This is a genomic window from Jannaschia sp. M317, from assembly GCF_025141175.1.
Lineage (GTDB): Bacteria > Pseudomonadota > Alphaproteobacteria > Rhodobacterales > Rhodobacteraceae > Jannaschia.
In genome coordinates, this window is sequence record NZ_CP081155.1 from 2789202 (window position 1) to 2846088 (window position 56887).

Genomic DNA, 56887 nt, shown 5'->3' on the forward strand with positions numbered 1-56887 from the left:
GTTGCCCGCCCGACAGCTCTCCGGCCGGTTGCAGGCGCTTTTCCTTGAGGATCGGGAACAGGTCATAGACCTGCGCCATGGTGTCACGGAAATCGTCGCGGCGGATGAAGGCCCCCATCTCCAGGTTTTCCTCCACCGTCATGGAGGTAAAGATGTTGGAGGTCTGGGGCACGAACCCCATCCCCTTGCCCACGCGGTCCTGCGGGGTCAGGGCAGTGATGTCCTCGCCGTCCAGCCTCACCGCACCCTTGCGCAGATTGAGCATGCCGAAGACGGCTTTCATGCCCGTCGATTTGCCCGCGCCGTTGGGGCCGACGATGACGGCGATCTGGCCCTTGTCGACCGCGATCGTGCAATCGTGCAGGATGTCTGCACCGGTGCCATAGCCGCCGGTCATGCTGTCCCCGATCAGGAACGCCTCCGATGTGCGGGGGCGCTCTCCGCTCGCGCTGCCGGCCTGCATCGTCCCGCCGGGGCGGGGGTTCACGATGGAGGCGTCCTTGTTGCCGCGCCCGTCGAAGCCGGTCATGCGGTCGCCTCCTTGTTCTTCAGGCCGGTGCCCAGATAGGCCTCGATCACCTGCTCGTTGGCCTTGATTTCGGCCAGCGACCCTTCGGCCAGGACCTTGCCCTCGGCCATGCAGATGACGTGGTCGCTGATCTTGCCGATGAAATCCATGTCGTGCTCGATCACGACAAAGGTGTAATTCCGTTCCTGATTGAGACGGATGATCGCGTCACCGATGGTGTTGAGCAGCGTGCGGTTCACGCCCGCGCCCACCTCGTCCAGAAAGACGATGCGCGCATCGACCATCATGGTGCGGCCCAGCTCCAGCAGCTTCTTCTGGCCGCCCGAAATCTCTCCGGCCTTTTGCTCGGCCAGGTGTTCGACGGTCAGAAACTCCAGCACTTCGTCGGCCTTGGCGCGCAGCGCGCGTTCCTCGTCCGCGATCCGCTTGCGCCCGAACCAGGTGTTCCACAGGCTTTCCCCCGATTGCCCACCGGGGACCATCATCAGGTTCTCGCGGCAGGTCATGGAGGAGAATTCATGCGCAATCTGGAACGTGCGCAGCAGCCCCTTGTGGAACAGATCGTGCGGCGGCAGGCCGGTGATGTCCTCGCCCGCCATGGTGACGGTGCCGGACGTCGGTGGCAAAACCCCCGCGATCACATTGAACAAAGTCGTCTTGCCTGCGCCGTTCGGCCCGATCAACCCGGTGATGGAGCGCTCTTCGATCCGCAGGGTCGCGCCATCCACTGCGCGAAAACCGCCGAAATGACGGTGGAGGTCGTGGACCTCGATCATACCCGTATCCCCCTATGGCAACGGCCCCGGAAAACCGGGGCCGTGCGTGTCGTGTCGATGCGGATCAGCGGTAGCCAACCACCTGAAGGTCGCCATCGGCGAAGGTGACTTCGCGGTAGTTGCCCGCCGATTCACCCGGTCCGATCAGTTCCACCGCCGAGGCACCGACGTAGTCGATGTCGCCGCCGTCCTTGAGGATCTGCAGCGCCTTGCCCAATTCACCCGGCAGGATCTGCTCGCCCGGTGCGTTGGCCACGCCCATCACGGCGTCCTTGTAGGCCGCCGGATCGGTGGATCCCGCCGCCTGCATCGCCAGCATGATCAGCGCGGCCGCATCGTAGGCTTCGGCCGAGAACGGCGAAGAGCCGTCGTAGTCCGCAGCCGAGGCCATTTCCTGATACAGCATCGCGCCGGGGCTGTCGGTGCCGGGGTTCTGGCCGGTGGAGCCGTCGATTTCGTCACCGAAGTTATCGACCAGCGCCTGCGAGATCATGCCATCGGGGAAGTGGAATGTGTCGAAGGCACCCGAATCGAGCGCCGCGCGCACGATGCCGGACCCGCCCTGATCGACGTAGCCCGCGACCACCAGACGGTCGCCACCAGCAGCAGACAGCGCGCCGACTTCGGCGGAATAGTCGGCCTTGCCGTCTTCATGGGCGGCGGAAATGGTGACTTCGCCACCGGCAGCCTCGTAGGCGGACTGGAAGCTGTCGGCCAGGCCCTTGCCATAGTCGTTGTTGGTGTAGGTCAGCGCGACCGAATTGATGCCCTGCTCCAGCAGGATTTCGGTCATGATGACGCCCTGACGCGCATCCGACGGCGCGGTGCGGAAGAACAGGCCGTTGTCTTCGGCGGTCGACAGACCCGGCGACGTGGCAGAGGGCGAGATCATCACGACACCGTTCGGCAGCGCGACGTTCTGCAGGATCGCGCCGGTCACACCGGAACAATCCGCACCCACGATGCCGGACACGCCGTCACCGGTGATCAGACGTTCCGCAGCAGAGGTGGCAGCAGCGGCGTCGATGCAGGTGCTGTCGCCACGCACCGATTCGACGGTCACGCCATCCAGCAACAGACCCGACTCGGACACTTCGGCCATCGCCATTTCGGCCCCGGCGGCCATCTGCGGTGCAAGCGATTCAAGCGGACCGGTAAAGCCCAGAATGACGCCCAGCTTCACGGGCGAATGTCCGTCCGCATAGGCGGCGGTGGTTGCAAGCACGGCGGCAGAGGCCAGCAGCAGCTTTTTCATGGTAGTCTCCCTGATATGCGGCCCTGTCTCGGGCCTTTTGATGCAGGGACGTTATGACGGGTCCAAAGCGTTGGAAAGGGTGTTTAGATCCGAAGCCGCCTTCCGCAACGTTAGACGGTAACGCCTTGACGTCCGGCAAGATCAGTAAAGAACTGCCACGCCACACGACCGGATCGTGACCCGCGTGTGGCCTGCCATTCCACCGCCTCGGCCCGCAGGGAGGCATCGTCGATGGTCACCCCGAAGGCATCGCAATAGCCCCGAATCATCGCCAGATAGTTGTCCTGATCGCAGGCGTGGAATCCAAGCCAAAGCCCAAAGCGGTCGCTGAGCGAGACCTTCTCCTCCACCGCTTCGGCGGGGTTGATGGCCGATCCACGCTCGTTCTCGATCATGTCGCGCGGCATCAGGTGGCGGCGGTTCGAGGTGGCGTAAAAGATCACGTTGTCGGGCCGCCCCTCTATCCCCCCGTCCAGCACGGCCTTCAGCGACTTGTAGGCCGCATCGTCGTGGCTGAAGCTCAGGTCATCGCAATAAAGAACGAAGCGGTGCGGCGCGGCACGCAGCAGGGTCAGCAGACGCCCGACCGTGTGGATGTCTTCCCGCTGAAGCTCCACCAACTTCAGGCCGGTTTTCTCAAGATCGCCATGCACCGCTTTGACAAGGCTGGACTTTCCCATGCCGCGCGCGCCCCAAAGCAGGGCGTTGTTCGCAGGCAGCCCCTCAGCGAAACGACGGGTGTTGGCGTGCAGGGTATCGCGCGCGCGGTCGATCCCCAGCAGCAGGTGCAACGGGATACGATTGACCTTTTGCACGGGAACCAGCCGGTCGGGATCTGTGTCCCAGACATAGGCACTTGCCGTCCAGTCCGGGGCAGGCAACGGCGCGGGGGCCAGGCGGTCAAGGGCGTCGGCAATGCGGGACAGGTCCCGCGTCGTCAGGTCAGTCACAGCTCTTCATCCTCGTCGAGCAGGCCCTCTGCGCGCATCTGCTTGACCCGCTTGCGTTCAACAAATCGGACAAGCCAGATCGATATCTCATAAAGACCGAAGACCACGACAAATAGGATGATCTGTGTGATCACGTCCGGCGGCGTCACCAGCGCGGCCAGCAACAGGATGCCAACGACCGCGTATTTGCGCACCGACGCCAGACCCGCCGCGCTGACCAGACCGGCAGTGCCCATCAGGGTCAACAGAACCGGCAACTGAAAGCACAGCCCAAAGGCCACGATCATCTTGAGCGTGATGTCGAGCGATTCATTGACCTTGCCGTCAAAGACAATGTCGATCCCCTCATCCATCGGCGGCATCAGGGCATCCGGCGTGGCGGGCACCACCGGTCCGGTGATGATCACGCCCTCGGGCACCTCTGTCGGGATCGCACCCGCGACCACCGTGCGGACGTCGGCAAAACCCAGGAAGAACTGCATCGCCAGCGGTACGACGACGTAATGCGCGAAAGCCGCGCCCAACAGGAACAACAACGGTGATGAAAGAAGAAACGGCAGGAATGCCTTTTTTTCCTGCCGGTAAAGACCGGGGGCGACAAAGCGCCAGAGCTGGTGCGCGATGATCGGGAAGGACAGGATCAGGCCCGCAACGACCGACACACGGATCTGGGTAAAGAAGTATTCCTGCGGGGCGGTATACTGCATGCGCGGATTCGGGTCGCCGAGCGCGCGCATCGTGTCCTCGATCGGTCCAAGCAGAAAGGCCAGGATTTCCTGGGCAAAGGCGAAACAGACGATCATGCCAACGAGAAAGGCCGCAACCGCCCGGATCAGTCGTGTCCGAAGTTCCGCAAGATGCTCGATCAGCGGGGCGGAGCTGTCTTCGATCTCGTCTTGGGTACTCATGCCTCGTCGGCCTTTGGCTTGGGCGCGGGTGCGGCGGGGTCGGGAATCAGATCGGGTTCATCGGCCCGCTCTGCAATTTCGGCGGCCTGACGGTTCTCGGCGGCTTGCGCCATGGCAGCGTCGATCTTGCGCTTGTTCTCGGCCCTTTCGGGCGACAGCGAACTGTCATCTTCGGGCGTCCAGGCTTTGAACTCGTCGGTCGCTTCGCGGATCTTGTCCATGCCGAATTTCTTTGGGTTGGCGACCTTGCGCAGGTCGCCTGCGATATCGTCCACGCCGCTGTCTTTCGCGGCTTGGTTCATGGCGGTCTGAAACTCCCGCGCCATGCGCCGCGCCTTGCCGGTGAATTCCCCCAGCGTGCGGAACATGCGCGGCAGGTCCTTGGGCCCCACCACGATCAGCGCGACCACGCCAATGACGAGCAACTCGCTCCAACCGATGTCGAACATGGGACGCGCCCCCTAGCGGTGGCTCAGACCTTGTCCTTCTCGCCCGCTTCGGGCGTCACATCGCGCGCGACGGATCCGTCGGCCAGCGCATCCGTGTCTTCTTCCTTGGTGCTGTCGTTCACGCCCTTCTTGAAGGCCGTGATGCCCTTGCCCACTTCGCCCATCAGGGACGAAATCTTGCCCCGTCCAAACAGGACCAGCACGACAACGGCGATAAGAAGAAGGCCCGGCAGGCCAATATTGTTGAGCATCTGTCAGTCTCCCCTGGGCGGACCTGTTGTGGTCCGTTCATCTGTTCTTTGATCCTACTTACGCACTGTGCGGGGGATGTAAAAGCGCCCCGCGCGAAGTTTTCGTGATGGTTCAGCGCAGCAGGGGCTCCGGATCGACGGCATCAAAGCCCCGGCGCACCTCGAAATGCAGAAACGCGGGGTCGCCGCCGCCCACACTGGCCAGGCGTTGACCCGCACGGATGCTGTCGCCCTTCGACACGGCGATATCCTTGATATTGGCATAGACCGTCAGCAATCCGCCATCGTGGCGCAGCACCAGGATCGGCACCTGATCCGTATCGCGGGTGATCGCGGCCACGGTGCCGGCGGCTGCGGCAGAAACGGGCGCACCTTCGGTCGCGCGGAAATCCACACCCTCGTTACGGGCCGAGAACGGTCGCAGAACATCACCTGAAACAGGGCGGCGCAGGCGTGCGGGTTCGGGCGCAGGCTCCGGCGTGGGGGCCACGGGGATCGCTTCCGGCTCTGGCTCGGCAGAGGCTTCGGTGCGGAACTGATCCAGGTTCGGGCTTTCTGGCAGGGTCGCGGCTTCGACCGATTCCGGCAGCGCGGAACTGGCCGACGGCGGGACCGGTGTTGGAGTCCCGTTGCCCGGCGACGCGATTTCCTCGGCCCCGCTGTCCCCGATCACCAGCGGGATCAGCAGGAACTGCCCTTCGCGAATGGTGAAATCAGCGCCCAGGCCATTCCATTCCGCCAGACTGGCGGGGCTGACACCATACAGGCGCGAGATCGAAAACGCCGTCTCGCCACGGGCGACCCTGTGCCGCACGGGTTCCTGTCCGGTCTGCACCGCCACAGGCGCGGCGGCGGGCGCAGCCCCCGCGGCGCGGTCGATGGCGGCACCGGCGATCTGCGTAATGTCTGGCCGTTCGGTTGCAGCGGCCGCCGCCGGGTTGATCCGACGCGGCAGCGCGAGAACCGCGCCGGCGTTCAGACGGCTGTCGACCTGCAACCCGTTGAACGTCGCCAGTTCCGCCGAGCCGATCCCGACCCGCTGCGCGACGTCGGCCACGGTGTCCCCACGCCGTGCCACGGCCACCTGATAGTTGGGATAGGTGATCAAACCATTGGCATCGGGCGCAGGCCGGTCCGCCGCCGCGCGCCGCGCCGCGTCAGACGTGTCGAGCCCGCCGGGCGCATTGTTGCGAAGATCCAGGTCCAGGCCCTGAATCCCGTTACAGCCCGCAAGCACACCGATTGCCGTCATCAGACCCGCCACGCGGATCATCCTGCCCGATTGAGACATTCCTGTCCCTCCGTCCTGCCCAATGTCGGGCGACCCGGTCTTCAGCCGAGTTCAACCCCTTCCACCAGCGGCACAAAGCGCACCGGCATATTCAGATCGTCGTAGTCATAGCCGCTTTCGGTCCGCCGCACGATAACCAACTGTTGCATGTGGTCCGATACGCCCACAGGCACCACCATGCTACCCCCGACGCGCAATTGCGCCAAGAGGGGGCCGGGCGGGTCCTCGGCGGCGGCCGTCACAAGGATGCGGTCAAACGGTGCCTGTTCCGGCAAACCATAGCTGCCGTCGCCGGTGATCACGGTGATGTTGGTCAGACCCAGACGCCCGTGTGCCTCGGTCGCCAGGCGCGCCAGGGCGCGGTGCCGTTCGACCGTATAGACCCGCCGTGCCAGGTGCGACAGGATCGCGGCCTGATAGCCGGTGCCGGTCCCCACCTCCAACACCTTGTCGCGGGGCTGCACGTTCAGGGCGGTGGTCATCTGCCCCACCACCGAAGGCTGGCTGATCGTCTGGCCCGACGCGATGGGCAGGGGGACGTCATCATAGGCGCGCGCGGCAAAGGTTTCGGACACGAAGGCGGCGCGGTCGGTCCGTTCGATCGCCGTCAGAACGCGGGCATCCGTCACCCCGCGCTGGCGCAGGGTCACGAGCAGGCGCATCGTGTCCTCGGGCGTCAAGGCTCAGCCCGCGTCGGCAGGAAAGATCGACCGGAGGTCGTCCAGCGCGGCGCGGTCGGTCAGGTCGCAGCGCATCGGCGTGATCGACACCAGGCCGTCGAGGTTCGCAGCCACATCCGTGCCCGGTGCCGTCGGCACACCCTGCGCGGATCCCGCGATCCAGAGATAGTGCCGACCCGAGGGCGATGTCTGCGGGCTGACCTTCATCCGGCCATCCCCACGATAGCCCTGCCCCACGGCCGCGAACCCCTTGACGTGGGCGGCGCTGACCGGAGGAAAGTTGACGTTGTAGAACAGCTTATAGGTGTCGCCGCCCCAGGGCGCGTCAGCCACCAGCTTTTTCACCAACTCCGCCCCGCGGCTGCGCGCGGCTTCGAACGGATCGTCCAGATCGACGTTCTCCGGGCCGTAGTATTGTGACAGGGCGATGGCCGGAATGCCCTGCAGCGCGCCCTCCATCGCGGCACCGATGGTGCCGGAATAGACCGTGTTCTCGCCCGAGTTGTTGCCCCGGTTCACCCCGGACAGGATCAGGTCGACCGGCCCGTCCACCAGGTCGCCGATGCCTGCCAGGACGCAGTCCGCCGGGCTGCCTTCCAACGCAAAGCGGCGCGGCCCCATCTGCGACACCATCGAGGGTTTGACGTAGTTGATGCAATGTCCCACGCCCGATTGCTCGAAGGCGGGTGCGACGGTCCAGACCTCGCCCCCCTCGCCCGCGACCTCGGTTGCGATTTCGGTCAGGACGTCCAGCCCAGGTGCGGAAATACCGTCGTCGTTGGTAATCAGAATGCGCATGCGGAAAACCCCTTGTTGAAGCCTACTTGCGGGGTCGCGCGGGTCATGTCCAGCGGGGCGGCCGTTTTTCCAGAAACGCCTGTATCCCCTCTGCCGTATCGGCGTCATCCAGGTTGGCGACCATGGCGTCGCGGGTCAGGGCATAGGCCTCTGCCAACGGGCGTTCGAGCTGCGCGTAGAATGCGCCCTTTCCGATCCGCTGCGCGGCAGCCAGCTTGGACGCGACCCGTTCCGCCAATGCGCGGGTTTCCGCCTGTAGGGCCTCGGCCGGGACGGCACGATTGATCAAACCTGCATCCGCAGCGGCCTGCGCCGACAGAAATTCGCCCGTCGTCAGCAACTCCATCGCGCGTTTACGGCCGATGTTGCGCGACAAGGCGACCATGGGGGTCGAACAGAACAGGCCGATGTTGACCCCGTTGACCCCGAATTTCGCGTGATCGGCGGCGATCGCCATGTCGCAGCTGGCGACCAGCTGACAGCCGGCTGCGGTGGCCAGGGCGTGCACCTCGGCGATGACGGGCTGCGGCAAATCGCGAATCTGCGTCATCACGGCGGTGCAGCGGTCGAACAGATCGGCAAAGGCGGCGCGCCCCCCGTCTTCGGCCTGGCGCATCGCCTGCATCTGGCGCAGGTCGTGCCCGGCACAAAAGGCACGGCCCTCGGCCCGCAGAATCACCGCGCGCAGGTCGCTTGCGGCGATATTGGTCAGCACTGCGGACAGGTCGGCCAACATTTCATCGGACAAGGCGTTCAATCGTTTCGGATCGTTCAGCGTCAGCGTGGCAATCCCGCCCGCATCCTCGCGCATCAAGATATCAGACATTTGCACCATCCCTCCCTCTCGGTCATCAAGGTGCGACGAGCGGGGGGCGGTGACAATGTTGAAGATGGACGCAGCAGCGTTGGAGGCGTTTCTGGCGCGGGATTTCCCCCAGGTTGGCGACGACTTCGTGGTCGAATCGGTACGCGACGACGGTGTGACCGTGCGCCTGAAGGTGGCAGACCGGCACCTGCGCCCGGGCGGCACGGTGTCTGGCCCGTCGATGTTCGCGCTGGCCGATGTCGGGCTTTACCTGGCGATCCTGTCGCGACTGGGCCCTGTCGCGCTGGCCGTGACCACGAACTGCTCTATCGATTTCATGCGCAAGCCCGCCGCCGGGGCGGACATATTGTGCGACGCGCGCCTGCTGAAACTGGGCCGCGTTCTGGCCGTCGGGGACTGTCTCTTGCGGTCAGAGGGCAGCGACGCGGTGCTGGCCCGCGCCTCGCTGACCTATTCGATCCCGCCGCGCTAGGATTGTACCCCTACAACGCCGCACGAAAAAAGAGCCGATCCCCCAATGGAAGGACCGGCCCCAGTCGGGGAAGAGATCGGGGGGTGAATTCAGGCGCGGAAGAACGGCTTGTCGATCTCTCGCAGCACTTCGGCGGTGGTCAGGCCGACATCACCGTAACGCGCTGGATCCATGTCACGAAGGTCGCGGCGCGTGCGGGACCGCTGCTCCCATTTCGCAACGGTCACCGCGACGGTCATCAGGGCCTGCGACAGGAGCGACCCGGCGGGAGCAGCATGATGGTTCAGGGCGGGGTTGGCGAAGATGAGGGCGGTCATGGCGTGTGTCCTTTCGGGGGAAGACCTTTTGTCTTGTGTTGGTACAATGTAGCCTGTATGGCGTAATCTATAGATACAATTCACCACCGACCAAAACCAGCGATACATTGTCATGGGTACAATAACGGACCGGAATATCATCCAGGTTGATTTCGGCGACGACAGCCGTCCGAAGTATATCGTGGTAGAAGGAGCCGTCCGCGCCGCCATCGACCGGGGCGACCTGCCGCCGGGCACGCGCCTGCCGCCCGTGCGGGACCTGGCCTGGAAAATCGGCGTGACGCCCGGCACCGTCGCCCGCGCCTATTCCCGGCTGACCGACGCAGGCGTCCTGGAGGCTGCGGTAGGTCGCGGCACCTTTGTCGCGGAACCCGCCTCCCCTGCCCCGATCTATCGCGAGTTTCAGCCGCTAAGCGTCGATTCGACCCCGCACATGACCGGCGGAGACACCTGGGCCGTCAATGTCCTGTCGCCGCACCTGCCCTCGGTCGGGCAGGCCCGTCTGATCCGCCGCCTGCTGGCCGAGATCGCCGAAGATCCGCCATCGGGCATGATGCACTATCCCACCTTCGAGTCGGAGCGCCCGGCGCGCGAAGCGGCGGCCCATTTCCTGGCCAGCGACACGCTGGGCCCCCTGGACCCGGATGAAATCGCGCTGACCCATGGTGGCCAACAGGCGATTTCGCTGGTGCTGCAATCGGTTCTGACCGGCCGCCGCCCCGTTGTCCTGTTGGAGGAGCTGGCCTATCCCGGTTTCCGCCGCATGGCCGAAATGCTGCGGGCCGACGTGGTGACCGTGCCGATCGACGAACATGGTGTGATCCCCGAGGCCCTGGCAGAAATCGCGCGGCCCGCCGACGTCCAGATCCTGTGCACCTCGCCCGACGTCCAGAACCCGACCTGCACGCATATGCCGCTGGCGCGGCGTGAAAAGCTGGTCCAGGTCGCGCGGGCCTGCGACATTCAGATCCTCGAAGACGATTGTTACCTGATGGGCAAGGCCACCCTGCCCAGCCTGCGTCTGCTGGCGCCTGAACGGGTCTGGCACGTGTCCTCCATCGCCAAGACGATCACGCCCGCCTTGCGGCTGGGGTTTGCCCTGGCACCGAAGGGCCGCGCGCTGGCCTTGCGCCGCGCTGCTGAATACAACTCTTTCGGGATGGCCACACCGCTCAGCGATCTGGCGACCAAACTGCTGGTTCACCCTGATCTGCCTGACCTGATGGAAGGGACGCGCCAAAACGTCATGACCTATGTGGCCGCTGCCGCAGACCTGCTGGACGGCTACGACCTGACCTGGCGGCCCGATGTCTCGTTTCTGTGGCTGACCCTGCCCAGCGGCTGGCGCGCCTCTGCCTTTTGTCGCGCCGCAGAAGAGGTGGGCGTGAAACTGCGCGCCGCCGAGGAATATGCCGCCCGCGACGCCAACGCCCCCCACGCCGTGCGCTTTGCGGTCAATGCGGGCGTATCGCTGGCCAGCTTCGAGGCCGCGATCAGGCGGCTGCGCGACCTGCTGGACCACCCGCCGGAGGGCCTGGGCGTCTAGATTTATGGGGTAAAATTACACCCCACGTATAACCTTATGATTTTGCTTTATTTTACGGACTTCTAGCCCGTTGACACCGGACTTTCCGTGTCTATAAGCGCGACATCCGGGGCGTGTCCCCATCCGTTTTCACGATCAGATAGGGCAAGGCATGAAAACCTTCACCATGACCCCCGACCAGATCGACAAGAAGTGGATCCTGATCGACGCCGAAGGCATCGTTCTGGGCCGCCTCGCCTCGATCGTCGCGACCCGCCTGCGCGGCAAGCACAAGGCCACCTTCACGCCGTCCATGGACATGGGCGACAACGTGATCGTCATCAACGCCGACAAGATCCAGCTGACCGGCAAGAAGCGTGACAAGCCGAACTACTGGCACACTGGTTATCCGGGCGGCATCAAATCCCGCACCACCGGCCAGATCCTCGAGGGCAAGTTCCCCGAGCGTGTCGTGACCCAGGCCGTCAAGCGCATGCTGCCCGGCAACAAGCTGTCGCGCGACATCATGACCAACCTGCGCGTTTATGCAGGCTCCGAGCACCCGCACGAGGCGCAGTCGCCCGAAGTGCTGGACGTGCGTTCCATGAACCCCAAGAACACTCGGAGCGCTTGAGCATGGCTGAGCAACTGAACTCCCTCGAAGACCTCAAGGGCGCCGTCGACACCTCGGCCGCCGCCACCGGTGGCGAAGAGATCCTGCTGGACACCTCCGCCCCGCGTGAGCCTGTCCGTGACGAGCTGGGCCGTTCCTATGCGACCGGCAAGCGGAAGGACGCTGTCGCCCGCGTCTGGATCAAGCCGGGGTCCGGCAAGGTCACCGTCAACGGCAAGGACATCAACGATTATTTCGCCCGCCCCGTGCTCCAGATGATCTTGAAGCAGCCGTTTCAGATCACCGACCGCGAAGGCCAGTTCGACGTGATGGCCACCGTCAAGGGCGGCGGTCTGTCCGGTCAGGCAGGTGCCGTGAAGCACGGTGTGTCCAAGGCGCTGCAGCTGTACGAACCCGGACTGCGGTCCGCGTTGAAGGCCGCCGGCTTCCTGACCCGCGACAGCCGTGTCGTCGAGCGGAAGAAATACGGTAAGGCCAAGGCCCGGAAGAGCTTCCAGTTCTCCAAGCGTTGATCTACACTTTATGGTCATGGGCTCGCGGTTTCGCGGGCCCATTGCCACATTCACGACCAGGGTTGGATCCAACAGACGCCATGACGACAGAACGCACCACAACCGCCTTCAATCGCCGCCGTCTGATGCTTGCCCTGCTGGCCGTTCCCGCCGTGTCGGCCTGCAATGTGATCCCGCGCCGCGAAAAAGAGCCCGAGCTCGTGCTGACGGATGCCTTCGACGGTCGTTACGAGATTGTCGTGAGCCGGCTGCGCAATGGCCTGGAACCAGACGGATCCACCCCGAAGCTCAAGGAATTGGCGCGACTGTCTTTGCGCGTGACGCAGGGCGTGATGGTTCCGACCTCTGTGACGGACACGGCCGAGGGCGAGAATTACCAGGATTTCCGCGGCACTCTGTCGCTGGGTGGCCGGTTCCGCGTGTCGATGACCGCAGGCTACCTGACCGGCAGTATTGGCCAATCCTTGATCGAAATCGACACGATCATCGGCAACACGCTGCTGTCGGGGCAGACCGTGACCGAACAGCCTGATGCTTTCGGCGAGAACTACACCCCGGTCATCTCCATCCGGCGCCTCGGGGCCTGACAAGCCACAGGCAGCTTGCACTGGTCAGGCGACGGCGCGACACTGATCCGACGTCATCAACCTGGGCGATCCCATGTATTCGCCGTTCTCGCGTGCCGCGCTGTTCCTTGTTGCCATCTGTGGCTGGGGCATCCTGTTCTTTGGCGGTTGGATCGCGGTGCGCGGCATCTTCTTTTACGCAGCCGACCCCGTTTTGATGGGCACCGGGGGCGGCCTTGCGATTGGCGGGCTGCTGGTCGTGGCCCTGACGGTCGGGGCCAATGCCCAGGTTTCGACCGCCCGAGATACCGCCGCGGTGCGGGCCGCGCTGGAAAGGCAGACCTCGACCGACCGGGGGCGCGGCAAACCCGAGATCAAGGCCACGAGGGCCCGCGACGCATCCATCCCGAAACCCCGGGCCGAACCGCGTATGCGCGGCCCGGAGGCCTGACACGCTTAGCCGGAGTGGAACCCGTGTCGGACGGTCTGTCCGACACGGGTCTGGTCAGCCGCAGTAGCGGGACGCGACGTTCTCGACGCCAGAACCACTCAGACTGTGGATGTAGAAGCGGCTGCTTGCGCCGTTGTCCGGATAGAACCGCACATTGAAGCTGCGCCCGTTGTTGCAGCGGCCACGCGCCACAACGTCCTGCCCCGGCCCATAGGTGATTCGATCCGTGATACGGTAGCCTGACGCCGGTGCAGAAGATGCCCTGCCAGATGAACTGGACCCGCCACCGGACGACGCCGCAGAGGGGCCACCCTGCCCGCACAGCCCCCGTTCGCGCAAGCCGCCCCGACCGCGCCAACGAAACCGGTCAGAACATCGCAAACCATCGGTCGCCCACTGCTGCGGCGCGATGTTGCCCGACGGTCAACGTTGAAGGGATCACCGCGCGAGGTTTCGGAGCCACGAAGGGCGGATCGCGCCCCTACATCGCGGACGAATTTCGCGCAGCGCTCCTTGCCGTGCGCGCACCATGATCCCGTCTTTCGAACGCGGGTGCGTCGATCCAGGTCTATGACCAACCCGTCCGCCCGCTGATGCCGGATGTCCGCCCTGTCATCCGAAACGGCTGTCGTGTGCCGATAGAAGCTGCCAGTCTGCCGGTGGGTGGCTGGCGTGCCGCAGGCGGTCAGGCCGGCCAAGCCGACCGACAGACACGGCGGAAATTGACTTCCTCCGGGACTTCGCGAACTTGGATGACCCGCTGGTGCAGACAGGCAAATGAAACGCGTCAAATCCAAGCGCCGGGGTTCCTGATGCTGTTCAGTTCGGCTGCTGCCGCAGGCAATAACGGCCTGTCGAACGCCTTTGGTCTTGCCCTTCGATACGGGGCGGGCAAACGTGGCCTCTGACAACCGGGGGTGCCGTTGGATCAAGACAACAAACGCGGGTTGACGCTTATCGCGCCGCCTTTCCTGTATGCCATCGCCCTGCTGGCCGGACCTCTGCTGGCAGTTCTGATCTTCAGCTTCTGGACGCAGGATTATCTGACCATCGACCGCACGCTGACCCTGGCCAATTATGCCAAGGCCGCGACGGATCCGATCTATCGCACCATCCTGGGGCGCAGCCTGCTGATTTCGGGGGCTGTGACGATCATCACGGTCCTGCTGGCCTTTCCGGTCGCCTATTACGTCAGCTTCCACGTCCGCCCGGATCGCAAGAGCCTGTGGCTCTTCCTCATCACCATCCCGTTCTGGACCAGTTATCTGCTGCGGATTTTCCTGTGGAAGGTGATGCTGGGCTACAACGGAGTCATCAACTCCGCCCTGACCGGCATCGGGGTGATCGACGAGCCGCTGACGTTCATCTTGTACAATGCGAACGCCGTCGTCATCACGCTGAGCCACGCATTTGCGCCGTTCGCCATCCTGCCGATCTTTGTCGCGTTAGAGAAAATCGACCGTAGCCTGCTGGAGGCCGCGCGCGACCTGGGGGAAAACGCAGTGACGAGTTTCCTGCGGGTGACCCTGCCGCTGGCCATGCCCGGCGTGGTCGCGGCGCTGCTAATCGTGTTCATCCCCACGGTCGGCGACTATGTGACGCCAGCACAGGTCGGCGGCCCCGGCGGGTTGATGATTGCCAACCTGATCCAATCGCATTTCGGCGGGCTGAACGACGCGCCTATGGGGGCGACCCTGTCGATTGTCGCCATGGCCTCGGTTACGATCATCGCCCTGATTATCGTCTGGATCGCGCGCCGGTTCAGCGGGGGGATGCGCTGATGCTGCGGATCTATGTTCTGGCGTTTTTGGTGTTTCTTTATGCGCCGATCCTGTTGTTGCCGGTGTTTGCGTTCAACGATTCCACGGTCATCGCCTTTCCGCTGAACGGGTTCACGACCAAGTGGTTCGATGAACTGTGGTCAAACGCGGAGCTGCACGCCGCGCTGCTGAACTCGCTTTTCGTGGCGACGGTGTCAGCGGTTCTGTCCGTCGTGCTGGGTCTGGCAGCCGCGCGCGCGAACGTCCGCTACCGCTTTCCGGGCAAGGCGGCGGCGATGGGGTTGATCATGCTGCCGCTGGTCCTGCCGGAGATCATTGTCGCCGTCTCGCTTTTGGTGGTTGCGGTCAAGGTGTTCGGCCTGGGTCTGTCGCTCTGGACGGTTGTGGCGGCGCATGTCCTGATCTGCACGCCCTTTGCCATCGCCATTCTGAACGCCAGTTTCCAGTCCCTTGACCCCAGCCTGGAGGAAGCGGCGGTGGATCTGGGCTGCACCCGGCCCGAGACGTTTCGCCTGATCACCCTGCCGCTGGTCATGCCGGGCATCGTCGCGGCACTGCTGATCTGTTTCACAATCTCACTGGACGAATTCATCATCGCGTTCTTCCTCACCGGCTCTGACCCGACCTTGCCGGTCTATATCTGGTCGCTGCTCCGCTTTCCCCGGCTGATCCCGGTGGTCATGGCCCTGGGCACGATCCTGATGCTGGTGTCGATCACCATCCTCATCCTCGCCGAATGGAACCGCCGCCGGGGCCTGGCCCGTGCGGGCATCAAAGACAAAGGGGGCTTCCTGTGAGCGAGCCACTGATCCGCCTGCGCGGCATCCAGAAATACTATGGCGAATACCACGCGTTGCGCGGGATCGACCTGGACATCGGCGCCGGAGAGTTCTTTTCCCTGCTGGGTCCGTCGGGCTGCGGCAAGACCACATTGCTGCGTGTGATTGCAGGGTTCGAGGACGTGTCCGAGGGCACCGTCGTGCTGGGCGGGACCGACATGACCCGCGTGCCGCCGAACAAGCGCCCCACGAACATGGTGTTCCAATCCTATGCCATTTTCCCGCATCTGTCGGTGGCGCAGAATGTCGCCTTCGGGCTGCGCAAACGGTCGGACCTGAACCGCGCGGCACGGGATACCCTGGTCGAGGATGCCCTCGATATGGTCGGGCTGGACGGCTATGGCAGCCGCGCCGCGCACGCTCTGTCCGGGGGGCAACGGCAACGGGTCGCGCTGGCCCGCGCGCTGGTTTTGAAACCCCGCGTCCTGCTGCTGGACGAGCCGCTGAGCGCGCTGGACAAGAAAATGCGTGAGCAGATGCAGGTGGAGCTGATCCGCCTGCAACGGCAGGTCGGCATTACCTTCATCCTTGTCACCCACGACCAGGAAGAGGCGCTGGTCATGTCCGATCGCATCGCCGTCATGTTCGAAGGCGACGTCGCCCAGATCGCCGAAGCCGAGGCGCTGTACCGCCGTCCGGCCACGCGCCGGGTGGCTGAATTCATCGGTGTCATGAACTTCCTCCCCGCGCACGTGGACGGCGCAGAGGTCGAAATCGCAGGCTTGGGACGCATGGCCCTGGACGCGTTGCAATCCACGGCAACGACCGAGGGCGAGACGGTCGCAGGTTTTCGCCCCGAAACCGCAACCTTGTTGTTCCCTGGACAGGACGCCCCGGATCGCATCGCAACGGGCCGCGTGACCGAGGTCGTCTACTACGGCGACATGACCTATTACGATGTGGTGCTGACCGGCAGCGACACGCCTATTCGCATCTCGATGCGCAACGTATTCGGGCGTCCGGTTCTGGAAATCGGGGCCGAGGCACGTCTGGCCTGGTCGCCCGGCGCCGTCACCTTGTTCCGCTAGCCCCGGCTCGGCGGAGTTTGGATAACCTGGGGACATCGCCAGATTTCGGGACCACCACACCGCAGTCCCCACGACCCACACGGTTGGAACCGTAAAGCCCGATCCCGTCAAACCTCGGTCTGACGCAGAAGCCAACAAATCGTTTCGGGTCAGACCGGAACGGTCACACCGGACGTGGCCTGCTTCGACACCGCCATGATCAGAGTGTCGCCTACCGCCCGATGTTCATCGCAGGCTTCTCGATTGTCTCATCGAGAAGGCTGTTGTCTAGAGAACCGCTCCCTTTGAAGGAACGCTCGGTACGCGGAACGTAATGTCCTTCCCGCCAGACCCGCAGGAAATCAGATCAGGAATCTTCGAGGACCCTTCTGGCAACACGAAAGCACTCAAGCGCCTGGGGCACACCACAATAGATCCCGATGACATGAATAATCGCACGGATTTCGTCAGGAGTGACCCCATTGTTGATCGCACCCCGGCAATGGATCTCCCATTCCTGCATCTTGCCTAGCGCGCCAATCATCGAGAGGTTCATCATCGAGCGCGTCTTTGCGTCGATGACCTCATCGCCCCAACCAAAGCCCCAGCACCAAGCCGTCATTGCTTCCTGGAAAGGGCGCGTAAAGTCATCCGCAGCCGCAAGGTTCTTTTCGACGTATTCCGCGCCAAGCGTCGATTTACGTTTTTCCAACCCCTTGAGGAACAGGTCTTCATCAAATGCGCTCATGTGTCAGCCTTTCAGTTTTATGGCGACGTTTTTGGTCTGAACATAGTTCCACAAAGCTTCGCGACCTTTTTCTCGACCATAGCCGGATTTTCCATACCCACCAAAGGGCGTTTCAACTCCGCCAGCGTACCATTCGTTCACAAAAACCTGCCCTGCCCGAAGGCGTCGCGCAGCCGTGGTGGCCCTGTCCAAATTTCGGGTAAAGACCCCGGCTACCAGACCGTAGGGCGTTCCGTTTGCGATTCTGATCGCCTCTTCATCAGACGAGAATTTCAGAACAGAAAGAACAGGACCGAATACTTCTTCGTTGGCAATCGTCATGTCAGGCGTAACATCTGTCAGAATAGTCGGTTCAAGGAATGCGCCCGGGATATTCATTTTTCGCCCGCCTGTGACGACAGTGGCACCTTGCGCTTGTGCATCCGCAATCATCTGTACTGCGCGATCCCGCTGCGCTTCGGATACCATTGCGCCCATTGTCGCGCCAAAATCCGGCTGATCAATACCGGGTTGTACAGTAAGTGATCGCGCGACGCCGGCCATACGCTCGACGAGCGCATCATGCACAGTGTCATGGACAATCACGCGGCTCATCGCAGAACAGACTTGGCCCGCATTGAAATAAATGCCCCATCGGACGTCATTCTCAAACGTTTCGAGATCGGCGTCATCATGGACAATGGCAGCGGATTTGCCGCCAAGTTCCAAAATACAAGGCACGACATTTTGGGCCGCAGCGGTTGCAATGGCAATCCCTGTCGCCACCGATCCCGTAAAAACGATCTGATTGACATCAGGATGGGCGGACAAGGCGGCACCGGCATCATGGCCCAAACCGCATAGAATGTTGACTGCACCATTCGGCAAGCCAACCGCTTCGGCCGCATGGGCAAACCATGAACTGCTGAGCGGCGTCAATTCGGAAGTCTTGATTACGCACGCGTTTCCCGTGGCCAGAGCCGCTGACAGCGACCGAGCCGTCATTTCGACCGGATAGTTCCAGGGAATGATTTGTGCCGAGACACCATAGGGCTCATGGAGCGTGAAATCAAAATAATCTCTGCCAAGAGGAATTGATCGCCCCTCGATCGTTTCTGCCTGGTTTCCGTAGTATTCAAAATACCGCGCAGCCCCCTCGATCTCAATCCGCGCCTCCCAAAGCGGTTTTCCCTGTTCCAGGGTCAACGTACGAGCGAGTTCATCTATGTGGTCCAGCAGGTAGCGGCCCATGGATTGCACCATACGTCCCCGTTCGACAGGGCGCAGGTCTGACAGCGCACCAGATCGGTGCACACGCTGCGCCGCTTTTACCGCGCAATCGACATCACCGGCATCGGCAAGTGCCTGTTCCGCCAGTTTCTCACCAGTACCGGGGTCAAATACGTCGATCCGCCCGGCCCCGCCATCGACCCAAGCACCGTCAATGTAGTTTTTCCAAAAGCCTTTTATCACAGCGTAATTCTGTATTGATATAGATGATCATAGTGCGGCTTCATGCGGCGATGCACGCGGCGCACCCGATCGGGGGCCTCTGCCACTTCGACATAGCGTCGCATTTGCGGCTTTAATCCTGTAGAGGCGCGCAAATTCGCGTGAAAACTGCCACCATCCCACCAACTGTAGTCACCGGTATCCGCACCGGGTTCCCAACTTAACGCCTCCGGGATGAACGGAATATCCACGGCCTCGCAAAACGCCTTTACCATCGTTTCCGGATCTTCAAGAAGGTCGTCACTGTCGATGACAGGTGGTGGTGTGCTATTGAGTGCAGTCAGCAGATCAAATAGCGCGCGTTGCTCGGGAAACCCGACCTCAAGCTCATCGAAATCGGGCCATTTGTTATAGACGGACGAGATCGTTTTGGCCGGGTCGCGGATCAGGAACGCATGGGTGAACTTAGACAGGAACGCAGGCGTCCACATGTGATTGACGTAGTGCGGAAAATCCTTGAGAAACACCGGGCCATTTTCTGCGCGTGCTTGGATATTGTCCCAGACGCTTTCGATAGTCAGACCCTGCGTGGTTTTGTCGCTTGTGGTAAAACGCGGCCAGAATGGATCTTCGCCCTGATACCACGCCTCACCAAAAGGTTCGTGAAGGCAATCCAAATCACCCCGCTGACGCATCATCCATTCAAACGCGGTCGAGGTCGAACGAGGAATCGCCCAAAGAGCTACAATCTTATGCATGCAGGCTCTCCAATAACTGGCTTTGCGGGGTTGTGGGCGCGATGCCGAGGTCCTTCATGATCCGCCAATAAAGTGCGGTATCATGACCGATTACTGGCTTGCCGAGTTTGGCTTCCATCGCTCGGGCCAAATGGAGAGGGCGTTGCGGAAGGCCATCTGGGCCTGTGCGAAAATTGCACATGCCGTTGATAAGGTAGGCGTCGGCATTGGGGGCCTTGTCTGCCACGTAGGAAAAACTGCGCTCAAACAGATCGCCGTCAAAAATCCAACGTCGGACATTGACGGCGGCTTGATCGGGAAGCCAGCCTTGATCCACAAAGTTTCCTGCCCAAAGCACATCAAATCCGGCATCGCGCAGAAATTGCGCCGTGCCCTGCCACCATTCGGGCCAATGGTAGGCTGCGTTCAATGCGACCTTTTCGATACCTTGATCGCGCAAAGCTTCGACCATGGCGTAGCCTGCCATGTGAAACCGTATCTGATATTTGTCGGAAAGATCCGCGCAATGCTGGCGGATACCTTCAACACCCAGGCCACTGGCGTGTACCCAATTCGATCCCACCTGCCCGCAGACATCGACCCCATTGCGCGACATGCAGTGCACGAAATCGTCCAGCATTCCAAAATTCTGTTTACGTTGATCCAACCCGTGTGCGTAGTCAGGCGCATGCAGCATCCAGCCATGTACACCGACCGTTTCGGGTGAAATGCGCAGAAAATCCGACGGAGCAGCATCAAAATCGAAGGGCGGACAGGTAAAGCCGACCTGATGAGGAAACAGCTTTTGTTCTGGCGTCCATTGGGTTGGCATCAGGGATGTGTCAGCCATCAATGGCCTCCCGCATCCAACGTTGCAAATGCATCACCGGGTGTTCCGAATTAACGCCACCTTTCGGGTCAATCACCAGCGGACCGGGCCGGTATCCACGAGATCCAAGCCCGCGTTGTACGCTTTCCACCAAATGAATATCCTCTTCAACTGTGGTCGCGCGATCCTGTTTGGACAGCAAACGTACCTTTTCATCATCGACACCATCGACAGAATACCAGCCACGCCAGACAACAACGTGATCCGTGTCAACTGCACGCCAGTGGTAGGTATTCAAGACATTTCCGGGATACACCTGAAACGACATCATCGGCCAAAGAAACCAGCTCGAGTATTCGGCGGCATGCGCAAACCCGGAATTGATGTCATAGGTCATCTGGTCCAGCGCCTGGCACTGTGTGGTGTGTCGCAGACACATTCCCTGTGGCTGAATATCATAGGTTTCCGGTTTCACCACTCCGCTTGCAAATGTTGGATGGTTTAGGGAGCAGTGATAGCACTCCGAATAGTTCTCGACCGAGACCTTCCAATTACAGTTCTCAGGTATCTCGACCCATTCCAGCGGCTTCAGGTCTTTCCAGTTGGGCACCCATTCTTCCAGCTCGGCCCGTGCGCCCGGAAACCATTCTTCCATCGGGGCCGCATCGGGATCGAGATTCACGAAAACAAATCCTAGAAGTTCCTCGACCCTGACCTCTGTCAGACAAACAGAGGACTTTTCAAACCCATCGACAGATTTCAGGTTCGGGCCGGCCCGCAACTCTCCGCTCAATTCGTAGGTCCAGGCGTGATAAGGGCAGACGATGACACGCGTGGTCCCTGCCCCGCTGACGAGTTGATGCGCCCGGTGCTGACAGACGTTATAGAAAACACGGATCTGCGCATCCCGGCCACGGATCGCAAACAGGCTTTCTCCCGCGATTTCGAAGGTGGCATAGGAACCAATCCCTTCCAACTCGGAAGCGTGACATCCGAATTGCCAGGTGCGCGCCAGCAACCCGGCGCATTCTGCTTCAAACACGGTGTGGTCGATATAATAGCGTGCATCAAGCGACCGGATCGGTTCTTTCATTTGTCCTCCGGGTAATACAGGCCAAGCTGATGGCGACGCTTGTGAAAGGTTTCGACCCTCTCGACGATTTCGTCGCTGGCTACGGCGACGACGAAGGATAACAGCGTTTCGAGCAGTGCGATCGTACTGATCGACGACGGAAAGAATTGGGGCGTTTCGACTGAGACAACGAACCCGTGATCCGCACCGCGCAGGATCGGGCTGGCCGGACTATCAGATAGGGCGACAATCGTCATGCCCTGCTCGCGGGCGATCTCCACCGCTTCGACCACCTCCGAGCGGTAAGGCTTGGATGTCATCGCAATCAGCACATCCCGTCCATCTGCCCATGCCAGGTCATCGACAGGCGTTGACCCCGCCCGCGGGATGGCGTGGAATTCCGTCATTCCGGTCGAGGCGAGATACGCGAAATTCCGCGCCACTGAGTTGTTGACGCCGACCCCCAATATGAAGACACGCCGCGCGGCCCAGATCGCCTCTGCGGCGGCTTTCATATCGTCGGTGGAAATCAGTGCGAATGTGTCTTCGATATTGCGGATCGCATCATTGATCATATCCGCATAAAGCCCACCCAGATCGCCTGACTTGCGAATGTCTTGCAACCACCGGGCCCGGTCGGGAAAGTCGGCGGACCCGCGGCGGATAGCCTCGCGGAATGGGGTGCGGAAATCCTCGTAGCCTTCGAACCCCACCTGCCTGGCCATCCGGACCACGGTGTTGGGCTTGACGTTTGCCGCCTGCGCAATCTCGCGCACGGTCGAAACACCCACATCACGCGGGTTCTCCAAGACATAGGTCGCCGCCTTGCGGGCCTCCGGCGTCAGGTTTGGCAGCTCTTGGGCCAGCCGCTCCAGAATCGCATTTGATACATTTGTCCCATTCATGATTGACTATGGTACTTTTGGTTGCTTAGCCTGTCGAGAGAAAACTACTCGTTGAAAGGGAATGCTGTGGCAGCTGAGTTTCCACCGACTGCACGCGTGGTCATCGTAGGCGGCGGCGTCATGGGCGTGGGCCTGGCCTATCATCTGGGGCACGAGGGCTGGGGTGCCGACACGGTGCTGCTTGAAAAGGCGGAACTTACATCGGGCAGCACCTGGCATGCGGCAGGCCAGATCACCCATTCGACGTCCAGCTTCGGCTTGGGCAAGTGCGTTGACTACAACGTCAACCTCTACTCTGGCGGGTTGGAGGCAGAGACGGGCCAGCCAGTCACATGGCACGGCTGCGGGTCATTCCGTCTGGCGTACACGACAGATGAAATGGATTGGTTGCGCCACACCCTGTCCGTCGGTCGATCGCTGGGTTTCAACATCGAGTTGGTGGGGCCCGAAAAGGTCGCCGAGCTGCATCCGTTCTACAACCTCACGGGCGTTCTGGGCGCGTTGCACACGCCGGACGATGGCCATGTGGACCCCACGAACGTGACAATGGCCATGGCCGCAGGTGCGCGTCAAAAGGGCGTTAAGATCATACGCCAGTGTCGCGCAACAAACATAACCCAACTGCCCAATGGCGAATGGCAAGTCGAGACCGACAAGGGAACCATCACCTGCGAACATGTGGTTAACGCCGGTGGTACCTATGCCCGGCAGATGGGCGAATGGTCAGGGCTGCAACTGCCGATGACATCGATGACCCACCATTATTTCGTCACCGAACCTGTCCCCGAATTCGAAGCCCTGGAAACTGAATTGCCCGTCATCCGGGACGACAGAAAGGTATCGGGCTACATCCGGATGGAGCAGAAACGCGGGCTGATCGGGATCTATGAAAAGGAGAACCCGAACTCCGTCTGGCACGATCATTGCCCATGGGACTATGAAAACTGGCTCTTTGACGCCGATTACGACCGCATCATGCCCTATCTGGAAGAAAGTCTGAACCGGATGCCGATCTTCGCCACGCTGGGCATTCAGCGCGAGGTTCACGGTGCCATCAGCCATCCGCCGGACGGCAATCCGCTGATTGGCCCGGCCCCCGGCGTGCGCAATTACTGGTGTTGCTGCGGCACGCAGATCGGCATCGGTTGGGGTCCGGGCCTGACCCGCGAATTGGCCCGGTGGATGGTTCATGGTGCGGCCGATATCTCCATGCGGGACTATGATCCGCGACGCTTTGGCAGCTATGCGAAGAAAGAGTGGCAGGTCGTGAAGGCCGAAGAGGATTATTGCCTGCGCCACGAAATTCCGTTTCCGCATTTCAACCGACTGGCAGGTCGTCCGATCAAGCCCTCGCCTTTATACGAGTTGCTCAAATCCAAAGGTGCCGTGCACGAAGAAGTCTACGGCTTCGAACGCCCCCGCTGGTTTGCCAAAGACGGCGTGGCACAGCAGGATCACTATTCATTCAACCGCACACCCGTGGATGACATCGTCGCGGCCGAAGTCAAAGCCGTCCGCGAAACTGTGGGCATCATGGACGTCACCGCCTTTACCAAGATACTTGTCTCTGGGCCTGACGCCTACGCGCTTTTGGACCGCCTGACCGCAAACCGCATGCCGCAAAAGGTTGGGTCGATCACGCTGACGCATATGCTGAACCGCGCGGGCCGGATCGAGCTTGAGACCACCATCGTCCGCCTTGCGGATGACCAGTTCTATCTGGTTTGCGCGGCCTTCTTCGAGCAACGCATGCTGGATCACCTGAACCAGCACCGCGACGCCGAGAACGCCACGATCATCGCGTTGTCGTCCGAGTGGTCCGCGCTGTCCCTAAACGGGCCGCGTGCACGGGATGTTCTGGGCGCATGCACCGAGGCGGATCTTTCCAACGCCGGGTTCCGTTGGCTGTCTGCAAGGCAAGTCACCATCGCCGGTCACGAGATTTGGGCGTTCCGCATGTCCTATGCCGGGGAACTGGGGTGGGAATTCCATATGCCCAACGCCGCCTGTCTTGATGTCTACACTGCCCTATGGGCCGCAGGCGAGGCGCATGGGATCGCGGACTACGGGTCCTTTGCGATGAACGTGATGCGGATGGAAAAGGGTTTCAAAGGGGCCGGTGAATTGACCAATGAGGTCACCCTGGCCGAGGCAGATGTCTTGCGATTCACACGCACAGACAAAGACTATCTCGGCCGCGACCGGACCCTTGACGCGAACCTGCGATGGGTCTGCGCCTATCTTGAAATTGAACCCGACGGCCAGGCGGACGGCCATGGCGGCGAGGCCGTATTGTGGGGGGACAAGGTCGTGGGATCGACCGCATCGGTAGCCTATGGACCGACTGTCGGCAAAATCCTCGCCTTTGCCTACATCAAACCAGAAGCCGCCGAACCGGACACGCAATTGCAGGTGATCATCCATGGCGCGCCGCGTGCCGCGAAGGTTCTGGCCGCACCCGCCTATGATCCGGAAAGCCAAAAACCACGTGTGGACGCGACATGACCCTTCCGAACACGATGCGTGCGATGGTGACGATGGGGCACGGCGACCTGGATCAAATGGTGCTGCACCAGGACTGGCCGCGGCCTGAACCCACAGCTGGCGAAGTCCTGATCCGCGTCGGCGCCTGCGGGTTGAACAACACGGACGTCAACACGCGCTCGGGTTGGTATTCCAAGACCGTGACGGACGCCACAACCGGCGGCTCTTTTGCCGAAGTCGGCAAGGACGATCCGACCTGGGGCGGAGCGCCAATCCTGTTTCCTCGGATCCAGGGGGCCGATGTGTGCGGCAGGATCGTGGCCGTTGGGGCAGGCGTTGACGCCGCGCGCATCGGTGAACGGGTCATTACGGATGGCTGGTTGCGCGACACCGATCACCTGGATGACATTAACAAAACTGGCTATTTCGGGTCCGAACGCGACGGCGGCTTCGCGGAATACACGTCCATCCCTGCGCGCAATGCCCTTGTGATCAAATCTGACCTGTCCGACGCAGAGCTTGCGACCTTTTCCTGCTCCTATTCTACCGCCGAAGGCATGCTGACACGAGCGCAGGTCTCGGCCAGTGATACGGTCCTGATCCCCGGTGCGTCAGGTGGCGTCGGTGGCGCATTGGTGCAACTGGCAAAGCGGCGCGGCGCGCGTGTGATCGCAATGGCGTCGGCTGCCAAGCATGCAGATGTTGCAGCGCTGGGCCCGGATGCAATCCTGCCCCGCGCGCCGGATAACCTGCGCAAGGCACTCGGCGACGCAAGGATCACGGTTGTCGCGGACGTGGTAGGCGGTCCTGGTTGGGCGGCCCTGATTAATGTGCTGGAACGTGGCGGGCGCTACACCTGTTCCGGTGCGATCGCGGGGCCGATGGTCGATCTGGATTTGCGCACGTTCTACCTGCGTGATCTGACGTTCACAGGCTCTACGGTGATCGCGCCCGAGGTCATGCCGAACCTGGTTCGCTATATCGAACAGGGCGACATCAAGCCCAGCCTTGCCGCGACCTATCCCTTGGATCAGCTGCACCAGGCGCAAGCGGCCTTCATTGCAAAGAAACACACGGGCAATATCGTGGTTTGCCTATGAAAATAACGGAAATCTCGGTCTATCAGATCAACCTTCCGCTGGAGCATCCCTATTGGCTGTCTGGTGGCCGGCTGAAGTTCGAAGTGCTGGACGCAACGCTGGTCAGGATCGTGACGGACGCGGGTCTGATCGGATGGGGTGAAGGCACGCCATGGGGGCACACCTACGTGCCAGCCCACGGACCCGGACTCCGCGCGGGGATTGCGACGATGGCCCCTTTCATCCTGGGTCACGACCCGCGCCGGGTCCTGGACGTGGAACGCGCGATGGACCTGGCCTTGCCTGGCCATCTCTATGCCAAAAGCCCGATTGATATGGCGTGCTGGGATATTGCAGGACAGGCAGCAGGTCTGCCGATCGCAGATCTGATGGGCGGCGGGTCCCGTACGCCGCGACCCATCGCGTCATCGGTCGGGGCCAAGACGGCGGCAGAAACCCGCACCGTGATCGAGCGTTACCGCGCGCGGGGCTACCTCGCCCATTCGGTCAAGATCGGTGGTGATGTGGACCGCGACATCGCGCGCATTCGCGACGTTGAAAGCATCCGGCTCGAGGGGGAAATCGTGCTCTACGACGTCAATCGTGGCTGGACACGCCAACAGGCCCTGCGGGTCATGTCGGCCACGCGAGATCTTAACGTGATGTTTGAACAACCCTGCGAAACGCTCGACGACATTGCGGCCCTGCGCGGCAAGCATTCAGCGGCAGTATCAGTGGATGAAACGTTGAATACCCTGCAAGACGCCGCCCGCATCGCGCGTGACGGGCTGGCAGAGGTGTTCGGGATCAAGCTGAACCGCGTCGGTGGCCTCACCAAGGCGGCCCGCATGCGCGACATCGCCCTGGCCCACGGCATCGACATGTTCGTGATGGCGACAGGTGGTTCCGTCCTGGCGGATGCCGAGGCGCTGCATCTCGCGGCCACTATCCCTGACGCAAATTGCCACGCGGTCTGGGCCTGCCAGGATATGCTGACGGTGGATATCGCAGGCGGTCGGGGGCCGCGCAACGTTGATGGGCACCTGTCATTGCCCGCTGATCCCGGCCTTGGCGTCCACCCTGACGAAGATGCGCTTGGCCCACCCGTAGCCGTCTACACCTGAGGGTTCACACGCAGGTCACGGGCATCCCCCGACTTCTTCACGATCATCACCTAAACCGGGCCAGAAACATGCAAAAGTTGACGTCACAATCAGAGTGGATCACCCGTGCGAAGGCCGTCCTTCCCGCCGGGGGCTTTGGGAACTTCGATCCGGGCATCGTGATCGCCAAAGGTCACGGCAGCCGCGTATGGGATGAGGACGGCAAGGAATACATCGACTACCTGATAGGATCTGGCCCGATGCTTCTTGGCCATGGTCACCCCGAGGTTATGGAAGCCGTCCTAGAACAATTGCCCAAAGGCATGACGTTCTTCGCCAACAACGCCAAGGGCGTCGAACTGGCCGAGGCCATCGTCGACGCCGTACCATGTTGCGAGCAGGTCCGGTTCGTCGCATCGGGGGGCGAAGCCGACATGTACGCCATCCGACTGGCGCGCGCGTACACGGGTCGCAACAAGATCCTGAAATTCGAAGGCGGATACCACGGAATGAGCGCTGAGGCCCAGATGAGCCTGGCCCCCTTGGCGCGGGTGAATTTCCCTCAGGCCGTCCCTGACAGCGCGGGAATCCCACAGGGCGTTGCGGATCAAATGCTGATCGCGCCCTACAATGACCTAGCGGCAGTCGAAGCGCTGTTGAATGAACACAAAGACGTCGCCGCAATCATCGCGGAACCGCTTCAACGGATCATTCCTGCCGAACCGGGTTATCTGCAGGGCCTGCGTGACTTGTGCGACAGGCATTCCGTGATGCTGATCTTCGACGAAATCGTCACTGGATTCCGATTGGCCTATGGCGGCGCTCAGGAACGCTATGGCGTCACACCAGACATTTGCACTTTGGGCAAGATAATCGGCGGAGGCTTTCCCCTTGCCGCCCTTGGCGCCAGCACTGAAATCATGCAGCATTTTGACAAATCAATTGTTGGATCCGACAAGTGGCTCATGCAATTGGGGACCCTGTCCGGAAACCCTGTCGCAGCGGCTGCGGGTCTCAAGACGATGGAGGTTCTGCGCCGACCAGGAAGCTACGAAAGACTGCGGACGATCGGTAGATCCCTTCAGGATATGCAGAGGGATGCTCTGTCAGAGGCGGGCATCGCGCATCAAATCTGCGGCGACGAAACCCTGTTCGACATCTTTTTCACAGAGACTGCATGCAGGGATTACCGATCCGCAAAGCATGATGATCCCGCGCAAAATGCCACATATAATACGGTCCTGCGCAAACACGGTGTCTTCAAGTCACCTGGAAAACTCTATCCCTCCCTCGCGATTACCGAAGCGGACTTGGAGCAGACACGATTTGCTGTGCTCGAAGCTGTTCAATCGACTTTCCTGGACTAGGAAAACCTGCCTCCTCGTCATTTCCACGTGCGAGGCTGAAGAGTTTGTCAAACCGCACGAAAGGAACATCATCTGACCTGGGATCAGACCTCAGAAAGGGACACTGATCGACGTCGCCGCACGCGGAATTCTGGGTTCGACGTGGATGCCTCCCTTGACCGGAGCAAGCTCAGGACCGTCAAATTGACCAAGGCGTTCTGGCGATCAGAAAGTAATCCAGAACTCACTAATGCTATTCCCCCGAGGTCCCGCCAACAGCCTTTCTTTCAACATGGGAATAAACTGTCGTTCGAGAAACGCCCAGTGTTCTTGAGGTCAGCGCGACATTTCCGCTACAATGGTTGTACATGCGATTGATCTCCCGGCACTTGGCCTCGCGAACCGAATTGCCCCTGCATCGCAGACAGACATGTCCGACAACCGTCGGAAGGCCGAGAATGCGTTCCACGTGTTCTTCTCGAATATTTCCGGCCTTCGAGTGAACAACGAGGAGCCTCAGCTGGTTGGCCAGGTCCGACATGTTTCGAGGGCGGTCAAATTTCTGCAGCAATGACATCGCAGAGCTTGAGAGCCGGTGCTTCGAAGAAATCCCAGCCAAGATGTTGGCGGCCACCAAGGCAAAGTCGTTTCGATCTTCCAACGTCGGCAAGTGCACCGTCATCTGAGTGAGGTTTTCATAGGTTCTGAGGACGTCGCCCGTCCATTCCCTGTCGGCGGCGTCGTCTGGAACGGCCGTCGACATGATGCACCAATTTGGCCTGATCATTTGCAACCGATCAATGAATTGCATGATCTTTCCTGCGGTGGGTCCCCGCATGGCCGCAAGATTTTCAACGACAAGCATGCCATTTTCATGGTCGAGGATATCGCGCCGAGTATCCAGTTCAGTGATCAGTTCTGCTGGCGGACCGGATTTATCGGCGTAATTCGCATGGCTGCAGTCAATGGTAACCAGTGGGCCGTCGGTTGCCAGACTTTGATGCACGGACTGCGCAAACGTCGTACGCCCCGACCCTGTCTGACCTGAAACACAAATCGGCAGGCGCGCCTTTGCCGATCGGATCGCAAGCCGCATGCTGTTGCGTACCCGCCCGTCATGGAACACCGGATCGTCCGAACGTTGCGGAATCGAAAACACGGGCGATGTCGAAAGGGACACCCTTTTATGTGTTATCGAGTCACCGATGCGTGGGTGCGAAAATCGCATTCGCGCAAAATAACTCGCGTTCAACCAGTCGACCAAACGGACGACTTCGCCCAATCTCGTCTGAGAGACGATGGCCCCGAAGCCCCCTCGGAAGAGATCGGAAAACATCTTTGGTCCAGAAAGATCGATTCCATTGAAAAGTTGGCAAGCAGATCGATTTGCACCTGTTATACGACCATCTTCATCGACACTCACCATGCCGACGCTTTGGGTCGTCAAGTATTCCTGCCGAGGATGGAACTGAATGATCGCATCACCACGGTGATCGTTCACAAATAGCCGATTCTCGATGTTGCTGGCAGCCAGGGATACAAGCGCCTGGGTGTGGTTCTGGCGATCCGGCAATTCAGAAGACACATCAAGCAGACCGATAAGACGCCCTTGACTGTCAAATATTGGTGCCGCGACACAGGATACCCCCGCATGCCCCGCAAGAAAGTGCTCTGCGCCGGAAACGGCACTTGGTTCGCCTGTGTGCAGGGCAAGTCCAAGTCCATTTGTCCCGCGAAGATCTTCGGTCCAGATTGTACCGCACCGTACACTGCGAGAACAGGCGGACTCCTGGAACTGATGATCCATGAGCGCCTCAAGAACGACGCCTTGTGTATCGGCGTAGGCTACCATGTGGTTCGTGCCCGATATCTGGTTGCTCAAAAGCTCCAACTCGGGACGAACGACGCTCAGCAGGATTTCGTGTTTTTCCTTCGCCTCGCGCAATTGGCTATGGGACACTGCTGCATCGGCAGACTTGGCTCTTGGATCCAGGCCTTTGCCGAGGCATCGCGCCCAGCTGTTCGCTATGGCCGCAGGAAGCGCATCATGCTGAAATATCCCCTCGGATTCCAGCATGGCCCGTGCATCTGAAAGATCTCCCTGCACCCTGCCCTCCCCACATACGTGCCAGATCAGTAGAAAACGGGCCGGGCATGAAAGCAAGTAAAGTGCCCAGTTTCTGGACACAGTTTGACGGCTGAAGCCCTGTTTCTGAACAACCTAGAAGCGTTACTTGCCAGTTTACCCAGTTTTAACTGAACGAACTGCTCTGGAGGGAGGCCGACAGGACGAGGCATGGGCCGCAAAGGCGGTCCGGACCCAAGCCGTGCGGGAGGCACGCGGGGTCCACTTTGGAATGCCGACTGTGCCCGGTCTTGCAATCCACAGGCGACCACACCCGCCACCAGAGCAGCGGAAAACTGGGAACGATCTGGGAGGATCTGATGAGGTATCTACTAAGCGCCGTGGCGGCATCTGCGTTGCTCGGCACCGCGGCAACCGCGCAAACCAACCTGGAGCTGCTTGGCCAGTTCAAGGTTACGGGTACGACCGAACACACAGTCATTGACCAAAATGCGCCTGCTGCCGACTCGATCCGATCGGTGCTCGAAGGCATCACCCTGCCGGACGGCTTCAAGATCGAGTTGTATGCGCTCGTGCCGGATGCGCGCCACATGGCGATGGCACCGCAGGGTACTGTGCTCTTTGTGGGAACGAAGAAAGAGAAGGTCTGGGCCGTTCTGGACCGCGATCGCGACCGCGTCGCCGACGAAGTAAAAGACTTTGCGCCGTCGTTGGAATTTGACGTTCCGAATGGTGTGGCTTTCTCCGACGATGGCTTTTTGTTCATCGCCGAGCGTAACCGGGTAATGATGTACCCCGCCGCCGAGTTCTTTCACGAGAGCCCGGACGTCGTCGCCGTCCCGATCGTCCCCCAAGGCACGCTGATCCCGGTTGAGGAAGAAAGCTACAACCATACGGCCCGCGTGATCAAAGTCGGGCCTGACAACAAGCTCTACATCTCGCTTGGTCAGCCTTTCAATGTTGCTCCGGCGGAAAAGCTTGACCTCTATGATGAATGGGGGATCGGCGGGATCATCCGCATGAACCGGGATGGCTCTGACCGCGAAGTCTACACCTACGGCGTTCGCAATTCCGTCGGGCATGACTTCCACCCTGTAACGGGTGAGCTTTGGTGGACGGACAACCAGGTCGACGGCATGGGCGACGACATCCCCCCAGGTGAGATCAACCGGCAGACCGAAATGGGACAACACTTCGGGGCACCCTGGTTTGGTGGCGGCAGCACACGGACCAACGAATATGCGGGCCAGGAAGTCCCCGTCGATGTCGTGATGCCTGCTTCGGAAACCATCGCACATGCGGCCGATCTGGGCATGACCTTCTACACTGGAAAGATGTTCCCCGAGAAATACCAGAACGCGATCTTCTCGGCTCAGCACGGGTCATGGAACCGCACCACGCCGGTTGGCGCACGTGTCATGGTTACCTTCATCGACGATGAAGGCAATGCGACGACCGAACCGTTCGCCGAAGGCTGGATCGACGAGAACGGCGAGTATGACGGACGTCCCGTTGACGTGGCGATGATGCGGGACGGCTCGATCCTCGTATCAGACGACTTCGCCAATGCGATCTATCGCATTTCCTACACTGCAGAATGAAACCCTTGCTTGGCCGCCTGGGCGGCCAAGCACCCGTCAGGTAGTACCATGATCCATAGAACACTCCTCGCGATTGCGACCATTGTGGCGACAGCAGCCCCCGGTGCGTCCTTCGCGGCCGATCTCGAGAACGGGAACAAGCTGGCCCGCCAATGTTCCGCCTGCCATGGTCGGCAGGGCATCTCACGCGACCCGGAAGTGCCGATTATTGCTGGTCAACACGCTTTCTATCTTGAGAAAGCCCTTAAGGATTACCGGGATGGCGGTCGCGAAGATCGCCGTATGACGTTAATCGTCCAACGTCTAAGCGATACCGACATCAAAGACCTGGCGGCTCACTTTGCGGCCTTTGAGATAGGCATCAAAGAGTTAGACTAGGCACAACTGGCCCGTCCTGCACACAACCTGTCAGGCATTCAGCTCCCGCGACCGGCTTGCCGGTTGCGATACCTGAACAGACAAGCTGTTCCGACTTGCAAGATCAAGAACTGGACAGGGTGCAACGACGCACTGGGCCCCCTGGCGATCCCCTGATCGGCAGGGGGTTGCACGGCAATCTCCCGAGCAGTTGATCTGATCCATAGACTGGCCGGTGAACTCCCTTGGATTTGTAGACGCACTGACTGCTGACGTTCAGCCGAGCGCCCAAGACGGGGACAAGTTCACGCGGGATACGATGACCTGCCAGAGCCAGGCCCCGGCCCTGCACCACGCGCAAAAAGGGTCACCAAAAGCCCCGACCATCCAAACGCAACAAAAACGACGCGCGGCCTGGCCGTAGGTAGGAACAACCTTGGAGCGAGACATTCTTCTCCGCGCCTGCGCCCCGCTGAAAAATCGTAGCCAGCCAGCCACCCCACCGGCTTCCGTCGACGGCTTCCGTTGAACAGATAGGATCTTTGAACGCGAAGAAACGCGAACAGAACAAAAACAAACTGCTCAAACGTTCCGACAGAACCTTGGCGCGCGACCTGCAACTCATTGAAAACCCATGGAGGCGAGTAGGAGAATCGAACTCCTGTACACGGATTTGCAATCCGCTGCGTAACCACTCCGCCAACTCGCCGACCGGTGGTGTGTGTCCCTTTAACCCCGTCGTCGGGGGCCCGCAAGCGCCAGAAACCGGATTGCGATTGCGCCACGCGGGGCATCGTGCAATCTGGTCGCGACGAAAACTAGACCGATGGGTTCAGATTGAAGATGACCGCGTCCCAGCCCCTTCGCACAATGATGGTCGACACGCAGGTTCGCCCCTCCGACGTGACCAAATTCCCGATCATCGCGGCCATGCTTGATGTCCCGCGTGAAGATTACGTGCCCGCCGCGGCCCGATCTGTCGCCTACATGGATGCCCCCGTGGCCATGGGCGACGGTCGCGAGGTGCCGGAGGCGCGGACGCTGGCCAAGATGCTGGACGCCCTGGAGATTTCGCGCGACGACTCGGTTTTGATCGTGGGCGGCGGCCTCGGGTATTCGACGGCAATTCTGGCACGGATGGCGGCATCGGTCGTGATGGTCGAGGAAGACGGCGCGCTCGCCTCCGAGGCGGAAAGCACGCTGGCGCAACATGACGTCCTCAACGCTGTCGTCCTCGAAGGCGCGCTGACCGAAGGGGCCGCCAAGGCGGGCCCCTTCGATGTCATCGTGATCGAAGGCGGCGTCGAACTCGTGCCCGAGGCGCTTAGCGCGCAGTTGCGCGACGGCGGCCGGATTGCCGCGGTTTTCCAGACCGGCGCCCTCGGCGAGGTCCGTGTCGGTCAGGCCGCTGCCTCCGGGCTGTCCTGGCGCTTTGCCTTCAACGCCACCGCGCCGGTTCTGCCCGGTTTTGCCGCGGAGCGCGCCTTTACCCTTTGATCCAACAAGGGCACCATCAGAGTGCCCGGAGCAGTCGAGCCTTCAGGAGCCAGCCTATGACCGCAGCTACTTTTCCAAACAGAGCCCGGTTGCGGCGGCGTGCCCGCACGCTGGTCTTGTCCGGCGCGATTGCGCTTGGGGCGATCGGCGGGGCCCGTGCCGAAAGCCTGACGGACACGCTGATCCAGTCCTACCGGAATTCCCCCCAGCTAGAACAGCAGCGCGCCCTGCTGCGCGCCGCCGATGAGGATGTGGCGATTGCCGTGTCAGCTCTGCGTCCGACGCTGAATGCTCAGGCTTCGGTTTCGAAAACGGTGACGGATACCCTGCCGACGGCCACCGGTGCCTCGCTATCGCTCATCCTGGATTATACGCTTGTCGACGGCGGGCAGCGGTTCCTGCGCATCGGTGCCGCCAAGGAGGCGGTCCTGGCCGGGCGCTATGGCCTGATCCAGGCGGAACAGCAGATCCTTCTGAACGGGGCCAGTGCCTATCTCAACCTGTTGCAGTCATTGCGGAACGTGGACCTGCGCGAATCCAATCTGCGGCTGCTGCAGCAACAGCTACGGGCGGCGCGCGATCGGTTCGAGGTGGGTGAGGTCACCCGCACGGACGTCACCATTGCCGAGGCGCGGCTGGCTGCGGCGCAATCGTTGCTGGCCAACGCCCGCGGCCAAGTGGACATCCAGCGCGAGACGTATCGCCTGATCACGGGCCGGATGCCGACGGGCCGCTTGTCTGCCCCGCCCCCGTCGCCGCAATTGCCGCCCACGATCGACCGGGCACAGGCGCTGGCGTTGCAGGTGCACCCGTTGATCACGGCCGCGCAGCACGAGGTGACGGCCGCAACGCTTTTGGCAGACGCCGCCGAAGCGGACCGGTTGCCCAGCATAAATCTTGGCGGATCCCTGGGTATTGACCGCCGCGTCGGAGAGCCGTCGACCTCGCTTTCGGTCACCGGGTCCATCCCGATCTATAACGGCGGGCGACTGTCCGCGTTGAACCGTCGCGCCATTGCCAACGCACAGGCCAGCCGCGCCGCCTTGGCCCAGCAGGCGCGCACCGTCTCCGAAGGGGTCGGACGCGCCTACGCCTTGCTCAGGATTGCGCGCGCACAGATCACCGCATCGAAACAACAGGTCCGCTCCGCTCAACTGGCCTTCGAAGGCTTCCGGGAGGAAGCCCTGCTCGGCGCGCGCACCACGCTTGACGTGCTGGACGCGGAGCAGGAGTTGCTGGACGCGCGCACCGCCGCGCTGCAGGCCGAGATTGACGCGCAACTGGCGGTCTATCAGGTACTGGCCTCGATCGGGCTTATGACGACCGACCACCTTGGCCTTTCGGTCGAACGCTATGACCCCAGCGCCTATTACAACCTGGTTTCGAACGCCCCGGCGATTTCGCCCTCGGCACAGGGCGGTCGACTGGATAGCGTTCTGCGGCGTTTCGGTCGCAACTGATTGATGCATTCAATGGAAGGGGCGCGGGCGCATTGCGTCTGCGCCCCTTCCTCATGTTAAGGTTTTCGCCAGAAACGCGCGGCCCCGAATGTCGCGCCCGGTGAGGAGAGCAGCGCGATGGCACATTCCCACGATATCGAGGACGTCCTTTCGTCGATCCGGCGCCTGGTCGCCAACGAGAACGACGGTGCCCCCAGCAACCCCTCACGCAGCACGCCGCCCGCATCCTCCGCACGTCCCGAGACCCCGGCCCTGGTGCTGGCCCCGACGCAGCGCGTGACCGAGGTCGAGGACCCCTTCCAGATGATCCGCTCGCTGGCCCAACAGGAACGGGACGGGCGGGACGCGGCCTTTGTGGTCAAGATGGTCGATCGCGAGGTGACCGCGATCACCGACGATCTGGTCGCGCAGGAACTGGAAGGGCGCGACTGGCCCGAGGGCGATGCGCCCGAAGCCGGGACCGACGTTCCCGAAGAATATGTCGAAGACACCGACTACCAGCCCGAGCCGGAGGCCGACGCGCCCTCTGTCTGGCCGGAACAGGCAGACGCCGCCGTTTCGTCCGAGTTGTCCGATGACGACGATGGTGCACTGGACGACTTGTCAGAGGCCGTGGGCAAGGACGAAGCCCTGCGCGGCCTGATCTCCGAGATTGTCCGGCAGGAGCTGTCTGGGGCCCTGGGCGAACGGATCACCCGCAACGTGCGCAAATTGGTCCGGCGCGAGCTGCGGCAGATGTTGTCGTCAGGCGACTTCGACTGATCATCCGACCTGACCCTAGGTAAGATACTGAATGCAAAAAACGAAAACGCGCCGGGGACTGAACCGGCGCGTTTTCGTGTTTTGGCAGACGATCCCCCTTTCGGGGGTCTCGGGGATCAGGCGGCTTCGGCGGCCAGTTCGGCAGCTTGGCGGCGCTCGCTTTCTTCACGCGAAAGCGCGACAGAGGTGCGGACACCCCGGCTGACGAATTCCATCAAGCCGGACACGACCCGCTCATTGGGGTCGATACCTGCACAAGACAGCACTTCGCGACCATCACGCGACCGCGCCCAGCGGGCGATCTGCTCAGGTCCGTTGCCGTACTTCTTGTCATCCGAGATGGCATCGTCGAGCGCTGCCAGAACGACCGCGGCAAAAAGCTTGCGCGCCCGCTGGCCCTGTTCAAAGTTGAACGCTGTCGCATCGACAAAATCGGTCATCCCGTGCTCCTGTATTATTGCTCTTGCATCTTTACGGTAGGCCCGCCTAACAGACCTTTTACGATTCGCGCCATGCAATTTCAGAATACCTCACTTGCATTCTGCGCATGGGTTTCGCGGATCGAAACAAAATCTGCCCTGCAAACATCCTCCAACCCCACGAAATATGGGGCAGGCCCTTAATCGTTCAAGCTTTCGTCAAGTTTTGGTCACATTTGACACAGCCTGCTCCTCAACACCCGGTTGCGCCCATTGTTCCAATCTGCCGGGGTCCCTCTTCGTGAAATCTTGCCCCGCCCTGCCCTTCAGCTTAAGGACCCGGGCAATCCAGTAAACATGCGAGTCCGTAAAATGCCCAAGATCAACGGCAACGAAATCCGCCCCGGCAACGTTTTGGAGCATGACGGGCACCTATGGTCCGCCGTGAAGGTCGATCACGTGAAGCCCGGCAAGGGCGGCGCCTTTGCCCAGGTCGAGATGAAAAACCTGCGCAACGGATCCAAACTGAACGAACGCTTCCGCTCGGCCGACAAGGTGGAGCGTGTGCGCCTGGAGCAGAAGGATCAGCAGTTCCTCTACGAATCCGATGGCAAGCTCGTGTTCATGGACACCACGACCTACGACCAGGTCGAACTGGACGCCGACATCCTGGGCGAACGCCGCCCGTTCCTGCAAGACGGCATGATGGTCGTCGTAGAATACTACGACGAAGAGGCGCTGAACGCGACGCTGCCGCAAAAGGTCACCTGCAAGATCGTCGAGACGGAACCGATCGTAAAGGGCCAGACGGCGGCCAACAGCTTCAAGCCCGCGCTGCTGGATAACGGCGTCCGCGTGATGGTTCCCCCCTTCGTGGGCCAGGACGAAGACATCGTCGTCAACACCGAGACGATGGAATATAGCGAACGGGCCTGACCCCGACCGCAGGACTTACTTAGGACTTCGTGCCCCCACCATGCCGCGGGCCATGTCCGCATAGGTCGTCTCTACCGAAGCCCGGTCGAGACGGCCGCCCTCACGATACCAGGTGTTGATTCCGGTCAGCATCGCAATCAGCGCCATCGCGGCCAGCTTTGGGTCCGGCACGACCATATCGCCCGCCGCGGCCCCCTCCCGGAGGATCGCCTCCGGCACGGCTTCGTAGCGTTTCCGCAAGGCTTCGATCGCGGCGAAATTCGCGGGCTCAAGCGATCGTAATTCCATGTAGGCGATGAACACCGCGTCGGGTCTGTCCAGGTGATACCGGATGTGAAACCGCGCGAAGGCGTCCAGACGAGACAGCGGGCCGCCGCCCTTTGGTGCCTCCGCCCAGGCGCCAAGCAGCCCGTCCAGATGCGCACGCATCATCTCGAACAGCAGCGTCTGCTTGTCGGGCGTATAGTGATACAGGGCCCCTGCCCCGATCCCCACCTCGCCGGCGATCTGGCGCATCGACACGGCGGCATAGCCGTGGCGCGCAAACAGCCGTTCAGCCGCCTCCCGCACGCGCGGGCCGGTGACATCGGCATTGGATCCGGAGGGACGGGCCATGGACGCAGATAATCCGAACGCACGTTCAATTCCAAGAGCGAAGCGCCGCTTGTCGCCGCCCCGCCCGCGCCCTACCCTGCGGACATGATCCGCGCCCTTGTCCTTTGCTTTGCCTGCGCTGCCTGCGCCTCCGACTTGCCCACCGTGGACGCAAGCGTCTCGGACGCGGCGCGGGCGCAGGCCTATCCCGTGCTGATCCCGCTGGACGACATTCTGACCGACGCCGCCCTGCCATCACGGGCCGCGCCTTTGGGCGACGGTCTGCGGGCGCGCGGCGCGCGGCTGTCGCGCAGCCGCATCGCCGCCCCCGGAGGATCGGATCTGGCGGCACGCGGGGCCCGCCTGCGCGCCCGCGCCGAGGCGCTGCGCAACGCCGATATCTGAGGCCCGCGTTGCACCTTGATCGCGAAGCGGCTAGGCCTGCCCGGACGCATTTCACATCGACGGAGCACCCCCATGTCTGACCCCCTTCGCCTTGGCATCGCGGGCCTTGGAACCGTGGGTGTGGGGGTCGTGCGCATCGTGCAGGACCACGCAGACATGCTGGCCGCCCGCACCGGTCGCGCGATTTCGATCAGCGCCGTCTCCGCCCGGTCGCGCGACAAGGATCGCGGTGTCGATCTGTCGGGCTACGCCTGGGAAGACGACCCCGTGGCGCTGGCGCGGCGCGACGACGTGGACCTGTTCGTCGAATTGATGGGCGGCTCCGACGGCCCGGCCAAGGCTGCGACCGAGGCGGCGTTGTCGGTGGGCAAGCCAGTCGTCACCGCCAACAAGGCAATGCTGGCGATCCACGGTCAGGCCCTGGCCGAACTGGCCGAAGCCAACGCAGCCCCCCTGCGCTTCGAGGCGGCTGTCGCGGGCGGCATTCCGGTGGTGAAATCCCTGACCGAGGGGCTGGCAGGCAACGCCATCACCCGCGTCAGCGGCGTGATGAACGGCACCTGCAACTACATCCTGACCCGGATGGAATCGGCGGGCCTGCCCTATGACGAGGTCTTTGCCGAGGCCGGTGCCCTCGGCTACTTGGAGGCGGACCCGACCCTGGACGTGGGCGGTATCGACGCGGGACACAAGCTGGCGATCCTGTCTGCCATCGCCTTTGGCACGCAGGTCGACTTCGATGGCGTGCAGCTTCAGGGCATCCAGCAGGTTTCCATCGACGACATCCACCGCGCCCGCGACATGGGATATCGCATCAAGCTGCTGGGCGAGGCGCGTCGCACGCCCGCAGGTATCGAACAATCCATGCGCCCGACCCTGGTCCCCGCCGACAGCCCGCTGGGCCAGTTGGAAGGCGGAACCAACATGGTCGTGATCGAAGGCGACGCCGTTGGGCAGATCGTCCTGCGCGGCGCGGGTGCCGGCGAAGGCCCGACCGCCAGCGCCGTCATGGGCGACGTGGCCGACATCGCGCGGGGCCTGACGCTGCCGACCTTCGGCCAGCCTGCCACGACACTGGCCCCGGCGACCCGCGCCAACGCGGTGACCGAATGCGCCCACTATCTGCGCCTGCTCCTTAGGGATGAGCCGGGGGCCCTGGCCCGCGTGGCGACCGTTCTGGGACAGGCAGGCATTTCCATCGACCGGATGCGCCAATACGACCACCCCGGTGCAGATGCCCCGGTGCTGATCGTCACACATCCCTGTGCGCCACTCGATCTGGCGCAGGCGCTGCGCGGCGTGATCGACACCGGCGTCGTCAATGGCGAACCGGTCGCCCTGCAAATCCAGAACCCCTAGGAGGTCCCATGGCCGAACGTCCCCCCAAAACCTTCGCCGCCCCCTACCGCGCCGCGCAGGATCGCTATGCCGACATGCCCTATCGCCGCTGCGGTCGGTCGGGCCTGAAGCTTCCGGCGATCAGCCTGGGGCTTTGGCACAACTTCGGGGACGACACGCCGCATCAGGTGAAACGCGACATCTGCCGCACGGCCTTTGATCACGGGATCACGCATTTCGACCTGGCCAACAACTATGGGCCACAGCCCGGCGCCGCCGAGACGGCCTTTGGCGAGCTGCTGCGCACCGACTTCGCCCCCTACCGCGACGAATTGATCATTTCGTCCAAGGCAGGCTACGACATGTGGCCGGGCCCCTATGGTGAATGGGGCAGCCGCAAGTACCTCATCGCGTCCTGCGACCAGTCGCTGAAACGGATGGGGCTGGATTACGTCGACATCTTCTACAGCCACCGCTTCGATCCCGAGACCCCATTGGAAGAGACGATGGGCGCGCTGGATCACATCGTCCGGTCGGGCCGCGCGCTCTATGCCGGGATCAGCAGCTACAATTCGGAACGGACCCGCGAGGCGGCGGCGATCCTCAAGGAACTGGGCACCCCCTGCCTGATCCATCAGCCCAGCTACAACATGCTGAACCGTTGGGTGGAACGTGATGGCCTGCTCGACACCCTGGAAGACGAAGGCATCGGCTCCATCGTCTTTACGCCGCTGGCGCAGGGCCTGCTGACGGGCAAGTATCTGAACGGCGTGCCGGACGGCAGCCGGGCCACGCAGGGCAAGTCCCTGGCAAGGGACGCAGTCACCCCCGAAATGATCGAGGCGCTCAACGGGTTGAACGACGTGGCGCAGGCGCGGGGTCAGACTCTGGCCCAGATGGCGCTGGCCTGGGTGTTGCGTGGCGGCCGGGTGACGACCGCTCTGATCGGGGCCTCCCGGCCCGAGCAGGTCACCGATTGTGTCGGTGCCGTCGGCAACCTGGAATTCTCCGAGGCGGAGCTGTCGCAGATCGACACGCTGAGCGGCGAGAAAGGCCTGAACCTCTGGGCTGCATCTTCCGAAGGGGTGTGACGCCTTTCAATCGGGCACATTTGCAAACCGATTGCACCTACGGGTTTGTCAGCACGGTTCGCCCCCGTTAACAGGGGGCGACCGAACCACCTTTCGAGGACCAAAGCCTATGGCCAAGACCGATTTCAACGACCGCATGTTGTCCCTGGGCCTCGCCCGCGTGTCCGAGGCCGCCGCACTGGCCTCCGCCGGCCTGATCGGGCGCGGCGACGAAAAAGCAGCCGACCAGGCTGCCGTGAACGCGATGCGCGACCAGCTCAACAAACTGGACATTCAGGGCACGGTCGTCATCGGCGAAGGGGAGCGGGACGAAGCCCCGATGCTCTATATCGGCGAAGAGGTCGGCTCCGGCACCGGGCCCGAGGTGGACATCGCGCTGGACCCGCTCGAAGGCACCACGCTGACCGCCAAGGACATGCCCAACGCCCTGACCGTGATCGCCATGGGCCCGCGCGGGTCGATGCTGCACGCGCCTGACGTCTACATGGACAAGTTGGCCATCGGTCCGGGCTTCCGCACGGGCGTCGTCACCATGGATATGTCCCCGGCCGAGCGGGTGAACGCCTTGGCCGCCGCCAAGGGCTGCTCCACCGAGGACATCACCGTCTGTGTTCTGGAACGCCCCCGCCACGAGGAAATGATCGCCGAGATCCGCACCACCGGTGCCGCCATCCGCCTGATCACCGACGGCGACGTGGCCGGCATCATCCACTGCGCCGAAAGCGCGAAGACCGGTATCGACATGTACATGGGGTCCGGCGGCGCACCCGAGGGCGTGCTGGCCGCCGCCGCGTTGAAGTGCATGGGCGGACAGATGTTCGGTCGCCTCACCTTCCGCAACGACGATGAACGGGGTCGCGCCAAAAAGGCGGGGATCACCAACCTGGACCGCGTCTATACCCGCGACGATCTGGTGACCGACGATGTCATCTTTGCCGCGACTGGCGTCACCGACGGCTCCATTCTGGCGGGCATCAAGCGCGAGGTCGGCTATCTGACGACCGAGACGATCCTGATGCGCTCCAAGACCGGTTCCGTCCGGCGCATGACCTACCGCAACCCGATCTGATCCGGCGGGGTCCCGGTCCGTCCGGGACCTTGCGCCCCAAGGCCAGCCGCGCGACAGAGGCACCATGTCATATCTTGGTGTTTCTCTTTCTGCGACTGGCCGCCGTTGGGTTGGTCTGGACCCCGCGACCGAACGGCTGGCCGAGGCGATCGGCCAGACCGGCCAACCCCTGCCGCTTGCCCGTCATCTGGCACGTCGGGGTGTGACGCCGGTCGGGGCCGCCGCCTTTCTCGCGCCCAAGCTGCGCGACCTGCTGCCCGACCCGCTCGACCTGCGCGATATGGGCCTGGCCGCCGACCGGCTTGTGGCCGCCGCGCGCACCCGTCAACGCATCGCGATCTTCGCGGACTACGATGTAGACGGCGGCACCTCCGCCGCGCTGCTGGTCTGGTGGCTGCGTGGCCTGGGCCTGCCTGCCACGGTCTATGTCCCCGACCGCATCGACGAAGGATACGGCCCCAACGCCCCCGCCATCGCAGAGCTGGCCGCGGCACATGACCTGATCATCTGTGTCGACTGCGGGACCCTGTCTCACGATGCCCTGGCCGCCGCCGAGGGGACCGATGTCATCGTCCTCGACCACCACCTTGGCGGCGAAACCCTGCCCCCTGCTCTCGCCGTCGTGAACCCCAACCGGCAGGACGAAAGCGGCGATCTCGGCCACCTCTGCGCCGCCGCCGTGGTGTTTCTGACCCTGGTTCAGGCCAACCGCCTGCTGCGCGATCAGCGGCAGACCGGCCCGGACCTGATGGCGATGCTCGACCTTGTGGCGCTGGCCACCGTGGCGGATGTGGCCCCTCTGATCGGTGTGAATCGCGCGCTGGTGCAACAGGGGTTGAAGGTTTTGGCCCGTCGCGCCCGCCCCGGCCTGCGCGCGCTGGCGGATGTGGCGCGCATGGATGGGCCCCCGTCGTCCTACCACCTTGGCTATCTGCTGGGCCCCCGCATCAACGCGGGTGGCCGGATCGGAGCCGCCGATCTCGGGGCGCGTCTGCTGGCGACCGAAGACGAGTCTGAGGCCGAAGCCCTGGCGGACCGACTCAACACGCTCAACGAGGAACGCCGCGCCATCGAAGCCCGCGTCACCGAAGCCGCCCGCGAACAGGCCGAGGCTCGGCTGGCCGAAGGCGGCGCCCTGGCCTGGGCCGCGGGCGAAGGCTGGCACCCCGGGGTCGTCGGCATCGTCGCCTCCCGCCTGAAAGAGGCGCTCAACCGCCCGGCCGTCGTCATCGGCCTGCGCGACGACGGCATCGGCCAGGGTTCCGGCCGCTCCGTCGGGGGCGTGGATCTGGGTGCCAGTGTGCAACGCCTGGCGGCCGAGGGCCTGCTGATCAAGGGCGGCGGCCACCGCATGGCCGCGGGACTGACGGTCGACGCCAACCGGGTCGAGGAAGCAATGGCGCGGCTCGACGCCCTACTGGCCAAGCAAGGCGCAGGCGACTCCGGCCCTCGCGATCTGTCGATCGATGCCACGCTGATGCCCGGCGCGGCAACCCTGCCCCTGATCGACGCGATCGAGGCTGCGGGCCCCTTCGGCCAGGGTGCCTCCGCCCCGCGATTCGCCTTTCCGGACCTGCGCGTGGTGCATCACCGCATCGTCGGCGACGGCCACTTGAAGCTGACGCTTGCCAGTGGCGGCAAGCGATTGGACGGCATCGCCTTTCGTGCGGGCGCAAGCGGCCTTGCCGCCGCCGTGGACCGCGCGGCCGGGGCCCCTGTACATATTGCTGGACGCCTCGAAACGAACCGCTGGCAAGGACGCGAGACGGTTCAGTTGAAGGTCGAAGACCTGGCTCTGACGGATGAAACAGAAGATGCAAAAAGGGTGTAAAAATCCGCTTGCGGTGCGCGAACCCCTCGCCTAAACACCCCTCACGCCACGAGCTGGCCCGTTCGTCTATCGGTTAGGACGCCAGGTTTTCAACCTGGAAAGAGGGGTTCGATTCCCCTACGGGCTGCCACTATTTTCTGTAAGTAACTGAAAATAAAGAAGGAAACGAGACCTCGGCATCTCGTTATACCCCTCCTTATACACTACAACTTGTGGCGCGATGGAATGTTTCCCTTTCGCGTGTCAGGTCACGGTTGGCGGTAAGGTGATGTGCTGGGCACTGTTCTGCCGCCGTTAGGCGGAGCGGCGCAGCCAACCTCGCATAGCTTGGCTGTAGCGCGACACCCAACCTCGACTTATTATTGTTGCAGCTAAGTTGAAGGAGTTTGGGTAGTGGCCAGACATGAACCATGGGCGCGCCCTGAAATCAGCGCCATTCCCAATCGACCGGGCGACCGGGAAGCGGAGCCTCTTTATGCGGCACTCGGTCATGCCGTATCGGATTGGGAGGGAGTAAACGCAGTGACCGCTGCGCTTCACCGTGCGCTTTTGCTGGACGATGACCGCGACTCTTTCGAGTCGGCAGAAATCGAAGCGTTTGGCGGGCTGAACAACGTCCATCGGCGCGCAAAGAAGCTATCAGATTTGTCCAAGGATTTCTTTGGCGCAGCGTTTGGCGACCAGCAGGACGAGGCGAACGAAATATGTAAAGAGATTGCATCGTTACTCGCAGCCTATCGCGGATGGGCCGAACGTCGGAACGATCTGGCGCACGGCTATGTAACGGGGGCCGATGGGCCAGATTACAATCAAGAAGATCAACCAATCGTGGCGACTTATGCGCTATGCCCTTCTCACGCAAGACTACCAAAGTGGTCCCATGGGGAACCAGTTTACAACTACGTTGCAGAAGATATTGCAAGTTTTGCAGCAGCTTTTCGCGCGCTCGACATTGAGATAGAGGCAATGGCCAATCGCATTGAAAACCTTCGACCCTATCGGTTGGCGACTTGATGGAAGGCAGCGCGGCTCAGGCGGGGATGACTACTTGAGGAACGCGCTGGAGTACAAGCCTCGTTGACATGAGCATTAATCCAGAGTGAGCATAGAAAAGCAATTAGAGAGGGGGTGCCTGATGAACATCACGGTTTCGGACATTGATGCAACCAAGACAGCGGCGAGTTCGCTTTCCCTGTTTTTGAAATTATCCGAGCCTCCAAGCGAAGCGTGGGCGAGAGAGTTCAATGAACAATACCGGGTGCGCTCTAAAGGGCATTATCATGTGCAGGTTGATGGCGAACACATCCGCGTTGATATTGATGTAGTCTACAAAGCGCTTTGGAGCGATACCAAACTTAAAGAGGAAATCGGGACGCTCACCCAGTTGGCTAATGCAAAGCTGGCGCTAAAAAATGCGGAGAAAAGATGATAACTGTCCGAGAGGGGGCAAGTAGCTAATCTTCGGACAGACCATCGCGGCTCAGGCGGGAATATTAACATTCGAAGCGTGCGGACGGGATTCTTGCTAACGCCTGAGCCGTCCTGCCGCTAACTTGTGCTCAGACGGCGCTTATTAACAGTCGATTAACGCTGATAAAAATTTCGCTGTAGATTATATCTCGTCTGGCGCACCGATTTTGCACACGTTTACGAATACAGATTTACGACGTGTGTGTGGCTACTGGCCCGCTTCGACGGGGCTAGGGTGCCGGGGCCGTGGAGCCCCCAGATTGCTTTCTGACGGTCTTCACCCGCTCACGCGGGCCTCTCCATCCCTCCAAACTCAAGCGCTCTGAGCAAGCCTCTCTGTGCCTCTGGCGGGCATGCGCGCCGATGCGTCTGAGGGCCTAAAAATGCCCAAAGGCGATGAAGGCTGAGCCAAGCAACAAGATTGCGATTATGGATGTGGCGAGTTGCATGGCTTGCCCCCTAAGCCGCGTCAGCGGCCTGATAGACGCCAGCACGTTGCAGCATCGCTTTCACGCTGGACGCGGTGTAAGGCTGGCCTGACGGGCTTGTGTGGCCAGCTTCTGCCAGTACGTTGGCGATCTGCCGTAGACTCCGGCGCTGGTGTGTCTTAGGCGATCTCCGGTACAGACGTTTGGCTTCATTTACCGTCGCATCCGGGACGGGCTTGCGCCCTTCTACACGCCTACCCTTGCGTTCGCTGGCCCGGTCACGGGCTGCTTTCAGCTTATCGACCGTGGTCCGCCTGTCGAATGCTGCAACTGCCCCAAGGATGGTGCGCACCATTTCTGCCGTGGGCGTGTCGGAGCCAAAATAATCGGGCGATGTGGTCGGGATAAGGTCAATTCCCTTATCTTTCAGCATTTTATAGCCTAGCTCTTGCACCAGAACGTCACGCGCAAACCGGTCAGGCGACTCCACAAGGATGGTGCGCGTACCGTTCGACAGGACGGCTTCTAGCAGGTCCATCATGCCGGGGCGCTGGTCTATAGGGTCTGTGCCAGATACGGCAGCGTCATAGTAGGTCGCTTTGATGGTATACCCGTTCGCCTTGGCGTATGCTTCGATTGCCGAAAGCTGACGCTTGTCGGAGTCTTTGTCTGCCCCGGTGTTTGTCGCAGATGATGTGCGCAGGTAAGCGAATGCGGGCATTTTATTTTCTGATTTAATCATTGCAATACAGTATCCTGAAGGTGATTCGTGTACACTATCTCAGGATACTGTACAGACCTGAGAGCTTGGAGTCATGCTAAATCTGCCCGCTAACGGGGGCAGCACTACTCTGCCAACTTGGCACAGTGCCTAATATTGTCAGCGGCTTACACGGCAAGACTGGGCGAGCGAGAGAACCGGGAAGCCATGGCGTATAGTGGTGGCAAGCCGTTCTGAGATATAGAGAAAATCATGAATCACCAGAAAACTTGGCTAGCGATATTAGCCAGCGTGAGCTGGCGCTCTGCCAAAATTACCTGATTGTAAAAACGCGCTCCTGTCGAAGCGAAATGTTCGACCGTCAAAAATTGCGGGCGTCAGATCGCGATTTAGAGGTAGGCGGTGATGGAAGCCCGCGATCAGATCGCCCGTTAGGTTGGTTCTCTATCGAGCATCTAAACGGCGAAGGGTATGTGCCGCCTACGGCGGTGTTTGCTCGTCTGCGAAATAATCGCAAATATTGAGTTCGCATTTTGAAATAATAATAACCTGCAAAAATCTCGGCGCGCGTCAAGCGCGGGTGCTGAGGGTAGCCATTGAGACCCAACCTTACACGCTGCACCAGTCTATTCTTGTTGCCTGACGACCCATATGCGAGGTGTGCATCAACTCAGGTCTTGTCCAAGAACCTGATTTCCTCTTCCTTCAAAGTTGCGTCTTGGCTTAGAAGCTTTGTCAAAAAGACATTCATATCGAGGCGAATGCTGAACGCCTTCGACGTGTCGTAGTACCGATATTGAACGAACACTGAGTCATATCCCTCTGTTCGCAAGTACCCTTCATGAAACTTGGCGTTAGTTGCGTCCACCTTCTGAAATCCGAGTTCGTCCAGTTGGCGAAACACGGCAGAGGTGTCAGCTTCGTGCGAAGCGGCTTTGATTATTCCCAAAACGTCCTCGTACAGAGCCGGTGCCGTTCTCACTTCGTAGCCTGCCTATCAATCCACGCCTGCGCCTCGGCCTCTGTTTTGAACGCTAGGTCAGCGTTCCGGTGCGAGCGCTCTTCGCCGTCTACGCTGAAGATTTCCCAAACCTCGTAGAAGACTGCATCGCTCCCGTCAGGGGCCTTGATGTTCGCCACTCTTTGAATTCTGTGTTGCATTGCTGCCATGCTCCCGGAGACTTCAAGTTGATCTTTGCGAGTAAGCCATTATCGCTAAAGTGGTGCGAACGCACGCAGCATTCGCGTCAGCTAGGCCACAACTTGATCGTTGACGTGTAGGACTCGAGCGAGGATAAGTCCCCTATTTTCTGTTCAGCACAAAGGGCTGCATCGTGACACTTGATATTCGTGGCAGCCTTAAAAACACCCGAAAAAGCAAAAATGCGCTCGTCGTGATCGACGAACTGCTCGCCAATTCCATTGACGCCTTCCTTATTCGACGCTCGCAAGAAGAGGGCGAATTAGCCCTCAGTGTTATATTGGAAATAAAAGCTACGAAATCTGACTTGCTTGGAGAAGAGTTCGACTTAGAAATCGTATGTAAGGACAATGGTTGTGGACTTGGTCCTGACCAACTTAAAGCGTTCCTGACAAAAGATACCTCGTACAAAGACGATTTGAATATACCCGGCATTGGCAACTGCAAAGGTTCGGGTCGGGTCCAATACTACCACCATTTCTCAAAGGTTGCCGTTTCATCGGTTTATGCCGAAGAGGGAAAACTGTTTCATAGCAACCTCCCACCAATTGAAGACCGGAAAGAGGTTGATGAAGGCGATTTTGAAGTTGAAGAACGCGCCTCTGGCAGCGTCGGCACAATGGTCGCGCTGTCTGGTGTGTTGCCGAAGATCCGTGAATCGATCTTCACCGTTTCAAACATTTACGATTGGCTCCAAGCAGAAGCGTTGAAGCAGTACGTTCTTTTCAGCTTATTACAAAGGTTGGTCAGCTTGCGGGAAGTCTTGGGAGACTTCCAGCTAACCTTCAAAAGCGATATCGACGGCAGCGCAAGCGAGTCGGTCTTGGCTGCTCAAGACTTACCTGAGCATGACTCTGTTTCAGACCTCGAAGTCATTCACGTAGAGGACGACACGCGCATTTCTGCAAATCTCACTGTGACGCACTATAAGTTGGAGGCATCTGCATATGACCTCCCCCAGAACATCGTCGGCTTGTGTGCGAAATCAGCAATCGCCGAAAACATCGTCAAAAGGTATCTCGCTACGGATACGTTGAGAAACAACGCCATTGATGGTTTCTACCATATTGTTTTGGTCGAAGGGCCGATTTTAGATGAAGGAGTGAACGAACAACGGGATGGCTTCGACAAAATTCCAGAGAAGAACGGGGGTGGCGACTTGTTTGTGGGTCCTCAGATCACCTTCGAGGACATCTACGTTGCGCTAGATGATAAAGTGCGAGAGCTTTTGGCCCCACCAGATTGGTCGCGAGATAAGATCGTCGAAGAGGCAGGCAAAGACTATGGCGTTTCAGAGGAAATGCTGTCTCATTCAAACGTGCGTGTTTCGTTCGGAGACTCGCCAAGTAGCGTTGCAAAGCGCGTTCTGCGCAATCTGCAAGAAAAAGTCGTGGACGAGACCACCAGTCTGATTTCCATGAAGGAAGAGATCAATCAACTTGAACCTGACAGTGATGACTTCCGCCGCAAGCTAAGTGATCTTTCATGGCAATTCACCGCTTCACTCCGCACCATAGACATGGCCAACCTTTCGCAATTGGTGGTCCGACGGTCTAATGTAGTGGACGTTCTGGACCTTGCGGTAAACAAGCGGCTGGCTGTTCAAAATAGTCTGTCTGAGGGAGAACGGCGCAAGGACGAAGAGCTTATTCACAACATCTTCTTTCCAATGCGCATGGACAGTGAGGAAGTTGAAGATCACGATGTTTGGCTTCTGAGCGAAGAGTATCACTACTACGACTATATTTCTTCTGACAAACCGCTCAGCGCGATTAAATGGGCGGATGATACAGCGGTTTTCGATAGCGACATTGACGATGCTCTATCTGAGTTGATGGCACAAATTAGCAATGACAACAGCGGATGCAGGCCAGATATTGCCCTCTTCCATGAGGAAGGGTCAGTGGTCATTGTTGAGCTAAAAGCACCGGGCGTAAGCATAGACGAGCACGAAAACGAGCTATTCAAGTACGCCACCGTATTGGCATCGAAATCGAATGGGAAACTTAGGAAATTCTACGGGTACATAATTGGTGACACGATCAATCCAATTGGCTTGAGAAACTACAACCCACTTCCAGGGGCAAAAGGCTACTTCACAACAAGCGATTTGCTGGAGCCGACTTCTCGCACAGTTATTGGTCAACTGTACTCGGAAGTGTTGCACTATGAAGATATCGTAGAGCGTGCACGCAAACGCATCGGCGTGTATCGCGAAAAACTTGGCCTACCCAAACTTGAGCAACTGAAGGTTGAATAGAAATTCTAGCGGATCACGGCAACATAGCCCGCGCCAGTCAAATCAACTTTGCTGCAAATCGTGGCGTTGCCGCTGCAGACCATTGGAGGCCGATAGAAGCGCAGGGTCCGTTCGGGTTACTTGTGGAGTCTTTGCGGACTTGTGCGGACATCATTCCAAGTAAGTCCGCACGGGTTTCAGCCATAAAAATAAGGGGTGTGCGGACTGTGCGGACCTAAAAAACAGGGGGTGCGTGCGGCGCGGGTCTGGGTGCGGGGATTGCGAGGGGGGGACGCCGTGGGAGGCGACTTCTAGAATAACACTATAATTAAGTCCGCACAGTCCGCACAGTCCGCAAAGCCATATAAATAAGTGCCATTCCTGTGCGGACTGGTCCGCAGCAAGTCCGCATAGACCGGCAACATGCACCATCATATCCCCAGCGCGGCGCGTGAGATACGGTAGTTTCGCACATGTTTGTCGCCTGTGCCTTCTAGCTCCACTTCTGCGGGCAGCATGTTGTGGTATCGGGTCTTGCCACTTTTTTGAAGCGCACCAACACCGGCGAGCGCATCTAGCATCGCCGGAAGCGTTCCGCGCAGCCCCAAAACGGCTACATCGCTGACCGCGTTCTTATCCAAAATGATCTGATCATCGGTGTACCAGCCCACAATGTCGCGGTAACCCGGATCGCTGGCGTCACTCGCAGGGACAATGGTCCGCCGCATGTTCCGAGCGATGTACGAGCGAAGACCATCTAACATGGCCTCTGGACCTTTGGTCACTTGACCTTCTGCAGACCCCTTGAAACGCGTGAATGCCTCGCTGACTGCCGCCTTGACGGCGGCTTTATCACTTATCAATCCAGCATCGGCGGCAAGCTCGCCTGCTACGCAGGCTAATGCAAAAACCTGCGCCGCCCGTTTGGTCGCCGGAGCATCATCGCCTGCCAGTTCATCTACCACACCCGCAACTTTCCGCTTCAACTCTTCCGGGCGATTTATCCACCCGTCATCAATGAGATACTGGACGAAAAGCGGCCCCATGTGCCCGAAGTTGGTCTTGGCATGTTCAAGCTGTGCCAGCACCTCACCCGAGACCTTCACCCCGCCTGTCACGTCCACATCCGGAAAACGCACCGATAGACCAGTCTTGTACTTCCCCCCCGCGCCTTCGACGGTGTTCCGCAGGCTATGCTCGTTAGATAGTATGGCAAATACTTGATACTCGGCAGTTTCAACGAGACCCAAACCCGCGCCACTCTTTCGCGATTTACCCGCACCCGCGCCCAAACCGAACAGGATGGAAGAAAGGTCCTGCACACTTTTCATCTGCCCGATTTCATCTAGGCAAAGAACCGTGCCCGATGATCTGACTGCCAAATCTTCAATGGCATTTGTTGTAGTGTTCATCCCGTGAAACCCGCCCTTGCCGGTATGAGGATTCCCCCAGACCATTGCCGCAATGACCTCGGCCAAGGTCTTGCCAAGGGACGAGTCGCCCGAAAGATTGAAGCCGCAAGACGGCAGGCCCGCGAGCGTCTGTATGGGGCCAACGAAGCCCGCACAGATGCCAAAGGTCCAATAGAAGTTGGGGGATTGTAGGGCTGCGTTAGCAGCCATCTTTGACCCCTCCAAGGTGCCTGCCGCGTGCTTATCCTTGAAAGAGGCAAGGTCATGCAGGCGCGTGACCTGACCCTCGACAGCGCAGATGTATTTGCCGGTCGGCAGCATGAATCCGGTGATCAGCCCCATGCGATCCCGCGTCCACCCCGGTGTTGGCAGTGTCGGAATCCGGCGCTGCGGTGTTATCTGGCGCAGGAGGTTCAGCAGATCATCGCGGCTCTTTTTGCCTCCGATGAAAAGCTGCATCCCAGCATCCGAGAGGCGCGCGATTGTGTCGCCGCCGCCATCCTTGTATAGTTCTGATCGGGCCAGCGTTAGCTCGACCGTTTCGCCGTTCTCATTCTCAAACTGTATGATGCGCCCGGTCCCAGCAGTGCCATCAAGGTTCGAAGACCGCCCTACCACTTCAATGCGCTGGCAGACAGCAATGTCGGGCACGTCTTTCCCGCCTTCTTTGTAAATCGTGTCGCGTTTGATTTTGTAACCGAACGCCATCCACTCTTGCGGGTCTTCGAAGCGATCAAGGTCCACCTCGGGTGTTTGACCCGCGATAAACTCACGCGCCTGGGCTACCCGGTTCACAAGGTAGTCGTCTTGCGCGTACCGGGTGACATTCCGCTTGTCCTTGCAAGGTGCAGCAAGAACGGCATCCCGCACAGTCTCTGTCAGTGCGTCGTCATCATCACCGCCGGTCGCGAAGTACGAAAGCATGGCGCTATAAATCGGGCTGTCGAAACCGCGCGAATCGTCACCGTCCCCAATAGTGGCAAGGTATCCTTCGAAACCCAAACCGCTAACGCGGTCCCCAGTCCCCTTGGAACTTCGCTTCGCTCGTACCTCTTTTTCTACCTCCGCATCCTTGGCCTTACCGACCTTGGTTGCGTCCTGTGCCCGCTTCACCAACCATTCCGGCGCGTCTGCAACTTCACATTCCCAAGGTGCGCGGCCTTCACGCCAATCGTATGGCCGTCCGTTAGGATGGAAGGAAGGTGAGACAACAATTTGCCCATTCTTGCCGCGCACATCGACGCCGGGGGCAATCGCGCTGGCTGTGTTGCGGATATCCACGCCCGTCGCACGAAAGATGAAATGGTATCCACCTGAGCCGGTTCTTGATGCCCATGTTTTTGGGACCGGTCCGTGTTCACGTTGGAGCGCCTGCCATGCCGCCAGCCCCTCGGGGCCGTCTAGGTCGAAAACGATTAGTCCACAGTCCGGCGGAAATGCCGCCGACACGTTCCGGGGGGCGTTGATGGATGCGAACCGATAGACGTTATCTTCCTTGTCCGGCAGGTAGTGACCCTTCCCAAGCCACGCGCGCGAAATTTCATCGGTATCGCGCGTAGCTCGCATCTGCCACCCTGTACCTCGTGGGATTTTGACCTGACCACCGGGGCCGGTTCCCTTACCATTGTGCTTAAGTGCATGGGCATCGACTACATGCAGACCGGCATCGGCGTATGCGTAGGCGGCAGCAAGGGTGGCAACGTTATGCCCATCGGCGCGGCCCGCAAGTGTCGCGACCGCCTTTTCGATATTTTCTTGGGGAATGCGCTCTTGGAAGCGCTTGTAAAATGCCTTTGCCTCTGGCGTCTTGTAGGGACTGTTCCGAGTGCGTAGCCGCCAAAAGGCGTCCCTACTTTCCTGTGCTGCCTTTAGTTGCGAGGCGTCTGGAATATAATTTTCTTGCGTTCTTGGTGGAAATTCTTTCATTTTATTACCTTAAATCTTGACTTCAGCGTATTATTCTGCTACCGTTGCCACAGTTGAAAATGATAGCTGTGGCCTCCCGAATTGGCGTTCGGGGATACAGGTCGCAGCTATTTTTGTTCGGTCTGGCCACTAGAATGACCGCGCCGAACGGCGATGTTTGGGTTTTTGGTGCAGCCCGACTGTGCTTTGCGGCACGACTATGCTGTGGATCACAGCGCCGGGGCTTTGCGGCCCGCCAATACATCGTCGGCGGGGTCTTTAGTTCGGCAAAGGTGTTAGCCGACCTTGGTTAAGGTTTGATGAACAAACTAAACGGCATACCCCATAGCCTGAAATATGTCGCCGCCCCCGCGCCGACGCTGAAGTGTCGCCTCGATCCCGGCGGAAGCGCAGAATGCTCGAACATAGGCCACGAGTTCTGTGTCGCCGAAATTTCGTCCGCCGTTCTCGCGGACGTATTCAATTAGTTCTTCGACACTATGGATCGTGACCGCGCCGAGGCGATCACTGGCTAGGTAGATCGACACCGGAAAGGCGATCTCGCAACCTCCCTTAACCTGTTCCAGTTCGGCGGTGGTCGGATCGAGTCTAAGCGTGTGCATCACCCCGCGTGTTCCAGAAACGTCATCTTCTGTTTCGCATTCGGGCCGTCCGCCAATCGCGTACCGTGCCACCATGCGCCAGCAAGGCGACAGGCTAAAATTGCATGCTGTTTCGTGATCCCATGCACGTCGGCCAAGCTGTTGAAGTCAAAGGCCACGGCGTCATCGCAGGCGTGGGCATCCCATCGGTGACGGTCCACCATTACGCTGGTGGCCAGTACCTCACCGATGCTAAAATCGGCGTGGTCGCCAAAATGACTGAGCAACTCCGCCAGAGCCGTTCGCGATGCAATCTCGGGCGTCAGCTCGCTTTGTTCCGCGATATTAAGTGCGCGGCAAATTAGCAGGTGGGCCTTACTTTTGGCGGCGTATGTGTCGAAAGTTAGTGGTAGCATTTTGTCAATTTTCCATTGTGTCGGTCTCCTGTCTGGTCGGGATGTGCTCTGATGCACCTAGGATAGTTGAAAAGGCGCGCGGGAAGGCGTCGGATTCCTTCCCGCGCAGGTTATCGAGACGCTTGGAGTCGTCCCGAATTGTTTGGCGTCCGCATGGTCGAACCACAGGCGCGGGGTTAGCGCACCGGACACCGCACACCTCACACCGCCTAGTGACCTTTCGGGCACTCGGGGCGGACGGGGTGAAGGTCATTTATTGTGTCAGCCGAACACCGCCGCAGTTAGGGCAAATGTCGTCATGCTCTACCGCCGCGACAAATCTGGATAGCGCAGTTATGTCTATCTTCGTTTCTATTTGCTTCGCCTCCACCCGCGCCTCCGGCGTTTCAAGAAACGGTTCTAGCCGTTTTAATAGGGTGGAAAGCAAATCCGCCTCGCGGATGACCCTTTCGATACTGCTATCATCATCCGCCATTTTTTCCGCATGGTAGCGAAGCTGTTTCAAGGACTCGCGGACCAAAAATATTGAATTGGTCGCGACCCGGTTGGGAATGGTCAGGTCCGACATGTGCAGATCTTTCCAACGGTCGCATTCAATCGCTCCGCCAGCCCGTCCGGGGCGTCCGGCTTGATCTCGTGATCTTCCTCATACTTGGCCAATCGCCCAGTGTGGTCGCTCCAAACGCGGCGCAGTTGCTCAAGGCGTAGCGGGCTAATGGCGCTGTTCTGGCCGATGACGTATGCGGCGTGCAGAGTGTCGGACACCTCACCGAATAATTTAAGCACGTCCGCTCTACTGTAGCTGTCCGCGTCGTCCGCCAATTGGCCAGCGATGCGATTTTGCCGCTCGCGTTCGGTCTGGCGCAGCCATTCCACACGCGCGGCGACGGCGCGCTTCTTGGACAGTTTGTGACCAGAGATTTTCGCACCTTCCTTTGAGGTTGGTACGGTCTTTCCGGGCGGAGTCGATTTTAGGTAGGCGTCCGCCAACGTGAGGCCTTTGCTTGAATGCAATGCAAAATTTTCCCAACGCGGATTAGCTAAGGGTTGCGACGGATCGGGCTGCGCCTTGGCCATCACAGAAGACCGTGCTTTCTGGCGAACGCGATTTTGGCACCACCACTTAGCAGGGCCGCTTTTTCGACCAACGTGGCCTTGGCCTCGATAGATTGCCCTTCCCCACGCGCCTGAGCCTGTTTCTTGGCTGGTTCGGCTACGTTGTTAGCTCTGGCCCACGCCAAGCGCTCGGGGCCGCTCATAGAGGCAAGGCGCGCCGCAATATCCCTAGCGGCGGGTGAATCGTCATTAGCCTCAAGGGCCGCACTCAATCTCTCGCGCTCACGCGCGATGCGCACTTCATCAATCAGAACCGCTTCATCAGCCCAATCTGTTACGTAATCGTCGGAACCGGCGTAAGTGCTAACCTTTACGCAGTTCATCTTCGCCACGGCTGACTTCGGAACATGGATGCCAAATTTCTCGTAAATTGCATTCACGACATAATCGGAAATTGGGCCATACCGTTCTGTCAGCACTTCCGATGCTGCTACCTGTTCTTGGAAATTAGACATGTTCGCGCTCCTGAATGATTTGATAAAGTTTTTCTTCGTGAATAGGCGTCCAGTAATTGAGGTGAGTCCGCATCAATGTGCAAATATCCGCATACGCATAACAATTACCCTTCTGCCCCCGCGTAGTGCTGGGCAGTTTGTGACGCTGGATGTTCGGGGAGAGAGTGTTGAAGAATATGCGAAAGGACGTGTGACTCACGTCAAGCACATCCGCCACGTCTGACAATTTGACTGTTTTCATTATCTCTTGACATTTCTAATTTCCGTAACTGCACGTTACCACAAAATCAGAAGCGAGTCGGTTAAGAGACTATGAACGGTCGCGATTTATTTTCGATTTCTGGATATTTCTGAAATTGGCTTATTCGTGACTATCGTCACGCGCCCATTCCGTCGCTTCAATCTCCGTCATACCCGGTACATCGTCTTGCCCATCATCGCGCGCCCAATCCTCTATCTCGCGCAATGAGCGTCCATCTTTATCGGCGGGCGCGTCTAGCGCCGCTTGTCGCTTGTCGTATTCGATCAGCTTCCGCGCCCCGCTGGTGACGTATTCGCCCCACGCCTCCATTACCTCGCGGCGGCGCTCTAGTTGATCTGTGCGGAAGTATGCGCGCGCCGTAGCATCGCCTTTGGCCTTCACGTGTTGCAGGCAATGCTCCGAAAGCATGTGATCCACTTTGCCTGCATCGTCTGACCAGTCCTTAAAGGAAGATCGAAGGCCATGCGCCGTTGCCAACCTTCCGTCCGCATCGGTCCACTTGTGCTTGTGGAGCCAAAGCCGGTGCGCGTTGTTTGACAGGTGACGCGACTGTGCATCCAGCGACTCGAACACATATTCAGTTTGGTCTTGGAAGCGCTTCGCTCCGCGCAAGATGCTTACCATTGGCTTAGTCAGCGGGACACGAAACGGCACATTCCAGCC

General features: G+C 60.4%; 56 protein-coding genes and 2 tRNA genes (2 of these 58 only partly in view). 29 read left to right on the top strand and 29 right to left on the bottom strand.

The annotated features are described in order from the left end of the window. The 11 genes from K3551_RS14205 to K3551_RS14255 all read right to left on the bottom strand — a co-directional run. On the bottom strand, positions 1 to 529 hold the 5' portion of the coding sequence (locus K3551_RS14205) for an ABC transporter ATP-binding protein (protein ID WP_259914568.1). The gene continues 287 nt to the left of window position 1, outside the view; only the first 529 of its 816 coding nucleotides appear in the window; the start codon lies at positions 527 to 529; its stop codon lies off the left edge, out of view. Then, positions 526 to 1305, bottom strand: coding sequence for an ABC transporter ATP-binding protein (locus tag K3551_RS14210; protein ID WP_259914571.1), 780 nt, complete (start codon positions 1303 to 1305; stop codon positions 526 to 528). Before K3551_RS14210 ends, K3551_RS14205 begins: the two co-directional genes overlap by 4 nt. A gap of 64 nt (positions 1306 to 1369) precedes the next feature. Further along, entirely contained in the window at positions 1370 to 2560 is a 1191-nt protein-coding gene (locus K3551_RS14215) for an ABC transporter substrate-binding protein (protein WP_259914574.1), read from the bottom strand. Positions 2561 to 2670: 110 nt separating this feature from the next. Continuing rightward, entirely contained in the window at positions 2671 to 3501 is an 831-nt protein-coding gene (locus tag K3551_RS14220) for an ATP-binding protein (protein ID WP_259919636.1), read from the bottom strand. A gap of 5 nt (positions 3502 to 3506) precedes the next feature. After that, positions 3507 to 4418 (bottom strand): twin-arginine translocase subunit TatC, encoded by a 912-nt coding sequence (tatC, locus tag K3551_RS14225; RefSeq protein ID WP_259914576.1) that lies wholly within the window; start codon positions 4416 to 4418, stop codon positions 3507 to 3509. After that, on the bottom strand, positions 4415 to 4867 hold the full coding sequence (tatB, locus tag K3551_RS14230) for a Sec-independent protein translocase protein TatB (protein ID WP_259914578.1): 453 nt from the start codon (positions 4865 to 4867) through the stop codon (positions 4415 to 4417). Before tatB ends, tatC begins: the two co-directional genes overlap by 4 nt. Before the next feature lie 23 nt (positions 4868 to 4890). After that, entirely contained in the window at positions 4891 to 5118 is a 228-nt protein-coding gene (gene tatA / locus K3551_RS14235) for a twin-arginine translocase TatA/TatE family subunit (RefSeq protein WP_259914580.1), read from the bottom strand. A 112-nt stretch (positions 5119 to 5230) separates the two neighbouring features. Beyond that, positions 5231 to 6409, bottom strand: a complete 1179-nt coding sequence (locus K3551_RS14240; protein ID WP_259914582.1) for a LysM peptidoglycan-binding domain-containing M23 family metallopeptidase — start codon at positions 6407 to 6409, stop codon at positions 5231 to 5233. 41 nt (positions 6410 to 6450) lie between these two features. Next, positions 6451 to 7071 (bottom strand): protein-L-isoaspartate(D-aspartate) O-methyltransferase, encoded by a 621-nt coding sequence (locus K3551_RS14245; RefSeq protein ID WP_259914585.1) that lies wholly within the window; start codon positions 7069 to 7071, stop codon positions 6451 to 6453. 21 nt (positions 7072 to 7092) lie between these two features. Further along, a complete protein-coding gene (surE, locus tag K3551_RS14250; protein ID WP_259914589.1) occupies positions 7093 to 7887 on the bottom strand; it encodes a 5'/3'-nucleotidase SurE in 795 nt (264 codons plus the stop codon). Positions 7888 to 7930: 43 nt separating this feature from the next. Continuing rightward, complete coding sequence (locus tag K3551_RS14255; RefSeq protein ID WP_259914592.1) at positions 7931 to 8713, bottom strand: enoyl-CoA hydratase; 783 nt, start codon at positions 8711 to 8713, stop codon at positions 7931 to 7933. 55 nt (positions 8714 to 8768) lie between these two features. Here K3551_RS14255 and K3551_RS14260 point away from each other — a divergent pair, with 55 nt between their 5' ends. Continuing rightward, on the top strand, positions 8769 to 9185 hold the full coding sequence (locus tag K3551_RS14260; protein ID WP_259914594.1) for a PaaI family thioesterase: 417 nt from the start codon (positions 8769 to 8771) through the stop codon (positions 9183 to 9185). 89 nt (positions 9186 to 9274) lie between these two features. On the opposite strand, the gene K3551_RS14265 is transcribed toward K3551_RS14260, so the two are convergent. Beyond that, complete coding sequence (locus tag K3551_RS14265) at positions 9275 to 9502, bottom strand: DUF1127 domain-containing protein (protein WP_259914597.1); 228 nt, start codon at positions 9500 to 9502, stop codon at positions 9275 to 9277. A 112-nt stretch (positions 9503 to 9614) separates the two neighbouring features. On the opposite strand from K3551_RS14265, the gene K3551_RS14270 reads away from it, so the two are divergent. The 8 genes from K3551_RS14270 (at position 9615) to K3551_RS14305 (ending at position 16838) form a co-directional block, all read left to right on the top strand. Continuing rightward, positions 9615 to 11048, top strand: a complete 1434-nt coding sequence (locus K3551_RS14270; RefSeq protein WP_259914598.1) for a PLP-dependent aminotransferase family protein — start codon at positions 9615 to 9617, stop codon at positions 11046 to 11048. Positions 11049 to 11199: 151 nt separating this feature from the next. Beyond that, positions 11200 to 11661, top strand: a complete 462-nt coding sequence (gene rplM, locus K3551_RS14275) for a 50S ribosomal protein L13 (RefSeq protein WP_259914599.1) — start codon at positions 11200 to 11202, stop codon at positions 11659 to 11661. 2 nt (positions 11662 to 11663) lie between these two features. Further along, the gene (gene rpsI, locus K3551_RS14280) at positions 11664 to 12173 is read left to right on the top strand and encodes a 30S ribosomal protein S9 (protein ID WP_259914601.1); all 510 of its coding nucleotides are present in this window, start codon (positions 11664 to 11666) and stop codon (positions 12171 to 12173) included. An 80-nt stretch (positions 12174 to 12253) separates the two neighbouring features. Beyond that, positions 12254 to 12760 carry a hypothetical protein gene (locus K3551_RS14285; RefSeq protein ID WP_259914603.1) on the top strand — a complete coding sequence of 169 codons (507 nt, stop codon included), beginning with the start codon at positions 12254 to 12256 and terminating at the stop codon, positions 12758 to 12760. Between the two features lie 73 nt (positions 12761 to 12833). After that, a complete protein-coding gene (locus tag K3551_RS14290; RefSeq protein ID WP_259914605.1) occupies positions 12834 to 13190 on the top strand; it encodes a hypothetical protein in 357 nt (118 codons plus the stop codon). Positions 13191 to 14113: 923 nt separating this feature from the next. Beyond that, on the top strand, positions 14114 to 14971 hold the full coding sequence (locus K3551_RS14295) for an ABC transporter permease (protein WP_311199737.1): 858 nt from the start codon (positions 14114 to 14116) through the stop codon (positions 14969 to 14971). Further along, a complete protein-coding gene (locus tag K3551_RS14300; RefSeq protein ID WP_259914610.1) occupies positions 14971 to 15768 on the top strand; it encodes an ABC transporter permease in 798 nt (265 codons plus the stop codon). Before K3551_RS14295 ends, K3551_RS14300 begins: the two co-directional genes overlap by 1 nt. An 8-nt stretch (positions 15769 to 15776) precedes the next feature. Next, positions 15777 to 16838, top strand: coding sequence for an ABC transporter ATP-binding protein (locus tag K3551_RS14305; RefSeq protein ID WP_409197431.1), 1062 nt, complete (start codon positions 15777 to 15779; stop codon positions 16836 to 16838). Between the two features lie 346 nt (positions 16839 to 17184). Here K3551_RS14305 and K3551_RS14310 read toward each other — a convergent pair whose 3' ends face one another. Genes K3551_RS14310 through K3551_RS14335 form a run of 6 tightly spaced genes read right to left on the bottom strand, consistent with a single transcriptional unit; the run spans position 17185 to position 22539 of the window. Then, positions 17185 to 17565 (bottom strand): carboxymuconolactone decarboxylase family protein, encoded by a 381-nt coding sequence (locus tag K3551_RS14310; RefSeq protein WP_259914637.1) that lies wholly within the window; start codon positions 17563 to 17565, stop codon positions 17185 to 17187. A gap of 3 nt (positions 17566 to 17568) precedes the next feature. Further along, complete coding sequence (locus K3551_RS14315) at positions 17569 to 19017, bottom strand: aldehyde dehydrogenase family protein (RefSeq protein ID WP_259914640.1); 1449 nt, start codon at positions 19015 to 19017, stop codon at positions 17569 to 17571. Further along, entirely contained in the window at positions 19014 to 19754 is a 741-nt protein-coding gene (locus tag K3551_RS14320) for a sulfotransferase family protein (protein ID WP_259914643.1), read from the bottom strand. Before K3551_RS14320 ends, K3551_RS14315 begins: the two co-directional genes overlap by 4 nt. After that, entirely contained in the window at positions 19747 to 20583 is an 837-nt protein-coding gene (locus K3551_RS14325; protein ID WP_259914645.1) for a hypothetical protein, read from the bottom strand. The genes K3551_RS14320 and K3551_RS14325 overlap by 8 nt, the downstream gene beginning before the upstream one ends. After that, positions 20576 to 21655, bottom strand: a complete 1080-nt coding sequence (locus K3551_RS14330) for an aromatic ring-hydroxylating dioxygenase subunit alpha (protein ID WP_259914647.1) — start codon at positions 21653 to 21655, stop codon at positions 20576 to 20578. The genes K3551_RS14325 and K3551_RS14330 overlap by 8 nt, the downstream gene beginning before the upstream one ends. After that, positions 21652 to 22539: a MurR/RpiR family transcriptional regulator gene (locus tag K3551_RS14335; RefSeq protein ID WP_259914649.1), complete on the bottom strand. Its 888-nt coding sequence runs from the start codon at positions 22537 to 22539 to the stop codon at positions 21652 to 21654. The genes K3551_RS14330 and K3551_RS14335 overlap by 4 nt, the downstream gene beginning before the upstream one ends. Before the next feature lie 120 nt (positions 22540 to 22659). Between K3551_RS14335 and K3551_RS14340 the strand changes: the two genes are divergently transcribed. The 4 genes from K3551_RS14340 to K3551_RS14355 all read left to right on the top strand — a co-directional run bounded on the left by K3551_RS14340 (position 22660) and on the right by K3551_RS14355 (position 28572). Next, positions 22660 to 25044, top strand: a complete 2385-nt coding sequence (locus tag K3551_RS14340; RefSeq protein WP_259919638.1) for an FAD-dependent oxidoreductase — start codon at positions 22660 to 22662, stop codon at positions 25042 to 25044. Then, positions 25041 to 26123 carry an alcohol dehydrogenase family protein gene (locus K3551_RS14345; protein ID WP_259914651.1) on the top strand — a complete coding sequence of 361 codons (1083 nt, stop codon included), beginning with the start codon at positions 25041 to 25043 and terminating at the stop codon, positions 26121 to 26123. The genes K3551_RS14340 and K3551_RS14345 overlap by 4 nt, the downstream gene beginning before the upstream one ends. Next, on the top strand, positions 26120 to 27226 hold the full coding sequence (locus tag K3551_RS14350; RefSeq protein ID WP_259914653.1) for a mandelate racemase/muconate lactonizing enzyme family protein: 1107 nt from the start codon (positions 26120 to 26122) through the stop codon (positions 27224 to 27226). The genes K3551_RS14345 and K3551_RS14350 overlap by 4 nt, the downstream gene beginning before the upstream one ends. A gap of 68 nt (positions 27227 to 27294) precedes the next feature. After that, positions 27295 to 28572, top strand: a complete 1278-nt coding sequence (locus K3551_RS14355; protein WP_259914656.1) for an aspartate aminotransferase family protein — start codon at positions 27295 to 27297, stop codon at positions 28570 to 28572. Positions 28573 to 28804: 232 nt separating this feature from the next. Here K3551_RS14355 and K3551_RS14360 read toward each other — a convergent pair whose 3' ends face one another. Continuing rightward, entirely contained in the window at positions 28805 to 30628 is a 1824-nt protein-coding gene (locus K3551_RS14360) for a sigma-54-dependent Fis family transcriptional regulator (protein ID WP_259914658.1), read from the bottom strand. Positions 30629 to 30996: 368 nt separating this feature from the next. Between K3551_RS14360 and K3551_RS14365 the strand changes: the two genes are divergently transcribed. Together K3551_RS14365 and K3551_RS14370 are read left to right on the top strand one after the other, a co-directional pair. Then, positions 30997 to 32238, top strand: a complete 1242-nt coding sequence (locus K3551_RS14365) for a sorbosone dehydrogenase family protein (RefSeq protein ID WP_259914661.1) — start codon at positions 30997 to 30999, stop codon at positions 32236 to 32238. Between the two features lie 48 nt (positions 32239 to 32286). Next, on the top strand, positions 32287 to 32616 hold the full coding sequence (locus tag K3551_RS14370) for a cytochrome c (protein WP_259914663.1): 330 nt from the start codon (positions 32287 to 32289) through the stop codon (positions 32614 to 32616). A 614-nt stretch (positions 32617 to 33230) separates the two neighbouring features. On the opposite strand, the gene K3551_RS14375 is transcribed toward K3551_RS14370, so the two are convergent. Further along, positions 33231 to 33304 (bottom strand) — tRNA-Cys (locus K3551_RS14375). A 134-nt stretch (positions 33305 to 33438) separates the two neighbouring features. On the opposite strand from K3551_RS14375, the gene K3551_RS14380 reads away from it, so the two are divergent. The 3 genes from K3551_RS14380 (at position 33439) to K3551_RS14390 (ending at position 36314) form a co-directional block, all read left to right on the top strand. Beyond that, the gene (locus K3551_RS14380; protein WP_259914666.1) at positions 33439 to 34092 is read left to right on the top strand and encodes a protein-L-isoaspartate O-methyltransferase; all 654 of its coding nucleotides are present in this window, start codon (positions 33439 to 33441) and stop codon (positions 34090 to 34092) included. 56 nt (positions 34093 to 34148) lie between these two features. Beyond that, the gene (locus K3551_RS14385; RefSeq protein ID WP_259914669.1) at positions 34149 to 35552 is read left to right on the top strand and encodes a TolC family outer membrane protein; all 1404 of its coding nucleotides are present in this window, start codon (positions 34149 to 34151) and stop codon (positions 35550 to 35552) included. Positions 35553 to 35669: 117 nt separating this feature from the next. Next, the gene (locus K3551_RS14390) at positions 35670 to 36314 is read left to right on the top strand and encodes a hypothetical protein (RefSeq protein ID WP_259914671.1); all 645 of its coding nucleotides are present in this window, start codon (positions 35670 to 35672) and stop codon (positions 36312 to 36314) included. A gap of 116 nt (positions 36315 to 36430) precedes the next feature. Here the strand turns inward: K3551_RS14390 and K3551_RS14395 are convergent, their stop codons facing one another. Further along, the gene (locus tag K3551_RS14395; RefSeq protein ID WP_259914674.1) at positions 36431 to 36754 is read right to left on the bottom strand and encodes a DUF6280 family protein; all 324 of its coding nucleotides are present in this window, start codon (positions 36752 to 36754) and stop codon (positions 36431 to 36433) included. Between the two features lie 351 nt (positions 36755 to 37105). Here K3551_RS14395 and efp point away from each other — a divergent pair, with 351 nt between their 5' ends. Next, the gene (gene efp / locus K3551_RS14400) at positions 37106 to 37669 is read left to right on the top strand and encodes an elongation factor P (protein WP_259914676.1); all 564 of its coding nucleotides are present in this window, start codon (positions 37106 to 37108) and stop codon (positions 37667 to 37669) included. Between the two features lie 15 nt (positions 37670 to 37684). Here efp and K3551_RS14405 read toward each other — a convergent pair whose 3' ends face one another. Beyond that, positions 37685 to 38284: a TetR/AcrR family transcriptional regulator gene (locus tag K3551_RS14405; RefSeq protein ID WP_259914678.1), complete on the bottom strand. Its 600-nt coding sequence runs from the start codon at positions 38282 to 38284 to the stop codon at positions 37685 to 37687. 84 nt (positions 38285 to 38368) lie between these two features. On the opposite strand from K3551_RS14405, the gene K3551_RS14410 reads away from it, so the two are divergent. The 8 genes from K3551_RS14410 to K3551_RS14445 all read left to right on the top strand — a co-directional run bounded on the left by K3551_RS14410 (position 38369) and on the right by K3551_RS14445 (position 45426). After that, positions 38369 to 38668 carry a hypothetical protein gene (locus K3551_RS14410; RefSeq protein ID WP_259914680.1) on the top strand — a complete coding sequence of 100 codons (300 nt, stop codon included), beginning with the start codon at positions 38369 to 38371 and terminating at the stop codon, positions 38666 to 38668. Positions 38669 to 38740: 72 nt separating this feature from the next. Beyond that, positions 38741 to 40027, top strand: coding sequence for a homoserine dehydrogenase (locus K3551_RS14415; RefSeq protein ID WP_259914682.1), 1287 nt, complete (start codon positions 38741 to 38743; stop codon positions 40025 to 40027). A gap of 8 nt (positions 40028 to 40035) precedes the next feature. Beyond that, complete coding sequence (gene mgrA / locus K3551_RS14420) at positions 40036 to 41097, top strand: L-glyceraldehyde 3-phosphate reductase (RefSeq protein ID WP_259914685.1); 1062 nt, start codon at positions 40036 to 40038, stop codon at positions 41095 to 41097. Between the two features lie 109 nt (positions 41098 to 41206). Next, the gene (gene glpX, locus K3551_RS14425) at positions 41207 to 42166 is read left to right on the top strand and encodes a class II fructose-bisphosphatase (protein WP_259914687.1); all 960 of its coding nucleotides are present in this window, start codon (positions 41207 to 41209) and stop codon (positions 42164 to 42166) included. Between the two features lie 64 nt (positions 42167 to 42230). Continuing rightward, positions 42231 to 43997 (top strand): single-stranded-DNA-specific exonuclease RecJ, encoded by a 1767-nt coding sequence (gene recJ, locus K3551_RS14430; RefSeq protein ID WP_259914690.1) that lies wholly within the window; start codon positions 42231 to 42233, stop codon positions 43995 to 43997. A 55-nt stretch (positions 43998 to 44052) separates the two neighbouring features. After that, positions 44053 to 44127: transfer RNA gene (locus K3551_RS14435), tRNA-Glu, on the top strand. A gap of 392 nt (positions 44128 to 44519) precedes the next feature. Next, positions 44520 to 45011 carry a hypothetical protein gene (locus K3551_RS14440; RefSeq protein ID WP_259914692.1) on the top strand — a complete coding sequence of 164 codons (492 nt, stop codon included), beginning with the start codon at positions 44520 to 44522 and terminating at the stop codon, positions 45009 to 45011. A gap of 121 nt (positions 45012 to 45132) precedes the next feature. Then, positions 45133 to 45426, top strand: a complete 294-nt coding sequence (locus K3551_RS14445) for a hypothetical protein (protein WP_259914694.1) — start codon at positions 45133 to 45135, stop codon at positions 45424 to 45426. A gap of 500 nt (positions 45427 to 45926) precedes the next feature. On the opposite strand, the gene K3551_RS14450 is transcribed toward K3551_RS14445, so the two are convergent. Continuing rightward, positions 45927 to 46637: a recombinase family protein gene (locus K3551_RS14450; protein ID WP_259914696.1), complete on the bottom strand. Its 711-nt coding sequence runs from the start codon at positions 46635 to 46637 to the stop codon at positions 45927 to 45929. Positions 46638 to 47950: 1313 nt separating this feature from the next. On the opposite strand from K3551_RS14450, the gene K3551_RS14455 reads away from it, so the two are divergent. Continuing rightward, a complete protein-coding gene (locus tag K3551_RS14455) occupies positions 47951 to 50077 on the top strand; it encodes a hypothetical protein (RefSeq protein WP_259914698.1) in 2127 nt (708 codons plus the stop codon). Between the two features lie 410 nt (positions 50078 to 50487). On the opposite strand, the gene K3551_RS14460 is transcribed toward K3551_RS14455, so the two are convergent. Continuing rightward, on the bottom strand, positions 50488 to 53394 hold the full coding sequence (locus tag K3551_RS14460) for a DUF927 domain-containing protein (RefSeq protein WP_259914700.1): 2907 nt from the start codon (positions 53392 to 53394) through the stop codon (positions 50488 to 50490). A 308-nt stretch (positions 53395 to 53702) separates the two neighbouring features. Continuing rightward, a complete protein-coding gene (locus K3551_RS14465) occupies positions 53703 to 53999 on the bottom strand; it encodes a hypothetical protein (protein WP_259914702.1) in 297 nt (98 codons plus the stop codon). A gap of 101 nt (positions 54000 to 54100) precedes the next feature. On the opposite strand from K3551_RS14465, the gene K3551_RS14470 reads away from it, so the two are divergent. Further along, positions 54101 to 54340, top strand: coding sequence for a hypothetical protein (locus tag K3551_RS14470; protein WP_259914711.1), 240 nt, complete (start codon positions 54101 to 54103; stop codon positions 54338 to 54340). Positions 54341 to 54644: 304 nt separating this feature from the next. Here K3551_RS14470 and K3551_RS14475 read toward each other — a convergent pair whose 3' ends face one another. The 4 genes from K3551_RS14475 to K3551_RS14490 form a co-directional block, all read right to left on the bottom strand. After that, positions 54645 to 54959, bottom strand: coding sequence for a hypothetical protein (locus tag K3551_RS14475; protein ID WP_259914713.1), 315 nt, complete (start codon positions 54957 to 54959; stop codon positions 54645 to 54647). Further along, positions 54947 to 55468 carry a hypothetical protein gene (locus K3551_RS14480; protein WP_259914723.1) on the bottom strand — a complete coding sequence of 174 codons (522 nt, stop codon included), beginning with the start codon at positions 55466 to 55468 and terminating at the stop codon, positions 54947 to 54949. Before K3551_RS14480 ends, K3551_RS14475 begins: the two co-directional genes overlap by 13 nt. Beyond that, a complete protein-coding gene (locus K3551_RS14485; RefSeq protein ID WP_259914725.1) occupies positions 55468 to 55962 on the bottom strand; it encodes a hypothetical protein in 495 nt (164 codons plus the stop codon). Before K3551_RS14485 ends, K3551_RS14480 begins: the two co-directional genes overlap by 1 nt. A gap of 361 nt (positions 55963 to 56323) precedes the next feature. Then, positions 56324 to 56887, bottom strand: the end of a protein-coding gene (locus K3551_RS14490) for a site-specific integrase (protein WP_259914727.1). The gene runs 783 nt beyond the window's last position; 564 of the gene's 1347 nt are visible here — the last part of the coding sequence; its start codon lies beyond the right edge, outside the window — the gene reads right to left on this strand; it ends in the stop codon at positions 56324 to 56326.

Bases quoted from the DNA above. Each gene is read 5' to 3' on its own strand.
- K3551_RS14395 (WP_259914674.1), bottom strand. From the start codon at position 36,754: ATGACCGATTTTGTCGATGCGACAGCGTTCAACTTTGAACAGGGCCAG.
- K3551_RS14470 (WP_259914711.1), top strand. From the start codon at position 54,101: ATGCTGTTTCGTGATCCCATGCACGTCGGCCAAGCTGTTGAAGTCAAA.
- K3551_RS14410 (WP_259914680.1), top strand. From the start codon at position 38,369: ATGATCCGCGCCCTTGTCCTTTGCTTTGCCTGCGCTGCCTGCGCCTCC.
- K3551_RS14325 (WP_259914645.1), bottom strand. From the start codon at position 20,583: ATGGCTGACACATCCCTGATGCCAACCCAATGGACGCCAGAACAAAAG.
- K3551_RS14365 (WP_259914661.1), top strand. From the start codon at position 30,997: ATGAGGTATCTACTAAGCGCCGTGGCGGCATCTGCGTTGCTCGGCACC.
- tatA (WP_259914580.1), bottom strand. From the start codon at position 5,118: ATGCTCAACAATATTGGCCTGCCGGGCCTTCTTCTTATCGCCGTTGTC.
- K3551_RS14245 (WP_259914585.1), bottom strand. From the start codon at position 7,071: ATGCGCCTGCTCGTGACCCTGCGCCAGCGCGGGGTGACGGATGCCCGC.
- K3551_RS14350 (WP_259914653.1), top strand. From the start codon at position 26,120: ATGAAAATAACGGAAATCTCGGTCTATCAGATCAACCTTCCGCTGGAG.
- K3551_RS14335 (WP_259914649.1), bottom strand. From the start codon at position 22,539: ATGAATGGGACAAATGTATCAAATGCGATTCTGGAGCGGCTGGCCCAA.
- K3551_RS14445 (WP_259914694.1), top strand. From the start codon at position 45,133: ATGAACATCACGGTTTCGGACATTGATGCAACCAAGACAGCGGCGAGT.
- K3551_RS14475 (WP_259914713.1), bottom strand. From the start codon at position 54,959: ATGTCGGACCTGACCATTCCCAACCGGGTCGCGACCAATTCAATATTT.
- K3551_RS14415 (WP_259914682.1), top strand. From the start codon at position 38,741: ATGTCTGACCCCCTTCGCCTTGGCATCGCGGGCCTTGGAACCGTGGGT.
- K3551_RS14310 (WP_259914637.1), bottom strand. From the start codon at position 17,565: ATGAGCGCATTTGATGAAGACCTGTTCCTCAAGGGGTTGGAAAAACGT.
- K3551_RS14300 (WP_259914610.1), top strand. From the start codon at position 14,971: ATGCTGCGGATCTATGTTCTGGCGTTTTTGGTGTTTCTTTATGCGCCG.
- K3551_RS14330 (WP_259914647.1), bottom strand. From the start codon at position 21,655: ATGAAAGAACCGATCCGGTCGCTTGATGCACGCTATTATATCGACCAC.
- K3551_RS14480 (WP_259914723.1), bottom strand. From the start codon at position 55,468: ATGGCCAAGGCGCAGCCCGATCCGTCGCAACCCTTAGCTAATCCGCGT.
- K3551_RS14290 (WP_259914605.1), top strand. From the start codon at position 12,834: ATGTATTCGCCGTTCTCGCGTGCCGCGCTGTTCCTTGTTGCCATCTGT.
- K3551_RS14405 (WP_259914678.1), bottom strand. From the start codon at position 38,284: ATGGCCCGTCCCTCCGGATCCAATGCCGATGTCACCGGCCCGCGCGTG.
- K3551_RS14260 (WP_259914594.1), top strand. From the start codon at position 8,769: ATGTTGAAGATGGACGCAGCAGCGTTGGAGGCGTTTCTGGCGCGGGAT.
- K3551_RS14380 (WP_259914666.1), top strand. From the start codon at position 33,439: ATGACCGCGTCCCAGCCCCTTCGCACAATGATGGTCGACACGCAGGTT.
- K3551_RS14240 (WP_259914582.1), bottom strand. From the start codon at position 6,409: ATGTCTCAATCGGGCAGGATGATCCGCGTGGCGGGTCTGATGACGGCA.
- K3551_RS14355 (WP_259914656.1), top strand. From the start codon at position 27,295: ATGCAAAAGTTGACGTCACAATCAGAGTGGATCACCCGTGCGAAGGCC.
- K3551_RS14360 (WP_259914658.1), bottom strand. From the start codon at position 30,628: ATGCTGGAATCCGAGGGGATATTTCAGCATGATGCGCTTCCTGCGGCC.
- K3551_RS14320 (WP_259914643.1), bottom strand. From the start codon at position 19,754: ATGCATAAGATTGTAGCTCTTTGGGCGATTCCTCGTTCGACCTCGACC.
- tatB (WP_259914578.1), bottom strand. From the start codon at position 4,867: ATGTTCGACATCGGTTGGAGCGAGTTGCTCGTCATTGGCGTGGTCGCG.
- K3551_RS14370 (WP_259914663.1), top strand. From the start codon at position 32,287: ATGATCCATAGAACACTCCTCGCGATTGCGACCATTGTGGCGACAGCA.
- K3551_RS14340 (WP_259919638.1), top strand. From the start codon at position 22,660: ATGGGCGTGGGCCTGGCCTATCATCTGGGGCACGAGGGCTGGGGTGCC.
- rplM (WP_259914599.1), top strand. From the start codon at position 11,200: ATGAAAACCTTCACCATGACCCCCGACCAGATCGACAAGAAGTGGATC.
- K3551_RS14485 (WP_259914725.1), bottom strand. From the start codon at position 55,962: ATGTCTAATTTCCAAGAACAGGTAGCAGCATCGGAAGTGCTGACAGAA.
- recJ (WP_259914690.1), top strand. From the start codon at position 42,231: ATGTCATATCTTGGTGTTTCTCTTTCTGCGACTGGCCGCCGTTGGGTT.
- K3551_RS14215 (WP_259914574.1), bottom strand. From the start codon at position 2,560: ATGAAAAAGCTGCTGCTGGCCTCTGCCGCCGTGCTTGCAACCACCGCC.
- K3551_RS14265 (WP_259914597.1), bottom strand. From the start codon at position 9,502: ATGACCGCCCTCATCTTCGCCAACCCCGCCCTGAACCATCATGCTGCT.
- tatC (WP_259914576.1), bottom strand. From the start codon at position 4,418: ATGAGTACCCAAGACGAGATCGAAGACAGCTCCGCCCCGCTGATCGAG.
- K3551_RS14390 (WP_259914671.1), top strand. From the start codon at position 35,670: ATGGCACATTCCCACGATATCGAGGACGTCCTTTCGTCGATCCGGCGC.
- K3551_RS14345 (WP_259914651.1), top strand. From the start codon at position 25,041: ATGACCCTTCCGAACACGATGCGTGCGATGGTGACGATGGGGCACGGC.
- K3551_RS14210 (WP_259914571.1), bottom strand. From the start codon at position 1,305: ATGATCGAGGTCCACGACCTCCACCGTCATTTCGGCGGTTTTCGCGCA.
- efp (WP_259914676.1), top strand. From the start codon at position 37,106: ATGCCCAAGATCAACGGCAACGAAATCCGCCCCGGCAACGTTTTGGAG.
- K3551_RS14285 (WP_259914603.1), top strand. From the start codon at position 12,254: ATGACGACAGAACGCACCACAACCGCCTTCAATCGCCGCCGTCTGATG.
- mgrA (WP_259914685.1), top strand. From the start codon at position 40,036: ATGGCCGAACGTCCCCCCAAAACCTTCGCCGCCCCCTACCGCGCCGCG.
- K3551_RS14270 (WP_259914598.1), top strand. From the start codon at position 9,615: ATGGGTACAATAACGGACCGGAATATCATCCAGGTTGATTTCGGCGAC.
- K3551_RS14460 (WP_259914700.1), bottom strand. From the start codon at position 53,394: ATGAAAGAATTTCCACCAAGAACGCAAGAAAATTATATTCCAGACGCC.
- rpsI (WP_259914601.1), top strand. From the start codon at position 11,664: ATGGCTGAGCAACTGAACTCCCTCGAAGACCTCAAGGGCGCCGTCGAC.
- surE (WP_259914589.1), bottom strand. From the start codon at position 7,887: ATGCGCATTCTGATTACCAACGACGACGGTATTTCCGCACCTGGGCTG.
- K3551_RS14385 (WP_259914669.1), top strand. From the start codon at position 34,149: ATGACCGCAGCTACTTTTCCAAACAGAGCCCGGTTGCGGCGGCGTGCC.
- glpX (WP_259914687.1), top strand. From the start codon at position 41,207: ATGGCCAAGACCGATTTCAACGACCGCATGTTGTCCCTGGGCCTCGCC.
- K3551_RS14255 (WP_259914592.1), bottom strand. From the start codon at position 8,713: ATGTCTGATATCTTGATGCGCGAGGATGCGGGCGGGATTGCCACGCTG.
- K3551_RS14450 (WP_259914696.1), bottom strand. From the start codon at position 46,637: ATGATTAAATCAGAAAATAAAATGCCCGCATTCGCTTACCTGCGCACA.